Origin of the sequence: Halorhabdus tiamatea SARL4B, from assembly GCF_000470655.1 — an archaeon.
Lineage (GTDB): Archaea > Halobacteriota > Halobacteria > Halobacteriales > Haloarculaceae > Halorhabdus > Halorhabdus tiamatea.
On the sequence record NC_021921.1, the window covers coordinates 2,639,815 to 2,694,790 of the forward strand.

A 54,976-nucleotide genomic window follows, 5' to 3' on the forward strand; every position below is an offset into this window, starting at 1 on the left:
CGCGAGGACCTGCTCCACGGCGGCGCACACAAGCTGAACAATACGCTCGGGCAGGCGCTGCTGGCGAAGAAGGCCGGCAAGGAGCGCCTGATCGCCGAGACCGGCGCTGGCCAGCACGGCACCGCGACGGCGATGGTCGGCGCAATGTTAGATCTCGACACCGAGATCTACATGGGCGAGAAGGACGTCGCCCGCCAGCGGATGAACGTCTTCCGCATGCGACTGATGGGTGCGGAGGTCAAAGAGGTCTCCCGCGGCGGGAAAGGGCTCGCCGACGCCGTCGACGCGGCGCTGGAGGACTTCGCGAAGAACGTTGAGGATACGCACTATCTCGTGGGTTCGGTCGTCGGCCCCGACCCGTTCCCGCGGATGGTCCGGGAATTCCAGTCCGTGATCGGCGACGAGGCTCGCGAGCAGATTCGCGACCGGATCGGCGGGCTGCCGGACGCCGCCGTGGCCTGTGTCGGCGGCGGCTCGAACGCGATCGGGCTGTTCGACGCGTTCCGTGACGACGACGTGGCCTTCTACGGCGCGGAAGGCGGCGGCGAGGGGGCGGACTCGAATCGCCACGCTGCGCCGCTGGCGGACGGCGAGGACGATGTCCTCCACGGCATGAAGACCCGCGTCATCGACGAGGAGACGGAGGTTCACTCCGTCTCCGCCGGACTGGATTACCCGGGCGTCGGCCCCGAGCACGCGATGTTCCGGGCCGTCGGCCGGTGTGACTACCGGGGCATCACTGACGAGCAAGCCCTGGAGGCCTTCCGGGAGTTGAGCATGCTCGAAGGGATCATCCCTGCCCTGGAGACGAGCCACGGACTCGCCCTGGCCAAACAGATCGCCGACGAACACGACACGATCCTGGTCAACCTGAGCGGGCGCGGCGACAAGGACATGGAGACGGCTGCTGAACACTTCGATCTCGGGTAGTGTCTCGCGCGTCGATGTCGTTTCCGCGTTCGGGTGTAATGATTTTTCCACCCCCGTCACGAATTATTCGGACATGCTCGAAGACACGAACGTCGTCCTCGGCGTGACGGGCTCTATTGCGGCGGTCAAGACCGTTGAGTTGGCCCACGAACTCCGTCGGCGCGGAGCGACGGTCCGGGCAGTTATGACCGATTCGGCGACGAACATCGTCCATCCCTGGGCGGTCGAACTGGCGACAGACGGCGAGGTCGTCACCGAGATCGGCGGCGGCGTCGAACACGTCACCTTCTTCGGCGAGGATCCGTGGGGCGACGTGCTGTTGATCGCGCCCTCGACCGCCAATACGGTCGGGAAGGTCGCCGCCGCGATCGACGACACGCCGGTCACGACCTGCGCGACGACGGCTTTGGGGGCAGGTATCCCCGTCGTGATCGCGCCGGCGATGCACGAGCCGATGTACGATCATCCGGGCGTCCTCGAGGCGATCGAGCGCCTCGAATCGTGGGGGGTGGCCTTCGCCGACCCGCGAATCGAGGAGTCGAAGGCCAAGATCGCCAGCGAGGAGGCGATCGTCCTGGAGACGGCGCGGGCGGCCGGGGATCGCCCGCTCGAAGGAAAAGAAATCGTCGTCACTAGCGGCGCGACCACGGAGTCGATCGACGCGATCCGGACGCTGTCGAACCGCGCCTCGGGGACGACTGGCCGGGCCATCGCGAAGGCCTGCTACGTTCAGGGTGCGGACGTGACGCTGTTGCACGACGGCCCGAACGTACCCTATGCAACGGTCGAACCGGTCGAGAGCGCGTCGAAGATGGTCGCTGCTGCCGAAGAGCGCGCAACCGACGCCGACGCGCTCGTCTCGGCGGCCGCGATCGGCGATTACACCGTCGAGAAACGCGAGGGAAAGATCCGGTCCGGCCAGGACGACCTGTCTCTGGAGCTGACGCCGACGCCGAAACTCCTCGATCGCGTCCGCGAGCGCGCGCCGGACCTGCCGATGGTGGGGTTCAAGCTGGAAGCCGACGCCAACGACGAAGAACTGACGTCGGCCGCGCGCGATCTGCTGTCACGAGTCGATCTGTCGCTGGTCGTCGCCAACGACGCCGGGGCTGCCGGGAGTGCGGAGACGCGAGCGCTGCTGGTCGGCTCGGAGACGACTGAAGAGTTCCGGGGATCGAAAGCGTCACTCGGGACGCGGATCGCCGAGGAACTCGTGTCGGTGCTTCGGGAGTAATCTGAGAGGCGACGTCAGTCGTCGTTCTGGTTGTCGAAATTCGAAAATCAGTCGGCCTCTCCATGGTCGTCGACGTCATCGGGAGTCGGCCAGGAGACGCCTTCGACGAAGGGCACGCCGATCTTCTGGGCCGACCGGGAGATCATGTGTGCGCCGGTCGGGGCCGTCAGAAACAGGAAGACGATCCCGACCAGCGACGTCAACCCGGCCCCGCGTGGCCCGAAGTAGACGAACCCGGCGAGGAACAGCGAGGCCGCGCCGAGCGTCGTCGCCTTGCTGGTCGCGTGCAGGCGGTTGTACACGTTCGGGAGCCGGAGCAGTCCGATCGTTCCCACCAGGAGGAAGAACGTCCCGGTGACGACCAGTACACCGACGACGACGGCCTGGAGTGTGTGGAGTGGCGTCATTGGATGATGTCCCCCTCAGTGACGAACCGTGCGACGGTGATCGTACTGATGAACCCGATGATCGCGAGGACGAGCCCAACGGTGACGAACAGCCCCGTGTCTGTCGTGAGTGCGAACAGGATTGCGATGGCGACGACGTTCGTGCCGATGGTGTCCAGTGCGACGACGCGGTCGGGCACTGTCGGGCCCTGGATGACGCGATAGGCTGCAAGCAGCGTCACAGCGCTCGCGATGATCAGTGCCGCATCGAGCAGCGTGGTGAGTACAGCCGGGAGTTCACTTGCCATCGGGTTCACCTCCGTTCGTGTCCGCGTCGAGATCCGTGTCCGCGCTTGCGTCCGTGTCGGTCTCGTTACCCGCGTCCGGATCGGGAACCGGATCCGTGGGTGATCGTTCCTCGTCGAAGATCCGGAGCGCGTATCCTTCCCACTGGCGGATCGGTGCGACAACCAGCTCCCGATCCCGGCCGGCGATCGCGTGGACGTACAGCGAGTTTCGATCCGGATTGTAGTCCATCGTGAGCGTCCCCGGAGTCAGCGAGATGCTGTTTGCGATCGTGGTGATCGCGGCGTCGGACTCGACGCGAAGCGGGATCTCGATCACGTCGGGTTCGATCGGCATCGACGGGGCCAGTACCCGGTAGGCGACGTCGACGTTGGCCGTAATGAGTTCTGTCAGGAACAGCACGAGATAGATCACCGTCGCCGGGATCGACCGGAGTAACCCCCCGATTGCGATGTCACTCGCGTAGAACCGCCGGAACAGGTACGCGATCGGCATCCCGATGGCGAGGCCGGACAGCGCGGCTCCGGCGAGTGGCATGGGAGCCAGTTCGACGCCGTTGACGAACAGCCAGAGGGCTGCCAGTGCCACACCGATGACGGGCCAGCGTCTCATTCTATCACCTCCGGGGCGACGGCCTCGACGTAGCCTGTGTGGTCCGCGGCGGCGTGGGCCGCCGTCTCGGCCAGTCGATAGACCGGGTCGAAGCCGACGCCGAGCACGACGACCAGTAGCGAGAACCCGGCGACAATGGCGACGAGGACGGTCGGGCGATAGGCGTGGGTGACGGGCTCGGACTGTGGACCCCAGAACACGCGGCTCCAGGCCCGGGACATGTAGACGATCGTCAGCACGGCACCGACCAGGGCCGCCCCCAGTGCCAGTTCGGCCAGTGGGACGCCGGCGGTGAGAGCTTCCCCGGCCGACTCGAAGACCAGTAGCTTCCCGAAGAAGCCAGTCAGTGGCGGGATACCGATCAGCGCGATCGCGCCGAGGAAGAACGTCCCGCCGAGGATCGGCCGTCTGGAGGCGAGGCCACCAACTGCGCTGAACCGCGTCGAGCCGACGCTCTCCTGGATCACGCCACTGACCAGGAACAGCAGCGACTTCGCGATCGCGTGGTTCAGCGAGTAGACGAGGACGGCGATCAGCGAGACGATCCTGATTGACCCTTCCGTCCCAGCGGCAAGCGCGATGGCGAGGACGATGAACCCGACCTGCCCGATGCTCGAGTACGCGAGGACGCCGTCGAGGTCGTTGCGTGAGACGGCTCCCAGGCCACCGACAAAGATGCTGCCGACTGCCATGACGAACAGGACAGGGCCGAAGAAGTCGCTGAAGGCAGATCCCGACAGCCCGAGTTCGAGGCCGTCAGCCAGAGTCGCCCCACCGAGGACAGTGAACACCAGCCGGACGATCGCGTAGACGCCGACCTTCTTCGTGACGCCGGCGAGCATGGCCGAGATCGGGGCCGGCGCGGCCCGATAGGCGGCCGGCACCCAGAACTGGAACGGGACGATGCCGGCCTTGAGTGCGAAGACGGCCAGCAAGATTCCACTCAACCCGAGCACCGGCGCGGGGTCGATGCCGTACTGGCTCGCGTGAGTGAGGCGGCGGGACATGTCAGCCATGTTGAGCGTCCCGGTCGTCGCGTAGAGGCCACCGATCGACACCAGCATGAGCGCACTCCCGAGCAGGTTGAGGACCGTGTACTGCAACGCCGCGCGTGTGTGTTCGCTCCGTCCGTAGAAGACGACGAGGACGTAACTCGGCATGAGCATGACCTCGAACCACACGAAGAGGTTGAAGATGTCGCCAGTCAGGAACGCCCCGGTGACGCCCGTCAGCATGAAGTGAAACAGCGAATGATACGCGACGCGCTGGCCGTAGTCGCTGATGTATCGTGCCGAGAACGCCAGTGCCGCGGCCGAGACGATCGCTGCCAGGACGAGCATGAACGCCGAGAGTGCATCGGCCACCAGCGAGATACCGAACGGTGCCGGCCAGTTCGACAGCTGATAGGTCAGCGTCGCCGTCTCCTGGCTTGCCCCCGTGAGGATGTCGATCGAGAAGACTCGACTCGCGAGTGCGCCGACCGCGAGAACGTACCCGGCGATGCCGAGCAGGCTGATCGCCCGCTGGAGTCGGCCGTACCGTCTCGTCAGCAGCGTCAGGATCGCTGTCACCAGCGTGATCACGAGCGGTGCCACGACGACGTGTGCAGGCGTCATTACTCACTCACCTCCGAGAGATCGATCGTCCCGTGTTCCTCGTAGACTCTGAGTGTCAACACGAGCGCGAAGGCGGTCGTCCCGAACCCGATGACGATCGCCGTCAGCACCAGCGCCTGAACGAGCGGGTCGGTCGGCGTTCCGTGACCGCCTCCGTGGCTGACGATCGGGACGCTGCCACGGAGGCCGCCCATCGTCACGAGGTAGACGTTCGCCGCCTGGCTGATGATCGAGACGCCCCAGACGACCCGGACCAAGTCCCGGCGGAGGATCAGGAACGTCCCCAGCGCGAACAGCAGCCCCAGCGCCACAGCCAGGATGACCTGTGGCTCGCCTGTATTCGTCGCCCCGCCGGTCGTCGAAAGCAGTGTCTCGATCATTCGTTACCCACCACCGCGAGGATCGTGAGGAGGCCACCGACGACCACGACGTACACGCCGAGATCGAAGACGAGTGCGCTCGCGATCTCGACCTCGCCGTAGATCGGGAGGTGTTCGAGGAAGACGACGGCCTGGGAGAGGAACGGATACCCGAAGACCAGCGCAGCCAGCCCGCCGCCGGCCGCGATCGCCAGGCCGATCCCGAAGACCTCGCCGAACTCCTTGGTGATCGACGCAGGGCTCTCGGCTCCCGTGTTGTCGACGTCGAGCGGGAACGACCGCGGCAGTACGGACCCGGACAACAGGTTTTCTTCGACGTAGTGCAGTCCGTAGATGATGTAGACGAGTGCGATCCCTGAAGTCGTCAACACGCCCGCGATGAAGCCACCGCCGGGCTGGTTGTGGCCCTGCAGCAGGAGTGCGATCGCCACCAACAGGATGATCGGGACGACGATGCGGACGACCGTCCGGGCGATGACCGTCGTATCCCCGTCGGTCACCTGCGGCGTGGCCGTCGTCTCGCCGTCACCCGCCGTGGGCGATTCCCCGCTCATTGGGCTTCACCCCGCTGACGCATCGCGATCATGGTGATGATCGAGAGCGCGGCCATCGCGATCACGGAGATCTCCCCCATCGTGTCGAAGGCACGGAAGTCGACGAGGATGACGTTCACGATGTTGCTCCCGCCACCCCAGTCGAGTAGCGTCTGGCCGTGTTCTGCCGGGATGCCACCACGTTCGAGGAAATATTCGTAGATCGGTTGGCCCGGCGTTGCGGCCGTCGAGACGAGCACCGTCAGGAAGACAGTCACGCCGACGACTCCCGAGATGAGACTGTCCGTGAGGATCTGTCGGCGCTTCAGATCGCCGTAGAACTCCGGCAGCTTGTTCAACACGAGCAGGAACAACACGAGCACGAGCGTCTCGATGACCAGTTGGGTCAACGCCAGGTCCGGCGCGTTCGCCAGGATGTAGAAGATGGCGACCATGAACCCGAGGATCGACAGCGTCAGCACGCCGGCGACGTGGGAGGGCGCACTCGTCACGGCCAGGGCCGCCACCACGGCGACCCCCAGCACGATGATGATCGGGACAGCCAGCGTGATCGAGGAGAGTGCCGGCAGGACGACCCCGGCAGCGACGTACCCACCGATCGTCAGTGCGGCGACGCCGACCAGCAGCCAGATCGCGTACGTTCGAATTCGACCGGTATGCAGGCGGCCGGCGACGACTCTCGTCCGGTCGAACCAGTCCATGATCCCGTCGTAGTACCAGTTCGGCGACAGCGGCTCGATCGACGCCAGCCGATCGACGACGGCCGCGAGGCGATCGTAGTAGGGATAGGCGACCGCGCCGACCCCGATCGTGATCGCGCTCATCCCCGCCGCCGGCGTGACTGACGTGGGGAGATGGTACCCGAAGTGCGGTTCGGAAGCCCCCGCCCCCTCGAGGATTCGGTTGATGAACGCCTCGAATCCACCGAGCGGGCCGAACTGAACGCCGGTCGTCGAAACGATACCGCCGAGGCCGATCAGGCCCGCCAGCGTGGCGAGGATAACCGGCGGCGCGAGCATCGGCAGGGGCGGCGAGTGGACGTTTTCGAGTGCGTCCGGTCGGTCGCCGAAGAACAGCGAGAGGAACTTGATCGAATAGAGGAACGTAAAGACACTCCCGAAGACCGCGACGGCCGGGAGGATCCACCACAGCCCACCGGCGTGCTCGGCGGCGTGGAAGGTCGCTTCGAAGAGCAGCTCTTTCGAGTAGAAACCGTTGAACGGCGGGATCCCGGCCATCCCCAGGGCAGCCACGACGGCAACGGCGGCGGTGATCGGCAGATCGCGCCAGAGCCCGCCGAGATCCGAGAGTAGACGACTGCCGGCCTCGTGAGCGACGATCCCTGCGACGAGGAACAGTGCCGCCTTGAACAGCGCGTGATTCAGGATGTGGAACGCCCCGGTCTCCGCGCCGTAGATCGACTGCAAGCCGAACCCGGCGACGATGAGTCCGAGGTGGGAAGCCGTCGAATACGCGAGCAGTTCCTTGATGTCGTCGGCCTTGATCGCGAGCATCGCCCCGACGGTCATCGTCAGGAGACCGAGACCGGCAAACAGGAGCTCCCACTCGGCCGAACCCAGCAGCGGCCGGAACCGGCCGACGAGGTACACGCCGGCTTTGACCATCGTCGCCGAGTGGAGAAACGCCGAGACCGGCGTCGGGGCCTCCATGGCGTTGGGCAGCCAGATGTGAAGCGGCACCTGTGCGGACTTGGCCGCCGCACCGACCGCGAGCAGCCCCAGCACGGGCACGAATAGCCCCGCCGACCGAAGCCCCTCACGCATCGCCTCGGCGTTCGCGATCATCGACTCCTCGCCGCCGACCAGCCGGAACGAGGCCGTGCCCATGACGTCGGCCGAAACTGTCTGCAAGAGGAGGAACGCGATCAGCAGGAACAGCCCGCCGGCGACGGTGATGATCATCGCCTTCCGGGCGGCGTATTGGGAGTCCGGATCGTCCTGGTAGTGACCGATGAGGACGAACGACGAGACGCTCGTGAGTTCCCAGAAGACGAACAGCGCGAGCAGGTCGGCGGCGAAGGCGACCCCGAGCATCGCGCCCATGAACACGAGCAGCGTGGTGTAGAACTTCGCTTTCCCCGGTTCGTCGTGCATATACCCGCCCGAATAGGTGAAAATCAGGATACCGATCCCGCTGACGACGAACCCGAGCAACAGTGAGAGTCCGTCGACGTACAGGGCGAGCGAGACATCCAGCGATGGGATCCACGGTATCGAGACGACCCCCTCGGTTCCGTACTGGGTGCCGATGAGGCCGAAGGCGACCGCCGCGACCGCCGCGCCGAAGTAGGCGACGCGATCGCCGATCAGGCGATAGACCAGCGGCGCGACCGCAGCAGCCAGAAACGGCACCAAAAGCACGACGAGGAGGACGCTCTGACTCGGTGATTGCACACCTCAAATTACCCGGGAGGGGCGACTTAATCCTTCTCAAATCCCCCGATTTTGTCATTCGATGCGATGACCATCACGAAGGGCGTCAGTGCCGGTCACGTCCGCAACACTCGGTTTCGGATCTGCTCGATTCGGACGGTCAGCACCGTTCGATAATCGGCTGAGAGGCCATCGGCTGGTCGATTACGTGCAGCTTTTAATTACGGGGGCAGTACCGCCGGCATGGATCGGCTCAAACAGTCGTTGCTCGACGCTCCAGTTATCGAGAAAGAGGAGTACCAGTACTTCGTCCATCCGATCAGCGACGGCGTCCCGATGCTCCGTCCCGAACTTCTCCGGGAGATCGTGATTCGGATTATCCGGAAGGCTGAACTCGAAGACGTCGACAAAATCGTTACCCCCGCGGCGATGGGGATTCACATCTCGACTGCCGTCTCGCTGATGACCGATATCCCACTGGTAGTCGTTCGCAAGCGTCAGTACGGACTCGAAGGCGAAGTCTCCCTCCAGCAGGTCACCGGCTACTCCGAGAGCGAGATGTACGTCAACGACGTCTACGAGGGGGACAAGGTGCTCGTTCTCGACGACGTACTCTCGACTGGCGGGACGCTCGCTGGGATCACGGGTGCCCTCGAAGAGATCGGCGCGGAGATCGTCGACATCGTCGCAGTCATCAAGAAGGTCGGCGGTGAGAACAAGATCGACGACTCCGACTTCGACGTCAAGACGCTGATCAACGTCGACGTCGAGGACATGGAAGTCGTCATCGTCGACGAACAGGGCGACGGCTAGGACCACCACCTTTTTCATCGTCAGGTCGCCTTCGGCGACCTCTCCTTGAAAAAGCTGGACCAAAAATATCTCGGCGCTCACTTCGTTCACGCCGAGTGAAACGGCTCGCTTCGCTCGCCGTACCGCTGTGTCATTGACCGCTCACCGCTGCTCGATCACAGATCCGTCTCGATCACGTAGCCCCACTTTTCGAAGTCCTGGCTCTCGTAGTACTCGTGGACTGCTCGGTTGTCCAGCGGTGACGCCAGCGCGACACTCTCACAGTCCTGCTTGACGGCCCACGACTCGACGTGTTCGAGCAGCGCTCTCCCGATGCCCTCCCCGCGTCGTGGCTCGTCGACGACGAAATCGTACAGCCAGGCGTGGCGCTGATGATGGAGGAAGTCGTCGATCCGGACGCCGGCCACGCCCAGGAGCGTGCTGTCCTCGGACGCGCCAAACAGGTGGTAATCGTCTTCAGCCGTCCACGTCCGGATTTCCCCGCGCTTGCGATCCGTCCAGAGTTGCTTGAGGATGGGGATCGCTTCTTCGCGGTCCGATTCGTCGATCAGTTCCAGGATTTCCATCGACCACAGACCGTCTGCGAAGGAAAATAAAACCGACGGTCACGCCACCTTCGACTATCCCTTCTTGAAGCCGACCAGGAAACCACCGGTGAACCCAGCACCGACCGGAATCGTCGAGAGAACACTCATTACCCACGACGGGGGCTGGGCGGCTGCAGCGCCACCGGCTGTCGAGTTGTTGGCCACCCCGGTCGCGTTGGTCGCGATACCGGTCGCGTTGTCCGCAGCACCCGAGATCGCGTCCCAGTTGACTTCCAGGATGCCTCTCGTCTCTAAGAACTTGAACAGCGCAAGTTCCAGTCCGATAATGATCGCGATGAGTTTCGCGACTTTCTTGGCTGCGAACCCGATGACGCCACCGATAACTGCACCACCACCTACCTCGAGCCCGAGCTGTTGTGGATTGTCCAGCCCGAGTTGTAGCGGATTGAACTCTACCATACGCGATGGGTCACAGCCGTTAGTTAAGGCTCTTGTGGGAGGCCGTCCAGCTTACGCTACCTGCTGGCTACCGGCCGATTTAGCCTCGAGGAGTTCCTTGTAGCGGTTGCGGATCGTGACCTCCGAGATGTTCGCGACCTCCGAGACTTCGCCCTGCGTGATCCGCTCGTTGCTGAGGAGCGCGGCCGCGTAGATCGCGGCGGCGGCGATTCCGACGGGGCTCTTCCCGCTGAGAACGCCCTCTTTCCGCGCTGACTCGATCAGTTCGCGGGCCTGCCGGGAGACCTCCTCGCTCAGGTCCAGATCGGAGACGAACCGCGGGACGTAGCTCTCGGGGTCGGCCGGCTTGACTTCGAGGTTGAGCTCTCGGACGACGTATCGATACGTCCGCGTGAGTTCCATCCGGTCAATCCGGGAGACACGTTCGATCTCGTCTAAGCTGCGTGGGTTGCCGGCCTGCCGTGCGGCAGCGTATAGCGACGCGGTGGCGACACCTTCGATGGAGCGCCCCGGCAGGAGGTCCTCGTCGAGGGCGCGGCGATAGATGACGCTTGCTGTCTCGCGGACGTTCTCGGGCAGCCCGAGCGCACTCGCCATCCGGTCGATCTCGCCTAAGGCCTGCTTGAGGTTGCGTTCCTTCGAATCGCGCGTGCGGAATCGCTCGTTCCAGGTGCGCAAGCGCTGCATCTTCTCGCGCTGACGGCTGGACAGCGAGTTGCCGTAGGCGTCCTTGTTCTGCCAGCCGATGTTCGTCGAGAGGCCCTTGTCGTGCATCATGTTCGTCGTCGGTGCACCGACGCGGGACTTCTTGTCTTTTTCCGCGGAATCGAAGGCTCGCCACTCTGGGCCGGGGTCGATCTCGTCTTCCTCGACGACGAGTCCGCACTCCGAACACACGGTCTCGCCGCGTTCCGAGTCCGTTACCAGGTCGCCGCCACACTCCGGACAGACTTCCGTCTCGTCGTGGTCGAACTGTTCGTCCGCGGTGCGTTCGCCAGTCTGCTCTGCCGTTCGAGATTGTATTGTGGATTCACTCATGATGAGGGATGGTCGGGCACCAGCGAGAGACAAATATTAAAGCGCTGATTTACCCTTCGTGAGATGAAGTAAGTGTCGAGAGTATTTAAACATTTGCCCAATGCTTATAACTATGCGGTTCCATGGCACTCGTTTCCATAGTTCTCGATCATTCAGAGATTGACTCACACCGTAAAGAGGTGTCCCTCCTGGGGAACGTCGAAGAGTCCAATCCGCGCGCCGGCGTCGAGCCAGGCGTGGCCATAGGAGAAGGCCGCGAGGGCGTTGACGAGGTCGTCCTCGGCCCGGAAGTGGCGGCCGTCTTCGAGGTACGATCGAGCCATTTCTCGGAACTCCGCGGCAGCGTCTCCGAGCGGCGTTCCCTCAGGTGGTCGGACCGTCGCCGTTTCGAGAGCTTCGCTCAACAGTCGCTCGTAGCGGTCGGTCTTCTCGGCGAGATCGGCTGGCATGGAGCAGTGTTCGCCCGGTCGGTTCCTCAGTCTGTCGGCTCCCCGCAGCTGGCTCAGTCCGAGGGCTCGGTTTCAGACTCGACGCCCGTATAATCATCGACAGTAATCCGTCCGTGAGGCGACTCCTCGGCAAACACCTGTGCGGAGAAGCGCTTGACGGTCGTTTCCGCCTGCTTCCAGGCGTCCGGCGGCAGTCCAGCCTTTCGAGCGGTTTCCCCGAGGAACTGCTCGGCCGTCCACTCCCGATCCGCGGCGACCTGGGGGAGCAGGAGTCCGCTCTGTCGCCCCCTCGTGAGGATCAAGCCGTCGCGACCCACGACGATGTCCCCCGGGCCGACGCCCGAAAGGGATTCCGGCGGCGTCAACACACTCATTGAGACGGTGATCGAATCGAGTTCGTCCGGCGAGACTGGCGGGAACCGTGGGTCTCCCGTCGCCGCTTCAGTCGCTGCGGCTTCGAGAGCGTCCGAAAGCGGTTGGTCGGGCAGCGGACGGCCAATACAGCCCCGCAACTCGCCGTCCGTCTTCAGCGTGACGAACGCGCCACGCTCCTCGCCGAGAACCGATAGCTCGGGGGTCTCTGGTGGCGACTCGTCAGTTACGATAGCCTCGACGACCGCCCGGGCGTATGCAAGGAGTCGCTTCCCAGTTTCGCTGTCGAGACCGGGGTAGTTCTCGCCCGTAGTCATCAACAGAACTGTGGGAGTCGAATGCCCTACGCTACGTCCCCAAACATCGTGGGCCTTTAGGCAGGGCGAGGCCGGCTGACAGAGTCCACCTCGCCGAAGACGTCAGCCGGACCACTCGGCGTCCGAGAGCGTCCGCTGGACGGCCTGCTCGCCGACAGCGGCGGCGAGCGTCTCGAACCCGCCACGCTCGCGCCGGTCGTCGGCGTCGGCCACGAGTCGCGAAACGATGAACTCCGGCGTCGAGCGCCCGACAGTCCCGAAGCGGGGCTGGTAATCGACTTCAAGTTCGAGGTCCGTCGTCAACCCTTCGGCGAAGATGCCGTCGGTCCGGGCCGTCGCCGGCAGGGGTTCGAGGTCGTCGGCCAGGTGCGTGACGAAGACGCCGAGCGCCGGCTGGTCGACGGTCAGCGTCACCAGTCCGTGCAGCAAATCAGCGGCGCTGCCGGGTTCGGTGATCGCTTCGAACTCGTCGACCAGCATCAACGTTCGGCCCTCGTCGGTCAGCGGCGGGACGACCGTCCGGAGGGTCGATTCGAGCACGCCCGCGTTGAAACTCGCGTGCCGGCGGTGGAAGACGACGGCGTCGACGACGCCGACCTCGGCGGCGTCGGCCGGCACGGGCAGTCCCATCTGTGCGAGCAACTGGACCTGCGCGAGTGTTTCGAGCAATGTCGTTTTCCCGCCACTGTTGGCCCCCGTCAGGACCGCGACGCGATCTCCCCGCGGCGGTTCGTTCCCGTCAGGCACGGACAGCGAGTGGTCGCCGATCCCGTAGGTTACCGGCTGGACAGGGTGGTCTGCACCGACCAGTTCGAGGTTGCGGGCGTTTTCGACGGCGAGGACGCGGCCCTTGCGATACGTGGGTGCGGTGAGGTCGAAGGCGCGAGCGAACCGGGCCAGCGAGACGTCCCGCGCGATATCGTCGACGATCTCGACGGCGGCGTCGACATCCTCGCGGGCGAGTTCCAGACTGGCTTCGAGGCGCTCGCTGACGTCGGCCTCGCGTTCGGCGACGGCCTCGCGTCGGCCCGTCGCGAGGGTGCGAAGCGTCTCGGACACGAAGTCGGTCACGTCCGGCGCGTCGGCGACTATCGCCTCCCTGACGGCCCCGACGTCGACGCCGGTCTCGCCGACGACGTGATCGACGAATCGCTCGCGGAACTCCTCGCCGCCTCGGACGCCAGCGTCGCGGATCGTGGCGATCACCGACTCGGCGTCGGCGGCCATGTCCTCGATCGCGCCGAGTTGGGTTCGGAGGTCGTCGAGACGGTCGTCGGCACCCGTCGCGACGCCGTCCGCCTCGAGCGCGGCGAGCGCATCGGCCGCGGCGTCGAGCTGTTCGACGTCGAGGTCCGCGAGCGGCGCGAAGACACCTTCCGTGACGCCGGCCTCCCGCAGTGCCAGGGCGGTCCGAACGCCGGCGAGGTCGCCGCCCGCGACGCTGTCGTAGGCCTCGAAGGCCTCAGTGATGCTCTCCCGGGTCGCCTCGTCGAGTTCGTCCCAGACAGCCACGGCATCCATGACGGTTTCCAGTCGCGATTCCATCGCAGCCTGCGAGTCGAGGGGTGTGAGAAGGCGAATGCTATCGGCGGCGTGGCGGGTCACGGCGTAGTCACTCGCCAGGTCGAGCACCGACTTGTACACCGACCGTGCGTCGCGGGTCGAAAGCACGTCCATCGCGCCGCCCTGGGCCCGGCGGAGGATCCGCGTCGCCCGCCCGCGGCTCAGCCCGGCCTCGGTCAGCGTTCGGAGATCGCCGGATTCGACGGCTTCGATCGCGGCTTCGACACCGATCGACTCGGCGAGGAGGTCACGGGTCTTCGGCCCGACGCCCCAGTAGTCCTCCAGATCCATGATTCCATGCTCTCCCGGGGATGCTTAAGGTGTTACTCCTTGAGGGGGCACACAACCTGATTCGACGGCACAGAGTCTAGGTTACACATTGTCGTCAACCCAGTTGCAGAACGCGTCAAAATCGTTCGCGCCAGCGCTCTCAGCGATCTCCTGAAGCGTTCCTGTCCGGAGTTCGCCGTCCAACGGGACGGTGACGCGTCGACGATCGTCCTCGTTCGTCGGATGTTGCTAATACAGCTGCGCGTGGTCACCGACCGTCCGACGCCACTCGAATCCGCCAGTATTGACGAGCACTTTGATGACGTCCATCCCCGAAAAGGTCCGTCGCCCCATTTATTCGAGCACGTCCGGCGGGGTTTCGTTTCCGGTCACATTGTCGGCCGGATCGATTCCCAGTTCCCGTAACTCTTCGGTGGTCGGTTCGTGTCCGACCTCACCGGTCTGCAGTGCGATTGCTTTCGCATAAATAGTTGATCACGCGGTGTCTTTGAGAGACACTGGAAACGGACGTGCCGCTCAGTCTCCAGCCGGCAGGATAAAATACCTCGCCTGACAACCCCGACCGATGAGCGCACCCGAAGACGGGACGTGCCCGCGATGCGAAACGCCGCTCGGGGGCGCGGATGAGTGTCCCAGTTGCGGGCTGACGATCCGGACCGCTGAGGACGGACTCACCTCGGCGGCGGCCGATGCGATCGTCGGGCGCACGCTGTCGAATGCGTCGGCTCGTCGACGACCGTCCGGCCGGAGGCTTCCGTATCCGTTCAGGCTGGCGACGGCACTGGCGATCAGCGTCCCGTTCGCGCCGCTGTCGTCGTTCGCGCTGACGAGTCTCATTCCGGCCCATCCGATCATCGTGATTCTCGTCGGCGTCCTGTCGTGGATGGCTCCGGCCGCCGCGCTAGCGCGGACGACTGTCCCCTCGTTGATCGTCGGCCGGGGATTGCTCGTTCTGGGCGCGGTCGTCGCCGTGACGCCGCTGGTCGTCGCCGCTGGCCGAGCAGTGATCGGCAGCGCCGCGGCGGTCGACCCACCTATCGAGTCCTCACAGACGGTGTACGGGTCGTTTCTGGCATTTGGGGTACTAATCTTGCTTGCTGGCGTTGCCGTCTCGCGAGTCGCCGGTCGGAAGCGGGACACCTGGCAGGACGCCAGCCCCCGCCATCGAGAGTGATTTCAGCCGGGAACCGCCAGCTGTCACTCCCAGAACGATCGCGTCCGGGCGTACTCGCGTTCCCGGGCGAGGATGTCCCGGTAGAAGTCGTCCTCGTTCTCCCGGAGTTTGTTGATGATGCGGGCCGCGTTCGTCGGCCCGACGCCGCGCCCTGCCAGCGCAATGATGGCCTGCTTGCCGTGGCTCTGGACGAGATCGGCGGCCTGGTGGGCGCGCTTCGTCCGGCGCTCCTGCTCGTCGTCTTTCTCGTCGGCCTTGACTGCGGTGACGGTCTCCTCGTCCCAGGGGTTCAGCGCCGCGATCCGGGTCGATCCGCACTCCGGACACTGTGGCTGATCGCGCACTCGTTTGACCGGCTTGGTGGTTTTGTAGGCCTCGCAGTGGACACAGAACAGGATGACGCGATCCGCCTGGATCCGCTCTTTCAGCGTTTGGATTACGCTCGCGTCGGCGTTCTCGGGGGCGAGGAGTTCCTTGCTGCCCGAGCGACCGCCGCGCCCGATCGCCGTCCGGCCGCCGACGGTTTCGAGGGCAACCTCGCCCGACTGAATTTCCCGAAGTAACTCGCTCGTCCGGCCGATGTCGAGTTTTTCGTGGATCAACTCCCGGAGAGCTTCGTCGTAGATCGGCGTCCCCTCGAGTGCTTCGAGCAGTCGATCCCGTCCGAAGCGGTTGCTCCCCCGACCGCGCCAGTTCTTGAGCGCGCCGAACTTGGTGGCGACCTGCGCGAGTCGGAACTTCAGCGCGTCGGCGTTCTTCAGACTGAGTTCGATCAACCCCTTGACGTGGGCGGGATCAGTCGACTTCAAGACGTCCACGACGTCGCCGGCAGTCACGTTCCGGGGCACTTCCAGGGAGATCCGGTAGGGATCGACGTCAAGGCCGACCGACGAACCCGTCCGCTGGCCGAGCAGCGCCGAGAGGAGTCGACCGAGTGTCTCGTTGACCATGTGGCCGAAGGCGGCGTTGAGGACGACGTCCCGTCCCTCGAACTCGACGACGATCCGATTCGGGCCGGGCACCGGTCCCTCGTGGTACTCGATCTGTTCGAGCGCGGAGCGGATCGTCGCCTCGTCGGCATCATATCTTCCAGCGAGGTGTCGGGCGACGCTTTCGGGGTCGCCACCGGCGCGGAGTTGGTCGGCGGCGATCTCCCGGATCTCGGCGACCTCCTGGGCCACGTCGTAAGGGACGGGGATCTCCTGGCCGGTCCAGGACGGCACTTCACCGGCGGGATCGCCGACCGGCGTGACGTGGACCGTCTCGTCGTCCTCGTCGATCTCGGTGATGCGCCACATCTCGCCACCCTGGATGAACACCTCCCCCGGCGCGGCGAAGTTCACGACGAAGCGTTCGTCCAGCGTCCCGACCTGCCGGCCGCTCGTGCCGTCGGCGACGTCGTAGGTCGCCTCGTCGGGGATCATCGAGAGGTTGTGATAGAAGTACTGCCAGGTGCCCCGCCGCTTGCTGAGTTCGTCGGCGTCTTCCTCGAGCCAGACGACGCGGTTGTCGGCGAGTTCCCGCACGATCTCCCGGAAGACTGCCTCGGAGATGTCGCCAAAGGGGTACGCCCGCGTGACGATCTCGTAGGCGCGGCGGGCGTCGGCCTCCCCCAGATCCATGACGACGCCCGCGATCTGGTTGGCGACGGTGTCCCGGCTCCCGTGGTGGATCGCGGCCGGTTCGACCTCGCCGGCCCGGGCCATGCGGGCGATCGCAAGCGCCTCGAAGGTTTCATCGGGGCTCGTGGTGACGATCGTCCCCGCGGACGTTCGATCCCGCCGATGGCCTGCCCGCCCGACGCGCTGGAGCAGCCGGGAGACCTGTCGGGGGCTGTTGTACTGGACGACGTGATCGACCCGCCCGACGTCGATCCCGAGTTCCATCGACGAGGTACACAGCAGCGCGTCCAGATCGCCGTCCTTGAACGCGTCCTCGACCTCGACGCGGGCGTCCGAAGCGAGCGAGCCGTGGTGGATGCCGACGTCCGTGCCGTACTCCTTGAGCCGCGAGCCCAGCGCCTCCGCAGTCTGTCGCGTGTTGACGAACACCAGCGTCGACTCGTGGGTGTCGATCAGTTCGTCGATTTTCCTGACGTGGCTGGCGACCTCGGCATCGGTGACGATCTCGCCGGCGACGTTCTCGTCGCGCTCCTCGATCGAGGGGCGGACGACGTCGATCTCGATGTCGCTACCGGCGTCGATCTCGACGATCGAACACCCGCGATCGCCCGTGAGAAACCGCCCGACTTCTGCGGGATCGCCGACGGTCGCCGAGAGCCCGATCCGCTGGAACGGGCCGGCGAGTTCCCGGAGGCGTTCGAGGCCGACGGTCAGCTGTGCGCCGCGCTTGGCGGCCGCGAGTTCGTGGACTTCGTCGACGACGACGTGGGCGACGTCCGCGAGTCCCTCCCGGAGTTTCTCGCCGGTCAGGATCGCCTGGAGGGTCTCGGGCGTCGTGACGAGGACGTCCGGTGGGTTCTCGGCCTGCTGCTGGCGGCGATACTGGGTGGTGTCGCCGTGGCGGACGTCGATCTCGAGGTCGAGCGTCTCGCCCCACCACTCCAGACGATCCCGCATATCGCGATTCAGCGCCCGCAGCGGGGTGACGTACAGCGCGGCGATCCCGTCGGGCGGATTTCCCTCGATAGCGTCGAAGACCGGCAACATTGCGGTCTCGGTCTTGCCGCTGCCGGTGGGGGCGATCACCAGGGCGTCCGTCCCGTCGGCGATGGGCGGGATCGCGCGGCGCTGTGGCTCGGTCGGCGTCGTGAAGCCCCGATCGGACAGCGCCGACCGGACCGCGTCGCCGAGGTGGGAGAAGACGGCGTCACCCTTGCGCGTCGCCTCGCTCATTGGGCGCTAATTGGGCGCTGAGCCGATTAAACGCGTTGGAAGGTGTGTCCACAGGTGGCAATCCCGTGAGACAGGGGGTATCGGCTGAACACGCCTCCGGGGACACGTTCTTGCCTACCAAACTCATGGAGAACCTATGTACCTCGCCGACGCCGCGTGGCCGGATCTCGAGTCGTACTTCGAGTCGGAGTCGATCGCACTCGTCCCGCTGGGGTCGACCGAGCAACACGGCCCCCACTTGCCGGAAGGCACGGATCACCTCATCGCCGAGGCGTTCGCCCGCGAGGCCGCCGACCAGACCGGATTCCTCCGGACGCCGCCGGTCCGGATCGGCGTCAGCCCACACCACCAGCAGTTCCCGGGGACGATGTCCGTCGATCCGCCCGCCTTCCGCGACTACGTCGAGAGCTTTACCCGAAGTCTCACCACCCACGGCATCGATCGCGTGATCTACGTCAACGCCCACGGTGGCAACGTGGACCACCTCCGGGAGGTCGGCCGACGAGTCCGCGAGGACGGGACCGCGTTTGCGGTCGAGTGGATGTGGGACGAGAGCATTCCCGAACAGGTGAACGACGCCTTCGAACACAACGGTCCCCACGGCGGTCCCAAGGAGACCGCCCTTATCCAGCACCTCCATCCCGATCTCGTCCACGAGGACCGCCTCGAAGACGCACGCGATACCGGCCTAGTCGAAGTGAGCCAGGACGTGGGCCGCGTCCACGGGGCTCGCACGTTCTACGACTCGATCGAGAACAGTGAAAACGGGGTCTTCGGGGACCAGACCGAGGCGACCGCCGAGATCGGCGCGCAACTGTTCGACGCGGCCAGCGACGAACTCGTCGCACTCGCCGAGTGGCTGGACGAGCAACCGTTCGAGGATCTCATGCCGAGGGATCACGTGTAAACCAGATCGTAGGCGGCGGTCATCTCGATCGGGGCATTCTGCCGTCTGGGACGGTTTGATACCGCAGAACACCACCATCGAATGCAGAAATCCATATTTCGGAAATCTGCATTTCGGAAATCTGTATTTCAGAAATTTAGATTTCTTTATCGACTTCCACACCTAGTGGTTTGATACCAACTCACGCGAAACGACTAGACGATGATCGACCCGTCAACCGCGCCGTCGAGGTGATCGGTCGCCTCGCGCTGTCGTTCGGGATCGGCGCGCTCGTCGGCCTGGAACGCGAGCAGAGCGAGTCCGGCGGGACCTTCGCCGGGAGTCGGATGTTCCCGCTGATCGCGCTCTATGGAGCCCTCGTGGCCGGCTTCGTTGTGGTTTCGTCCCGCTGCTCAAATTCGTCCGTACGGCCCGAGTCGCGTCCCATCCAGCAAATAGGCCGTCCCGTCCGCGAGCCCATCCGGTAAAAAGGGCGCGAGGAACGACTGCCCCTCGACGTTGATCCAGGTGCCCCCGGAGAGGTCGTTGAACGCCGGGAAGACGACGAGTTCGCCGTCGATCTGCCCACGGGCGTCGTCCGTCTGGTCGCCGTCGCCGTAGTGGTCCTCGAACGGCGCGGGGTCGATCGCTCCGCGGAGCCAGACGCGTTCCTTCCGTCGGCCGCCGACCTCGTCTTCGAGCCGGACGACGGGGTGTTCGTGGCCGATGCAGACCGTCTCGGCGGCGAGGACGTCCGGCGCAGGCCAGGTGTGGCCGTGGGCGAATCCGACCGATCCCAGACGAACGCCCGACCCGTCGGTAATCGTCACGTCTTCGCGATCGGCAAGGAGGGACTCGATTTCGCCGTCGTGGTTGCCCTTCACGAGCGTGAGCGAGACACGATCAGTGATCGCCGAAACGAGGCGATCGAGTTCCTCGCGTTCGTCCCGCTGTGGCGTCCCGATAGCGTGGCCCAGATCGCCCAGGACCACTAGCTGATCGGGATTCGTCTCGGCCACCAGCGAGAGCAACGTCTCGCGTCGATGGTCGGCCTGCGAGGCGAGTTCGACCCCCTCGCGACGCAATCCGGCTTCGATGCCGGCGTGGACGTCCGCGACCACAAGGGCACGGCCAGCCGGAACCTCGACGGTCGCCGCAGGCGCGCTGGGGACCGGTTCGACCGCCATCAGATCGACTTGAGCCGGCCGTCGCTGGGCTCGTAACACCGGCCGTTCATCAATGCCTCCTGGATCGCGTCCTCGACCGCATCGGCGTCGACGCCGTGGGTGTCCTGGACGCGGTCGATGACCGCCTCGCGGTCGGCCCCGTCGCCGTCGTCGAGGGTGGCCATCGCGTCCATCGCTGCGTCCTCGATGTCGACGTCTGCCGGCTCCTCAGGACCGTCGTCAGTCTCGGCCTCGGACTGGTCTGCCGGCGTTGGCTCCCCAGCCGACTCCGTCTCTGTCTCGGCCTCGGTCGACGTCTCCGCTGCCGGTTCGGCGGCTCCGGACGCCGTCGCCCCCGTGTCCGCGGACACCGCGGCGTCCTCGGTTTCTGCGCCCGATTCGATCGGATCCTCGGGCGTCTCGATACCGGCTTCGCCCGGCTCGTCGACCTCGGTGCCGGACGTGAACTCGGTCCCGAACTCGTCTTTGATCTGCTCGCGTTCCTCCTCGTCGAGTTCGAACTCGCCATCGAAGTCTTCGAGGTCGGTGCTGTCCTCACCTGGCTCGTCGGTCGAGGGTACCGTCTGTGCTTCTGCGGCGTCGGTGCTGGTCTCGCTCCCCACGTCACCGGTCTCGGTGGCAGATTCGGCTTCAGCGGTCCCGTCGCTGTCGGCTTCGTCGCCCTCGAGTGGGTCACTCTCTGTCGACACCCCAGCTGTGGACGCAGACGCGCTCTCTTCAGTGGTCGCCGTTGGGTCACTTTCCTCTGTCGTCGGGGCGGTGTCGTCGGTCGATTGCGACTCGTCAGTTGTCGACGTCGACTCGTCGGTCGTCGCTGTCCCCGCTTCGGCCGTAGGCGTTGTCTCGCTCTCCGTCGCCGGACCCTCGACCGATTCGCCCCGATCGCCGGCTGTCCCCTCCGGTTCGCTGACCGATGCCGTCTCGGCAAGCACTGCCAGATCGGCGTCGCCCCCCTCGTCGGGGGACAGCGACAGCGATTCGACCTCGTCGCGCTCGTCCGCGACGACTTCGAGCGCCGACGTGGCGAGGGTTCGCAACGCCGCCAGGTATCCCGGTGTCGTCCCGTAGTGCTCTACGGCGAGCGGAACCCCGGCTGCAAGTCCCGGTTCGACACCTCGCTCGTCCAAGGCGGCCCGGAGTTCGTCGCCGCGGACGTCCAGCTCCATCGCCGTCGCCATCGTCCCGACGCGTTCGAGCGTCGCCTCGGCGGCCCCGACCGTCCAGCGATCCCGGGTCACCTCGTCGACCTCGTTGAGACTCTCCGGACGGATCGAGGTGTAGACGATGTCGCTATCATCGGGCTGGAAGGTCCGGGCCTTACCGGTCACGGCGACGTAAGCCGGCGGCTCGGCGCGTTCGAGGAACGTCTGGGCGTCGGGCTGGTACTGGCCGGCGTAGACCACGAACGTCCCCGTCGGATCGGCGATGCGCGCCCGGAGGACGTCCTCGCCGGCCGGGCTGACCTCCGTCAGGACGCCGACGGCGAACAGGCGATTGACACGCGCGCCGGTCGGCGTCACGACGTAGTTGGGTGCGCGATCGGCGTCGCTTTCGGAGTAATCGAAGTCGCTGTCGTCGAATTCGGCCGCGAACACCCGATAGGCGACTTCGCGCCGCCCCGGACTGTCGTCCCCGCCGTCGTCAGCATCGCCGTCATTGTTCTCGGCGCTCATGCGTCCACCTCCGCGAGGATCTCGCGGGCACGATCGGCGGGGTCGTCATCGCGGGCAGCGAATTCGGTGGCGTTGAGCGTCGCGCCGAAGTCATCGACGCTCAACGATCCACGGACGCGGAACGCCCGACCGACGATGGCTTCCCGGATCGCGTCAGTCACCACGTCGCGGTCCATCGCGTCACGGGCGTGTTCCCGGGCGTCCTCCAGTCCGCCGCCGTAGACCGCCGCAGTCAGTTCCTCGTCGAGGACAGCGGTGACGGTCCCCGTCCCGTCGTCGACGATCGCCTTCGTCCGGAGGTCGTCCTCGCCCTCGACTGCGCCGTGGCTCCGACACTGGCCGTTCTGGACGACCCGACCACATTCGGGACAGCGCTCGATGAGTCCCGAGCCGTCCCGGACGGCGATCGCCGTGCCGGTCACCTCCACGTCGAACAGACCGCCGCCCTCGACGGCCTCGCGGATGGCCATTCGGGGGGCGTCGTCGGTTGCCTCGACCGTCCGGTCGAGTGCCGTGACGGTCGAGAACTCGGAGACGTTGATCGCCGGCGCGCCGCGGAACTCCCTGACGAAGGCGTCCTCGATCCGGATCGACGCCCCTTCCTCGATCTCGGCGTGTGGGTCCCAGTCGGTAAAGGGGAGTCGAGCGGTCTCGTCGGCGAGGACGCCGCTCAGGATCTCGGTCTCGCCGTCGCGGCCGTCGATGATCTTGCGTTCGCGTTCGAGCACCGCCACCTCGGCGTTGACGCCCCGGTCTCCCGGTGCGAGCTCCGCGAGCGTGCGGTCGCCGCCGATCTCGTCGGAGACGTCGATCGCGTCGTCGCTGAGGCGGACGGTCGTGCGCTCGCCGAGGTTCAGTTCGGGCTCGCCGTCCCACTCACGGACGCCAGCGTTCTCGATCCGGACGACGTCGCCGGGCTCGACGCCGAAGTCCTCCCAGGCAGTGTAGGAGATTTTGCCCGTTCCGTCGGCGAACTCCCCCTCGTGGATGACGTGATCGGACCCCTGATATCTGATCGAGCGGGTGCCGACCGTCAGGAAGACGCCGGTCACGGAGACGGCGTCGTCGTCAGTCGAGACGTCGACGACGTCGGCTTCGGGGATCGAGCCGCCACCGTCGTCGGTGTCGCCGTACTTCCGGCGCAAACTCTGCACTGCTTCCTCCAGCGGAACGCTGTAGGAGACGAGATTCTCCAGGTCTTCTTTGACCTCCGCTTTGTCGACACCGAGGTCGGAGGCGAGCTCCTCGGCTCTGTCTTCGACGGACATAGTCGTCCGTTCGACCGCAGCGGGTAAAAAGACACCCGTCGGTTGCCGTGACCGTTTTCGGCCCCGGGCTGGCGAAAGTGACTTTTCGTTCCCACGAGAAACACGGACGATGCACGTCGTCGTCAACGCCGCGATGAGCGCGGACGGCAAACTCTCGACCCGGGAGCGCGAGCCGATCGCGATCAGCGGCGGGACGGACTTCGATCGCGTCGACGGACTCCGGGCCGACAGCGACGCCGTCATGGTCGGCGTCGGGACTGTGCTGGCTGACGACCCCTCGCTCACGGTCGACGATCCCGACCGGATCGCCGCCAGACGCGGCCGGGGGAAATCACCACAGCCCGCCCGCGTCGTTGCTGACTCCCGCGCCCGGACACCGCCTGACGCCCGCGTGCTCGACGACGAGGCCGAGACGTACCTGCTGGTGGGTGAACGCACTGCCTCGGAGAAGGTCGAGCGCCTCGATCGTGCCGGAGCGACGGTGATCGCCACTGGCCAGGCACGCGTCGATCTGCCTGCGGGCCTCGACGCACTCGAGTCACGCGGGATCGACCGACTCATGGTCGAGGGTGGCGGCGAACTCATCTTCTCGCTGTTCGATGCGGGGCTCGTCGACGAACTCTCGGTGTTCGTCGGGCCGATGGTCATCGGCGGACGTGACGCGCCGACGCTCGCCGACGGCGACGGGTTCCTCGAGGAGTTCCCGGACCTCGAACTGATCGGCGTCGAGAGAATGGACGGCGGCGTCCTGTTGCAGTGGGACGTCGCCTGAGAACAGTGGGAGGATTCAGCACAGCGCTTCAGTGGCTGTGTTCGATCAGGTCCTCGTATCGCGTGCCGAAGCGCTCCTCGAAGCGGTCCATCGTCGCGGCCTCGATCGCCTCGAGTTGCTCGTCCGGTTCGCCCTGGCCGTGATGGACGGCGGAGTGCACGCGCTGGGCGAACCCGAACATCGCGATGTCGGCGACGACAGTGGGCGTCGACTCGTCGCCCTCCGTCAGCAGGTCGATCAGGTCGACCGGAATCTCCATCTCGTCGGTCGCGTCGTCGGTTTCGAGCGTTACCGTCGTCGTCTCCAGATCTTCGGCTGCCATGGCACGTCGTTCGGCGACCCGACTTAAGCCTCTATCGGGACGGAGGCTTGGCTGTCAGAGTCGCTTCGACTCCCACTCGGGTTGCCCGCTGACGTGGATTTATGCCACTGCCCGTCCGTACACCATAGCATGCCAATCGATCCGGACTTCGCCCACAATCGCGACGTCGTCGACGAACACGAGGGCCACGACGTCTGGGGCCCCGTCGAGGAACCGGAGACGCTCGGCATCCACGGGACGCACGTCGCCGTCGACTTCGACATCTGCCTGGCGGATGGCGCGTGTCTGGAGGACTGCCCGGTCGATGTCTTCGAGTGGGTCGAGACCCCCGGCCATCCGGAAAGCGAGCGCAAGGCCGACCCGGCCAACGAGTCGTCGTGCATCGACTGTATGCTCTGTGTCGACGTCTGCCCGGTCGACGCGATCGACGTCAACCCCGCGCGGGCCGAAGAGTGACCGGTGCTCACTCGCAGTCGTTGCCCTCCCTGTGAACGGAAACGGTTTTCCTGAGCGCTCCCGCACGTCTCGACATGCGCGTCTCCGTCGTCCTCTGTACGCACACGCTCGACCGCTACGACGACTTCACCGAGGCGGTCGACAGCGTCCGCGCTCAGACGTACGACGACGTCGAACTCGTCCTCGTCAGCGACGGTAGCGATGCGGTCTTCGAACAGTTCCGCACTGACTTCGGCGAGGACGACGACGCGACGTTGGTGAAGCTTGCGGAGAACCGAGGCTTGCTCGAAGCCCGCAATGCCGGTGCCGAGGCGGCCTCGGGTGACGTCGTCGCGTTCCTCGACGACGACGCGATCGCCGCGCCCGACTGGATCGAACGTCTCGTCGCAGCCTACGAGGAGCGGGACGCACTCGCCGTTGGCGGGAAGATGACTCCGGAGTGGGTGGCGGGCAAGCCTTCTTTCCTCCCGGAGGAGTTCTACTGGCTCGTCGGCGTGACCCATCGTGGATTTGGACCCGACGGCGATATGGATGCAGCGGGGGAGGTGCGGAACACCTTCGGATCGAATATTTCGTTTCGCCGAGACGTTTTTCTGGATCTCGACGGGTTCGATCCTCGGGTAGGTGGGCGAAAAGGGGATGCGAATCTCCAGGCCGAAGAACCGGAACTGGGATCGCGATTGCAGGCGCACTACGGCGAAGGTGTCTGGTACGTCCCCGACGCCGAAGTCGCCCACAAGGTCTTCGAGTACCGGACCAGGCTGTGGTGGCTACTCGATCGCGCGTTCTGGCAAGGCTATTCGAAACGCGCGATGGAAGTACTGGTCGAAGACGACGGTGGCGAGGAAGGAGCCTTTCTTGGGGCACTGATTAAGGAATTTGTTCCCTCTCGGCTGTCCGGGCTGTTCAGGGAACCATCGCGTGAGAGGGGGATGCAATTTCTGATGTTGTTTGTGTTGACCTCTGTAGTCGGGACTGGATATCTCTATGGGATGAAGAGGTATCGCTCACGACAGACTTTTTGTCTCTGCTAGTCCGGATGAACGTATGGACAAGGGCTCGCTTGATGGTCTCGATATCGCTGTCGCTCATTGGCATGTCAATGCTTGGGGCGGGGCAGAGTACCTGGTTACGAAGCTTGCAGACTCAGTCAACGTAGATACGGTATATACACTTGGTGAGCCCGATCCAGACCATACTAATCCCTATGGTGAGATTGAATTTTATGACGTTACGCCAAGTCTTGATTACTCGATTGTTCGTCGACTTCAGCAACAAGCAGGTCGCCTCTGGGAATACGCTCAATGGGAAGATGTAGATTGGCGTGATTTTGGCAATCCGGATGTCTTAATCACGTCAGGTGCAACGACGCGGGCGATCATCACACCTGACGACACTTTACATATCAACTACTGTCATTCACCGCCTCGGTGGTTTTACGATCTTTACCACGACCGCAAGGACGGCCTCATGGGACAGTTGGCTCGCCCACTTATCCGTTATCTTCGGATGCGAGATATAACAATCGACTCTCGAGTTGATCACTATTTTGTTAATAGCCCCATCATCGAACGACGCCTTTGGAAGTTCTACAAACGGGAGTCGGAAGTGTTGTACCCACCACTCAATCTCGAACGGTACCGCAACGACGGCGATGACCGGTTTTTTCTCCATCTTGGCCGTCTAGACGAGGAGAAAGGCGTCCCAGCAGTCGTCAAGGCCTTCGAAAGCCTGGACGAGCAGCTAGTAATGGCCGGTGGTGAGGGCGATATCGATGAGTCTGTCAGAAAGCGAATTGACCGCGCAGCGACTATCGACTATCGCGGATTCGTCGACGACGAGGAGAAATACAACCTACTCGCGAGGTGTACCGCTGTCGTGTTCAACGGGCGCAACGAAGACTTCGGCATCGTCCCTGTTGAGGCGAACGCTAGCGGGAAGTTCGTTCTAGCACGTGATGAAGGATTCCCCAGTGTGTTCGTTGAGGACGGCGTGAACGGCTATCTTCATGACGGAACGGCCAACGGAATTCAGTCTGTGGTAGAGGCGTATGAGTTCCGAAATGACATAGATAAACCATTTCTTTCGGAGTTCACCGAATCGACGTTCCGGAATCGTCTCAAGAATCACCTTATCGAGTGGAACACGTCGTTTAGGGAGCGCATCTAGAATGGTTCGGATTGGTGTCATCAATGCACGGGTCGGAGTTGTCAAGAGCGGCGGAACCGAAACATTCCTCCGCGAGATGCTGTAGAGGTTAAGTCACCGCCCGATATCATCTGTTAATATGGCATATGGTCGGTACTTCCCAACCGGCGTAATCGGTGCAATTGAATCGCCGAGTTAACCACGAGAAAGTGTCTGGATCTAGATGTGTTCAAAATCCTCGATCCAGACGGGTACCTTTCGGCATCGGACGTCAAAGATGTAGCGGAAGAAGTCATTGCTCCACTCCCGTTGCCGGGTGTCGAGGGGAGCCCCCTCGACCCCGGCGACATCTGGCTCGTCGTCATCTTGGCCTGCGTCAATCAGACCTCGATTTGGGAAACCTGCAACGATACCAACGGAACGCCGTCTGACGACACCGTCTTCACATGGCTCCATTCCCTTGACCGGGACTGGCTTGAGTTCGTCGCTAACCTCCTACTTAGACGGCTCGCTATGACGATTCTCGACCGATCAGGGTCGAGAATCGTCTCCATCGACTTCATTGACAATCCCTACCATGGCGAGCACTACGCCGACGAAGGCGAACTCTGCTCGATGGCCCCCAAGGACGGGACAACTACCTGCTACCGCTATTGCACGGCATACGTCGTCTCCAAGGAGAAGCCGGTGACGTTGGCGATGACCTATGTCCGCAGCGACGAAGACGAGGCCGACGCGGTCGAGCGCGTGCTCGCCCGCGTCGAGAACTACCCCTTCGAGATCGACCTTCTGCTTGCCGACAGCGGCTTCTACAACGAACGCGTCATCCGCCGTGCTCGTGATATCGCCACAACGGTCGTCCACGTGCCCAAGAAAGGTGAGCGGATGAAGGACAAACTCGACGTCCACAAGTCGTACATGACGACCTATCGCATGTACAAGGACAGCGAGCGGGAACTGCGCTTCCCGCTCGCGGTCGCTGTCTCCTACCAGAACGGTGATCGCGGCAAACACGGTGAAGTTGTTCGGGGCTACGTCGCGTGCGGCGCTACTGATCGCTCGGCCAAGCAGGTCGAACGCCTCTACAGGAAGCGGTCAGGCATCGAAACAACCTACCGCTTGCTGCGGGAAGCACGCGGGATCACGACGACGCGTGATCCCGTCGTGCGGTTTGCGATCATGTTGGTGGCAGCACTGCTGGAGAACCTGTGGCTGGTACTGCGGTGGGCGGTCGTCGCCCACCCGCGGCGGGGCGGGCGCGACCTGCCCGATGAGTTCACGTTCAAGACGTTCCGTGACTGAATTCGGCACGAGCTCGAAGAGGAGTTACGCCGGCGGTGGAAGATCAAAGCGAATGGGGTTGGTGTGCCGGCGTCACAGTCAACGGCCGCGGGCTGACCAGGGTCAGCCCACGGCCCGTCACTGAGTGGTGAGCGACAGTTGTCGGCAGAGATTGTCGAAGTCCAGGTGAGCTCGTCTGTCCGGAGCGGTGAACTGGACTTGTCTCGATCTACGCCACGGCAGCAGCCGAGACTGATCGCCAAATTATACAGAAAGTGATTGTTTCGTGGCGCTCAGGCAGCACTCTCTCGGCTCGTTCGGGAAGTAACGAGTGTGGGTGGTTTGTCCAATTATTATAGGAGGATCTTAAATATCTGACTCACTCAAATGTCTCATTCCAATTTTGAGTGATAAAAATGACAATATATTTCTGATATTTACGTTTGAAAGTATTGATGATAGAAAAAGGAGACATTTTTGTATACGGAACAAGAAAACAAGATGATGAAGATTGCATTTGTTGTGGGGAATTTTCCTAAAAATTCTGAAACATTTGTTTTAAATCAAATAACTGGATTACTCAATAGAGGTCACGAAGTAGATATATTCGCTCGTTATAAGCCTTCAGAAGAACGTATTCATGAAGAGGTAAGCGAGTATGGTCTAAAACAACGTACAACATATTCTAATATACCAGACAATATTCTATTACGTCTATTATTTAGTCCTGTTCAGGCGTTACGAGCACCCGCTAGCAGGTTACGACCGATGTTTGAATCTCTTAAGGTTCACACCTACGGAAGAGATGCACTTTCACTCCAGGCGTTCTATATGACATCAAGTTTTAATCCTTCTAATTATGAAATTACTTACGCCCATTTCGGACCGAATGGAAACATTGGTTCAATATTCATACGCAGTGGTTTTAATACTAATTTAGTGACAATGTTCCACGGCAACGACATTCGAATGGCTCTTAATAGAAACAAACAAATGTATGAACCAGCTTTTAAAGAGAGCAATTTACTTCTTACGAATTCAGAGTTTAATCGGAAAAACCTGATTCAACTTGGGGCCGATCCTGACAAAATAGATATTCAACCTATCGCTATTGATACTGATCGCTTCCACTGCCCTAGCGAAAGAGACCAAACAAATACTGGAAAGATCAAAATTACGACGATTGGTCGCTTAGTCGAAGAAAAAGGTCATGAATTCGCAATTAATGCCGTTTCTAGAATAAATAGCAGAACAAATAAAAACATTGAGTATCATATCGTTGGTTCCGGTCCTTTGAAAGCCGATTTACAACGTCAAACCCGACGACTCAATGTAGAAAAATCGGTTGTCTTTTGTGGACAACGTAGTCGCTCGGAAGTAATTAGAAAATTATGTCATTCCGACATTTTTCTTTTGCCAAGCATTGATGAGGGATTCGGAACCGTTCTTTTAGAAGCCCAGTCGACGAAGATTCCGATTGTAGCGAGTCGAACTGGTGGGATTCCAGAAGCAGTTAGTACTGATTCTTCTGTACTCATTGAACCTCAAAATTCTAGAGTAATAGCAGATGAAATTGTTGAACTTATTCAAAACCCATCTCGGCGCAAAGCAATGGGTGAGGCCGGACGGAAGTTTGTGATCAATAACTATACTATAGACGTAGCCAATGACCTTTTACAGTCGCGATTTAAGAGGATCCTTCATGAGGATACTTCTTGACCGCACATAGATGTTATTCTTTTCATAAAAGTATAAAATAGCTATACCCACAGTATTAGAACAACGGGGTCTGGTAGTACATACATGCATGTTGGGATTATCACACCGCGATATCCACCAAACACAAAAGGAGGTGGAGAAGTTAGCACAGAATTACTTGCGAAAAAACTTGCCGATTCGGATCGAATTTCATCTGTGGCGGTAATGTCATTTGATGGGGATGGAACCGAAACAAGAGACGGGATCACAATACAACGACTTGGATCTATCTCGAATGTCCTCACGGAGTGGCAGAACCTCCGTGCGTATCCCAAGTTGCGAAACCGTGTCGATGAGTTCGACCTGATCCACGCCTACAATATGGAGTTGCACCCGATCGTGGGAGCGTTATCCGGACGCACGAAGCCAGCGACGGTGGGGACCTTAAATTCTTATCACTTCTTTCCGCGGTCGGTGACAATGGATTCACCCGGACCACTTGAGTGGCTATATGAAATGATCGGTCACCCGACGACAGGCAGGTTATTAGAGTATTTTGTACGACAAATGGACGCCCATATCGCGATAAGTGAGGCAGTGCGTGATCTGTACGTCGAATTTGGGTACTCTTCAGAGAAGATCAAGGTCGTTCCCAACATGATCGATCCGGCGTTCGAAGTCCGGCGTGACATAGGAACCGACGACAAAGACGGCACGACAGAGGTACTCTATGTTGGCGAATTGTCGGTGCAAAAAGGGGTCCGATTTCTAATCGACGCGATCGCCGCGCTCCCGTCGGCCTACCGGGCGACGATAGTTGGTGACGGTGACCAACGTACCACACTGGAGCAGCAGGTTAGAGCGCTGGGCGTCGAAAATCGGGTGACATTTCAGGGGCAAGTCCCCTACGAGGAGGTTTCGTCGAAGTATGGCCTTGCTGACGTGTTCGTTCATCCCGGAATCTGGCCCGAACCGTTCGGCCGGACAATCCTCGAAGCGATGCAGGCAGGGCTACCCGTAGTCTGTACCGATATCGGCGGCCCTGCCGACATCGTTCGGAACCCAGAACTACGCTGTGAGCCAGGAGATCACGAGGCATTGGCGGCCTCGATCCGCTACGCTAGTGAGAACGGAGCAACGATCGGTGAGCGAAACCAAAGGTATGTCGAAAACGAGTACTCGCCAGCGACCGTCGTCTCAGAGATAATCGATCTGTATGAGCGACTCTTGGATGGGGAGAGAGTTTGACCCGAAATGCCGTCCACTGCGAGTCATGATTGTGTCTCGTCTGTTGGTACGAAGGTGCAGAAGCCGTCCTGAAACACAGCGACAACAGACACGACGGAGACGGGTATTCAGCCATATCAGAAAAACATAAACGTAAACTATTATGTCTACCAACCCACCTATGATGGTCGACAGAGACAACGACAGTGCGGGTACCCTCGGCGGAATATCCACTCGTCGAATGAATTTGACGCTGGTACGCTCCGGTTTGAGCGCCGGAATCCAAGGTCGTGGGAGGATCTACCGCCAGACGCCCGTACTCGGATCATGAATTCAGTCCTCTTCGGGCCGTCAGAGTATCGATTCGGTGACGAAGGGTACGCACGATCGTACAACTACCTGAGATCTTTGCCGGACAATGTGTCGATCGATGCTGTCGTCCACGAGACATCCGACGAGTACACCTTCCGGAACGCCTCGCTGTTACCGATAGAAGGAGAAAGCCGGCTCCGATATAAATACGCCGCGGGCCGGCGGATCAAAGAAATTGTCGACGAGTATGATGTTTTTCATTACCCATATATGAATTTTCCCGACTACGAGCCGATTATTCGCGCCGTTGCACGACGCGACATCCCTGTCGTCGTTGGGCCATGCGAGGCTGGTCACGATGTCCCCCCAGGGGCATTTCAAGATTATGTCGAGAGCATCGTAGGGAACAATGTTCCTAGGGCAGTCAGCGACGTGGGCTACAGCTTTTTCCAGAGTGTCAAGCCACTACTTGATCCGATTCGTGAGTGGTTATTTAAGTGGTCTTTAGCTGGCGCTGATACAATTGTCGCGGTCAACGAAGCCACAAAACAGGTCTACCAGCAGTATGTCGACGGCGACATCGATGTCATCCCCTATGGCGTTCACTTGGATAAATGCGAATACGCGAACCGAGCGGATACCAAAGAAATTCTTTCGGTGGGAAATCTCATTGCCAGAAAGGGATATCGGTATGTCCTCCGAGCAATGCCGGAAGTCTTATCGAAAATCCCAGACGCCCACTTTCACCTCGTCGGCACCGGGCCTCGCAGAGAGTTCCTCCAGGAACTTGCAGTAGATCTCAATATCGAATCGTCGTTCACGATCCACGAGTACCTCCCGCGAGACGAGTTCCAGAAGCGGTTTCGGAGCGCACAGGTGTTCGTACATCCGTCCCTCTCGGAAGGGTACTCCCATATCCGACTCGAAGCAATGGCAAGTGGCTGTCCGGTCGTCGGGACCGACGTCCGAGGTGCTCACGAGATGATCCGTGACGGCGTCGACGGCTATGTTGTCGAGCGGGAGTCGATGTCAGCACTGATCGAGCCGCTTTGTAAAATACTGTCCAACCCGGATCAAGCCAAAGAATTGGGACAGAACGCTCGCGAACGGATTGAACAGCGCCATGACTGGAACGATATCGCTTCTCAGTACATCTCGCTATATGAGCAGGTTCGCAAGTGACGCGTTCGGCTATCGACTACGTGAGCGCCAATCGACGCAGATCGGGACAATGAACTATTGGTAGATCCGATTGGCGAACGAATGAGTGACGATACCTCGCCTATTTCCAGAATCTCGACGCTCTTCAAGGGGGGTAGCATCGCCGCTATCGGCGTCGTGGTTGAATTAGGTATCTCCTTTTTCGCGAAAGTCGTCCTTGCACGGTGGCTCGGGAAAGTTGAGTACGGGGCAGTGTCACTGGGGATCATGTTGATGGCCATGACGTCGACGATCGTCCTGTTGGGACTCCCGTCCGGTATTGGCCGATTTCTTCCACGATACGACGACAGGGCACACCGACGAGGTATCCTCCTCACGGGCTTTAGTATCGTCTTGCCCTTTTCCATCGTCGTCGGCGGTATACTGGTCCTCTTCGCGCCAACGATCGCAACGACAGTGTTTGACAACCCCTCAACCGGTCCGATCCTGCGAGTCTTTGGGTTGATCATCCCGCTTGCGGCAACGATGAAGTTCACGATTGGGGTCGTCCGAGGGATGCAACACACAGTCCCGAAGGTGTATATCCAGAACCTCTCGTTGCCGATTGCCCGTTTCGCAGGGATCGGCGTCGCGATCGCGTTCGGGTTCGGAACAGTGGGGGTCGCCTGGGCATACGCCGTATCCTATGCAGTAGCAGTGACGACAGGAATATACTATTTGTGGCGACATACGTCACTGTTCGAGTTCGGGACTGAGTACACCACGGACTATCGGAACCTGTTGGCATTCTCGTTCCCTCTGTTAATCATGTCAGCGATGTCACTAATATTTAAGGATATTGATATATTTTTTCTTGGATACTACCAGTCGGCCGGTAATGTAGGAATCTACAACGTTGTTTACCCTATTGCACAGCTCCTACTGGTAGCAGTCACTTCTTTTGGATTCATTTTCATGCCAGTTCTCTCAGAACTCCACAGCGAAGGAAAGATAGACGAGATGGCACGCCTCTATGAGGTCGTCACCAAGTGGGTCTTCATGTCAACACTCCCTCTATTTCTTGTGTTTGTCCTGTTCCCTGATCTATCACTGGAGATTACTTTCGGCGGCGAATACCGCCCCGGTGCGCCGGCACTCGTAATTCTCGGATTGGGTTTTATTACACATACTGCAGCGGGACCGAACATGGATCTGCTGACTTCAATTGGCCGCACTCGACTCATCATGTACGACAATAGCGTCGTTGCAGCGGTTAATCTCGCGTTAAACATTGTATTAATTCCGCGTTACTCCTTTATTGGGGCTGCAGTCGCGACTGCTGTCGCATATGCGCTACTGAATCTTTTGTATACGTATCAGCTCTACCGCATAGCCAAGATCCAACCGTTGACTCCGGCAATGATCAAGCCAACAGTCATCGCCGTTGGACTTATCGGAATGATATATGTTATTGCGAAAATATTTGTCCCACTGAATCTCGTAACGCTTCCTCTTCTGTTTGGAGTTTTCGTTACTGTTTATGGGATTTCCATCCTACGGTTCGGCGGTATCGAGTCTGAGGAAGTCCAGCTCGTGTTGCGTTTTGAGGACCGTTTCGGTGTCGATCTCGGACCGATAAAAGTAATCGCGAACTGGTTCATTTCTTGAACGAATAGGTCCGCACATGTTTTAGGGGGCGGGAAAGAATCATAGTAAAATGCCAACCCGCGACGACGTCTGCGTCCTCATCCCTACTTACAACGAGGCGGCGGCCATCGGCGAGGTCATCGACGGCTTCCACGACCAGGATCTCCAGAACGTCCTCGTCATCGACGGTGGCTCCGACGACGACACCCAGCAGATCTCCGCCGACCACGGCGCACGCGTCGTCGAACAATCAGGCAGCGGCAAGGGCCAGGCCGTCCGGGAGGCTTTCGAGCACATCGACGCGCCTTACGTCCTCATGGTGGACGGCGACGGCACCTATCGCCCGGAAGACGCCCACGCACTCCTCGAGCCACTCCTCTCAGACGAGGCCGACCACGTCATCGGCAACCGCTTCGCCGACATGGAATCGGGCGCGATGACGCGACTCAACCGCGTCGGTAACCGCCTCATCAATCGGGCGTTCGAGACGATTCACGGCCGGAACTTCGTTGACATCCTCTCGGGGTATCGCGCGATGACTCGCGAGTCGATCGAGCGCTTCGACCTCTCTTCGGAGGGCTTCGGCATCGAAACCGAACTCTCCGTCGAGTGCGTCAAACACAACGTCACGACCGAGATCGTCCCGATCCGCTACGAGAGCCGGCCCGACGAGACAGAGACCAACTTGCGCCCGTTCCGCGACGGCGGAATCATCCTCCTGACGCTGTACCGGATGGCCAAGACGAACAACCCCCTGTTCTACTTCGGGAGCGTCGGGATCGCGAGCTTACTCGCCGGTGGTGGACTCGGGACGTACGTCGGCGTCGAGTGGTTCACGCGCGGGATCTCCCACAACGTCCTCGCGATGGTCGGGGGCATCGCGATCGTCTTCGGCGTCCAGTTGCTCATGTTCGGGACGCTCTCGGACATGGTGCTCAAACTCCATCGCGAACAGATGCACCGCCTCGATCAGGTCCTCGACGACGATCGCGACCGGGACGAGAGATCGCGCGAGTGACGGCGAAAACGGGGTCGAGACGACGTCAAAACGGCATCAGCGAGCGGAGTTGGCCGATGATCCCACTCGGATTCTGCGCGCGTCGCCGTTCGAAGATCGGGTGGGCGGCGTTGAGGAGGTTCTGTTCGGTCTCGAAAGACGTCCGATCGATCTCCGAGAGGACGTCTTCCAGAGACACTGTGTTTCCGGAGGCGTTGTACGGGACTTCCAGATCGCCGTGCGTTTCGCGCAACTCGTCGGCGGTCGCGGGAAACGAGACGTCCTCGAGGCGAGCGTCGAGCGCGGGAATGCCGAACTCGATAACGTCCGGCTCCGAGAGGCCGTCGTCGGCAGGTGGGCGAACTCCCATCGTGTCCCCGAATGCTCCCGATCGGGTAAAAACCTGCGGGCGCGGTCCGGGCCGATTGCTCGTGACAGCGAGCGCACCCGCCGAGCGGTCCAAGCCGGGCCCGGGCGTCAGTGATAAACCCGCAAGCCCCCTGTGACCGTGTATGTCGTCGATGGCGTGGGCGTCGATCGCGTTCCCGCTGGCGACGGGCGGCGTTCGATCGGCGATCGAGGCCGTCCCGCTCGTGGCCTGGCAACTGCTGTTGACGACAGGCATTCTCGTTTCCGTGATCGTGCTCTATCGAACGGCGCGTCCCCACGGCCAGTGGGGCCAGCGCCTCCGGTCGCGGCTGGTTCTCGGCCTGCCCTGGGGAACGCTTCTCGGCCTGGCGTTCGTCGTCTGCGTGTACCTCTTCGTCCAGGGCGGACTGGGGAACCTCCGAGATCCAGTCAGCCTGCCGTTTCAGGCAACCTCGTACGCCTACCCACTCGGAGTCCTCACGGCTGGGTTCGCCCACGTGAGCTGGGGACACCTGGTCGGCAACCTCTGGGCCGGCCTCGTCTTCGGATCGATCGCGGAGTACGCCTGGAGTCACTACCCCGCCGAGCGTGGCAGCGCGTCGTTCGCGTCGTGGTCGAGCAATCCGTTCGTCCGGGTTGCAATCTTCTTCACGACCATGCTCCTCGCAGGGCTACTCACGGCAGCGTTCTCCTGGGGGCCGATCATCGGCTTCTCGGGCGTGACCTACGCGCTAGCCGGATTCGCACTCGTCTTTTACCCGGTCTCGACGATTGTCGCGGTCGCCGGTTGGACTCGCCTCCGACACGTCTACACCGCGTTCGCCTCGCCGTACTCGATCGCGGAGGCGAGCGTCAGCTACGATTCTGTCTGGTGGGCGAGCACCGCCGTGCAGGGCCACGTCTTCGGCTTCCTGCTTGGAGTGTTCGTCGCCGCACTCGTCGTCCGGTTCCGCGGGACGACCACGAATCCAGCGCGGATCTGGCTCGCGGCCATGATCTATGGCATCGCCAACGGGCTCTGGCGGGTCTACTGGTTCCTGGGCGATGGTCAGTACGTCCAGTTCAAGGCGGTCGGGACGACGCTGGTGTTCGTCCTCGCCGGGCTGATCGTCGCCCTCGTCGCTGGATCAGACCGATCTGCGTTCGCCTCGCTCCCACAGGTCGACCGGCTGGTCGATCCGACGCCACGGTGGCAGATCGCGGCGAGCGTGCTGCTCGCAGTGCTGGTGACGATGTCGATTGTCGGAGCAACCTTGAACCTCGTTGCCCCCGCCGGCGGTGGCCTCCCCGACGACGCCGTCGAAGTCAACGACTACGAGATCGCCTACGCCGAGAACGTCACCAACCGCCAGATTGCGGTCCTGGATCTGCCGTTCCTCGAGCAGGTCACACAGGTCCAGACGAGCGGCGTGATCGTCACGAGCGAGAAACGCCACCTCTGGCGACGTGCGATTTCCAAACGCGCCCTGGAAGCACGCGGCAGTGGTCGCGTCCTCGTCGGCGGTGTCGGCTGGCGCACCTCGGTCTGGGCGACCCGGTCAGGGTGGTCGGTCGTCGGCGGGAACAGCACCTATCGTGTGTTCCTCGATCCCGACGGTGACGAGAAGCGCCTTGTCCACACGTCCACACCAGCGGTCGCGGATCTCCGACTCGCCAATCGAACGATCGCGATCCGTCCGGCGGCCGACGCGTTCGAAGTGGCCGTCAGACGGGGCAACCAGACGCTCGGCACGGTCGCAGTTCCCGGGAACGGCGGCAATGCGACCGTCGGCGGGGTCAGGTTCGACCGGACTGGTCGTGACCTCTATGCGAGCATCGACGGGACGCGTATTCGCGTGGCCAACCGACAGGTGCCACCGACCCGACAGTAACCGGGCTCTGGACTATCTCCGTGAGCCGGCGGGTCACCACTCGATCCGGAACAGTTCAATGTCGATGTCGCGCTCGTCGTCGTCGTGGAAGGCGAACTGCCGTGGGACCGAAAGTGTCGACCGGTAGGCGGCCGTGACCTCACCGCCGTTGTCGGCGGCGAAGGACTCGACGAAGTCGGCGCTGCCCGCGTTGTGGATCGAGTACGAGACCGTCGATATCTCCGCGGCGGCCCCAAGAAACCGCCGATCGGCGTGTTCGTTGCCGGACTGCGCGCCGAAGGGAGGGTTCATCAGTACCGTGACTGGCTCAGCCAGACAGAGCGGGGGATCGGTCGCGTCAGCCCGCAACCAGGCGACTGCGGTCTCGGTCCCGATTCGGTCCTGATTCGCGCGCGCTGTCGACAGCGGTTTCGGATCGATGTCCACGCCGACCACGCGAGCAGGATCACGGAGGGCTGCCCCGAGTGCGAGCATTCCGGTCCCACACCCCAGATCGACGACCGTTCGTCCCGCGACGTCGCCGTTGAGATCCGCCAGATGGACGAGATATGCGGCGACTGCCGGGGGTGTCCGGTACTGTTCGAGCGACGCGTCCGGCTCGTCGAACCCGGTGAGGACTCCCAGTCGCTGGGCTAACTGTCGTTTGGTGCTCATCAGTGGCGGCCCGCCTGGCTCTCCAGACGTCTTGCTTCCTCATAAGCGTTCGACGTCACGTCGGGTATCGACAGCGGTGCCGCGCCGGACAGCGCGGCGAAACGGACACTCTCCGACGCTCAGGAGCTCCAGAGATGTCGATCCTCCATCGACTCCGGGGCCCTGTAGCCCAGTACCGCGTGTCCCTGCGATTCGTGCCACGACGCCATCCGCTCGTCGATGTACTCCGAGCAGTCCTTACAGTACCATGTTGCCATATGTGTCCTCCTGGCGGGTGCGTACCGTGACGCCGCCGTCCGCCGTGAGCTACAATTAACCACGATACAGGATAATCTTTCCGGTACTTCTGGTTCTGCGGGAACGTACTGCGACAGGGGGAGAAGAAATCCCGTGACTCGACACTATTCACCCGAACGCTCAATGGGCCGGTGGCCCACGTGGGCGTATGGAACGACATCATCTCTACGGGGCTACCTTCGGCATCGTCGGCCTGCTGCTGGCCGGCATTCAACTCGTCCACGCGACCGAACAGACCGACGTTGCGGTCGCGATCCTCGTCGACGGCATCCCGTTCGCGATGCTGGGGTTGACGCTCTCGTTCGCCGGCTACTGGCTTGCGACTTCGACCGAGTACGAGGCAGACCTCCCCCGGATCGCCGCTTGGGCGGTTGGGGGAACGCTCCTGTTCACGGCGGTCGTGGCGCTGATGCTATTCAGTCAGCGTGTCGCCCCCGGGACGCTACAGCGAGTAACGTATACAGCGATCGACGGCGTGACGGTCGGAGCGATCGCCGGGACGCTCGTCGGCCTCTACGACGCCCGGAGTCGACACCATCGCCGCCGTCTCCAGTGCGAACGTGACCGAACGGAAGCGTTCGCGCGCAAGGCCGCCGACCTCAACAATTACGGTCGGGCGCTCGCTCAGTCGTCGTCGGTCGAGGAGGTCGGCGCGTTCTGCATCCAGGCCGTCTCCTCGCTGCTCGGTCTCGATCAAACCGCGTACGTCGAAGTCGAACCCGACAACGAACGGATCGTCAGCAGCACGGTCGCAGCCGTGTCCGACGACGAGATACGACGCCTGGCGAGAACAGGAGGTGACCAGGACGACGTGGTCGTCTACGGGCACGAACACACGGGCGATCCATCGACAACGTTCGAGCACTTTGGGTCGATGACGGTTCGCTTAGACAACACGGTCGGGACGACGGGCGTCCTCGTGACTGTCGGGGACATCACAACTGAACTCTCCGCCGAAGACGAACAGCTCCTCGAGTTGCTCTCCTCACACGCCGGGATGGTGCTCGATCAACTCTATCGACGCAGGGAACCGGAGACGGCGAGTTCAAACGGTCAAACGTAATTTCGACCGGATCAGGATTCCCCATCCCCGTCAGGACCGAGGCGCACGCCGGGTTCGACGAACCGATCGCTCGTTCGCGTTCGATTCCGGTCGGCAATCGCTCCCCAGGCAGACAGGCCCGCTTCGATCCACTCGGGCGAACAATCGAGAACTGCCCCGAGTGCGCCCACCTCGCGCGGCGCACGTAACTGGAGGTGTGAGGTCGCGTCGGCACTGACGACGTACGGCGCGTCGTACTGCTCGATGAGTTCCCGTAGCTTGCGGAGTCCACGGATCGCCTCGACGCGAGCACCACCGTCGGCCCTGAGAACCTCCCGCAGCGACCACTCGAGGTGAACCCCGTTTTCGGCCGCCGTCTTGGCGATGACGTGGTTGACGTCACCGTCGTCCGAAAGCGGGTGGGCCAGCACGTCGACCGCTGGCTGCTCGACAGCGAAGCGGTTCAGCTCGACGGAACCGCCGTGAACGGCGACAATCGTCCGCCGATCCCGATGGTTGCCGACGAATCCGCTGGCACGTGAGGGATCATCGGTTCGGATCTCGACGCCGTCGACGAGGTCGATTCCATAGGTTTCGGCGAGATCCGCCCGGTCGTACTCGGGAGACGCGTCGCCGTGATTTCGGACGACGAGTCCGTCGTAGCCGTACTCGGCGGCCGTGAGCGCGAGGCGGGCGACGGTGCTTTCTCCCTCCGGTTGAGCGTGGGCCGCCTCGTACATCACAGCGTCTCGAGGGCGTCACGGACGTGTTCGATCGCACGATCCTTCGTCGCCGGATACGCCTCGACTTTCCCCCGGAGCGTAATGCCGTCACCGCGCTCGACGCGGCCCGAAAAGGCCGCTTGCTTCGAGAGTGTCAGGAAAAACGACGTGTTGTCGTCGATCCGATCGACGAGTTCGTTGAGTAGTCCCTCGCGGTCGGATTCCTCGAGCGTCGATAGCTGTGCGAGGACATGTCTGATCTCGTCCGCCCGTTCTAAGCGCGTCGAGAGCACGAGGATGCGGTCGCCGTGATGGCCCTCGCTCTCGGTCCGTTCGATGTCAACCTCTTCGGGAGTCAGCGTCCGCAGAGCCGACTCGACGCGCGCGCTGTCCTCCGTGGCATAACAGAACGCCCGCAGGTCGACGTAGTGAAAGGGGACGGACGACATCCGATCAGTCGTCGTCGCCGTCAGTCTCGTCGGCGGATGCCTCGTCCTCGGCGTCGGGCGCTTCCTCGTCCGGGGCGGCCTCCAGGGCGTCGTCCGGTACGCCCTGCTCTTGGCCCTCCTCGAATTTGACCGTGTAGGTCGCGTCGCCGAACATCGTCTCCATCACCTGCGTGACGGTCCCGGTCTCGCCGTCGTAGTCGCTGTGTTCGTCGTGTAGCACGACCGTATCGTCCTCTTCGAATGCCATGGATGACGTTAGTCGGGTCGGAGGTAAAAAGGGAACTGATACGGCCTGGGAGAGCTTCCCCGCCCCATCTGTCGAACACACTTAAGTCGTCGACCGTCGAATGGGCTCGTATGATTCCTTTCGAGCCTCTCCCCCTTCGGTCGGATCGCAGCCGAAACCCACCCGACGTGACTGCCGGGCGATGACAGTCGTCGACGATCTCTGGTATCGCGCCGACGTGGCCCAGCAGGAAGCCGAACAGACCTACCATCGGCTCCTCGAGGACCAAGACGGCGTCATGGAATTCACTCGGACCCGATACGTCTCTCGGCCCCGCTTCGAGACGATCACCGGACGGGTCCAGGACAACGGCCTCCCCTACGGCGCGCACTCAGTCGTCCATCGAGACGACGGTGCGCTGTTGCTCGTCCGACACGACGACGTCGGCAAGTGGGTGCTTCCCGGCGGCGAGGTCGGTCCCGACGAGACGTTCCGGGAAGCCGCCCGGCGCGAACTGGCAGAGGAGGCCGGCATCGAGGCTGCCTTCGAGGACCTCGCCCTGCTCGGGCGCGTCCAGTTCTACTGTGACGAGTACGAGACCTGGGGTGTGCTTCCGATTTACGAGGCCGAAGCGACCGAGACGGCGCTGTCGGTCGCGGATCCCGACGACGAGATCACCGACGCCGCATGGTTTCGGTCACTGCCGGAGGACACGCGGGACCGTGACGTGCTCGTTCGCTTCCGGGAACACAGGCTGGAGTAACGAGACCGGGTCGGGAGCAAACTAGCTCCCATCCCCTATCCGAGAGCCGATACAGCAGTACAGACGCGACGTTATCGTTTTTCTTTCAGGACGTACGCGACGATCGCGAGGGTGACCAGGGCGATCAGGAGTTTCTTTTTCGACATCACCTGTTTCCTGGCTCCGCGGCGATAAAACAGTTCTGGGTCCGGGTGTCCTGACCGGCTAACGAGGCGCCATCTCATACTGCCGGCTGTGACAGACTGACGGAATTCGCCACCCCGGTGTGGCGAATATCGTTACGAACGTACAGCCGGCAGTATCATTTCTCGGCTGGCTCGCTGGGTCAGTCGATGAGTGCGGCGACGTCTTGTCGAACGATCGTATCGCAGTACTGGCACCGGACGCCGTCCTCGAGGACCTCGAATCTGGTCTCGACCGGTTCGTCCTCGGTCGTGATACACTGGGGGTTCGGACACGACAGGACGCCGACGACTTCGTCCGGTCGAGCGACGCGGCGCTTCTCGACGACCTCGAAGTCCCGGATGATGTTGATCGTTGCCGCCGGTGCGATCAGCGAGAGGACGTCGACCTCCGCCTGACTCAGCTCCCTCCCTTCGACCTTGAGGATGTCTTTCTTGCCGAGTCGGTCACTCGGGACGTTCATCACGATACTGACGGTCTCGCCGCCGCCGCTCTCGATGCCGAGAATCGAGAGCACGTGCATCGCTGCGCCGCCGGTGACGTGATCGATGACGGTTCCGCTCTTGATCTTGCTGACACGAAGTTCCTGGTCGTCGGTCATTGTGACTCACCACCGAGGACGAGATCGAGCAGTGCCATCCGTACTGGGACGCCGTTGTGTGCCTGCTCGAAGTACGCTGCGTGATCCGTCGCGTCGACGTCGTGATCGATCTCGTCGACCCGCGGAAGCGGGTGTAAAACTGTGAGATCCTCGCGCGCCTCTTCGAGCGTCTCGGCGTCGATCCGGTACTCGCCGGCGACCTCGCGGTACTCGCTCTCGTCCGGGAAGCGTTCCTCCTGGATTCGGGTCACGTACAGCACGTCCAGGCTGTCGAGGACGGGATCGAGTTCCGTGTGTTCCCGGATCGTCGCGCCTTCCTCGTGGAGGTCATACCGGACGTTCCGCGGGAGCTGGAGACTTTCCGGGCTGATGAAGTGCTGGCTCGCGCCGAAGTTCGTCAGCGCGTGCGCAAGCGAGTGGACCGTGCGGCCGTACTTCAGATCACCCATGATCCCGATCGAGAGATCGTCGAGACCGGCGTTCTCCCGGATCGTGTAGAGATCCAGTAGCGTCTGGGTCGGATGCTGACCGGCCCCGTCGCCGGCGTTGATCAGCGGCACGTCGACGAACTCGCTGGCCATCGTCGCTGACCCTTCCATCGGGTGGCGCAAGACGAGCGCGTCAGCGTAACCCTCGACGACGCGGACGGTGTCCGCAAGGCTCTCGCCTTTCTTGACGCTCGAGTACTCGACGGGGCCCATATCGACGATATCTCCGCCGAGTCGCTTGATCGAGGCGGTGAAACTCATCTTCGTCCGCGTGCTCGGCTCGAAGAACAACAGGCCGAGCAACGCGCCGGGATGACGGTCGCCGAACGCGGTCGGATCGTCCGCGATCTCGGCCGCCCGGTCGAGCACCTCCTCGATGTCGGCCCGAGAGAGTTGTTTCGCGCTGATGATGTGATCGTGACGCATTGCATTGAGTCCTGACCGCCGGGCTATTCAATCTCCCGACACACCGGCCCGTGGGAAACTGTGCACGAAAACGATCCCGAACACTGTCGAGTCTCTCGCTTTTGCTGTTTCTCAACCACGGTTTCAGCGCCGTGTACCCGCTGTGACGCTGAAATCCGGAATATTTAATCAGGTGGGGATAATAGTTACGGTCGATCTATGTCCGATCGGCTCCGGACCGGGATCGACGTACTCGATCGGAAACTCGAGGGGGGGATCCCGGCTGGAAGCATCGTCGTGATGAACGCCACGCCGGCGAGCCAGGCCGAGTTATTTCTGTACGAGTTGACTGCAACTCGGGGGACGTTGTACCTTTCGCTCGATCGTTCCGAGCAGGCGATCAGCGACAGTTTAGAACAGTCACCGACCGCGACTGGCCAGCCGACGATCAGGCACGTCTCGGGTGAAGCGCCGCTGGATAACGCGGGCAAACTCGTCAGCGCGCTCCCCGAGACGTCGAACCTCATCATCGATCCGCTGGACGTCCTCGAATCGCAGGAACCGCCCTCGCGGTTCCGTAGTTTCATGAACGACCTCCAGAACCACATATTCAATACGGGTAGCCTCGCCGTCCTGCACTGTCTGAACGGTCGATCGGTCCCCCCGCTCCGTGATACGACCGAGCATTTCGCCGACGTCGTCTTCGACCTCGATACCACCATCTCCAACGACGAGGTCGAGAACCGACTCGCGATTCCGAAGTTCCGCGGCGGCCGCGCGCCGACGAACGTCATCAAACTCGACCTCGTCGAGGAAGTCAGCATCGACACCAGCCGCGATATCGCCTAACGACCTTTTTACTGCGGTGGGTTCGCTGCGCGAACCCACCTTGCAAAAAGCTCGATCAAAAACACCTCCGAACGCGCCGCGGCGCGTTCGGAGTGAATCGCGCTCGCTCCGCTCGCGCGAATGCCAGCACTCAACTCGCAGAGACAGTGATCAGCAGATTCAAGAAGGGCTTATCGTACGAATCCTCTTTGGAAGATTCACTGGCAGTCTACAGCAGACCCCGAAATCAAACCCTTGTCACAGCCCGTTCACGCACTCCTCGTAAGCGGATACCATCCAGTCCGGGTTGAAGACGTTCTCGGGCAGGTCGTCGAACCAACGGATGTCGGTGATCTCCTCGTCGTCGACGGACGGATCGCGGTCGATTTCGGGATCGTCGGCGATGGCTTCGAAGCAGACCAGCGTCCAGCCCACCGTCTCACCAGTCCCTTCGTGCTCAAAGGTGAACTCGTCGACTGCACGGGGAGCGACCGGCGTTGCCTCGACGCCGGTCTCCTCGCCGATCTCCCGTTTGACCGCCGCGTCGAGGGACTCTCCTGGTTTGCGTGCGCCGCCGGGGGCGAGCCAACCGTCGGCCCAAGGCTCTTCGATCAGCAACACGCGACCGGCCGCGTCGAACGTCAAGGCCACCACGACCCAGCCCGATCGAACGGGTTCCGACTCGAGTGCGTCCGCGAACGCGTCCCCATCGATCTGCTCACGGCTCTCAGTTGTGAGCACGCCGTCTCGGTCGCGGGGATCGACGATCGTCATGCAAGAGAGGTGGAACTGTTCGTGGGCGATCGGCTCGGCGACGGGCGTCGCAAACTGAAAGCCGTGGTCCCGTCGGCGTTACTCCTCGACGTCGAGTTCTTCGGAGAGTTCGTCGGCATCGACGTCCACGTCGAGGTCCTCGAGTGCGTCCTCGACATCGCCACCGCCGCCCATGCCGGGCATCATCCCGCCCATGCCGCCCATCATGCCCGCACCTTCGCCGAGGGTCTCCTGGACGATGATGCGGTCGACGCCGAGCAGCTCGACGAACTGCTGGGCGATCTGCTGTTTCTGGAACATCCACTGCTGGTTCATCGGGAGCTGCGGGGTCGCCTCGATGTACAGCGTGTCCTTCTCGACCTCGACGGTCTCGGTGACCGGGCCGTCCTCGTCGTCCGCTTCCTCCGCTGCTTCTTCGAGGTCGTCGGCGTCCTCGACGATCTCCTCTTCCTCCTCGACGTCGGTCTGGAACCAGACGTCGAGGTCCATGCCGAGCATGGTGTCGAGCAGGCTCGCGGCTTTCTCTTCGCGATCGTCGACCGTGCCGAGGATCTCGTAGTCGTACTCGATGTCCTCGCCGGCCAGCGGGTGGTTGAAGTCGACACGGGCCCGCCCGCCGATGATCGTCTCGATGTAGCCCTGTTCGCCGTCGATGGTGACGGCCGCGCCGGGATAGCGGTCGTCCTCGTCGATCTTGTTGGCGCTGATGGTCCGGACTTCCTCGTCGTCGTACTCGCCGAAGGCGTCGCCAGCCGGGACGACGACCGTGCCCTCGTCGCCGACCTCTTTGCCGGTGATGTCGTCTTCGACGTCCGGGAAGATGTGCCCCTCACCGAGGACGATCGTTCGCGGTTCGAACTCCTGGTCCTCGCCGACGCCTTCTTCGTCGGCGACGTCCTGGCTGGTCGTGTCGACGAGATCGCCGCCTTCGACGGTCCGGGCGGTGTAGGCGACTGTGACGAAGTCCCCGTCCTGGAGGCCGCTCGATTCGGCGTCGTTCTCGGTCTCGGCGTCGGCCTCGTCGGCCGCTGAATCGTCGCTCATACCCCAACCGACACTCGTTTCGCTCTTAAGGACAACGTTTCCGACTCGCGGGCCGAGACTGCCGAGACGCCGAGTCGAGCCGTTTTTGCCCGGGCAACCGTTCCGTCGTGGCATGTACGAGGTCGAACTCAAGGTCCGCGCCGACCACGAGCGGGCACGGGAGGCGCTGCTTTCGGCCGGAGCCGACCCGCTCGGGACGGTCCGGCAAGTCGACACCTACTACGAGCCCCCTTATCGAGACTTCGCCGCTACTGACGAGGCATTCCGGGTCCGGCGCGAACACGTCCACGGCGACACCACGGCGAAAATCACGTACAAAGGCCCGAAGATCGACGCCACCTCCAAGACTCGCGAGGAACACGAGACCACCGTCGCCGACGGCGAGACGGCTGACGCGATTTTCCGTGGACTCGGCTTCGAACCGGTCGCCACCGTCGAAAAAGAACGCCACCAGTACGCGCTCCGGGAGTTCACCGTCACGCTCGACGACGTGGCCGATCTCGGGGCGTTCCTCGAAGTCGAGACCGACGTCGAGACCGAGGCCGACATCGAGGCCGCACGCGAAGCCGCGACAGCACTGCTAGGGGACCTCGGCCTCGACCCCGAAGACCAGATCCGGACGTCGTATCTCGGCCTCTTGCTCGATAATGAGCCATAGTAATCGTTTTGGGCCAGAAGGTTTCCGTAAGTTATAGACGCCGGGGCTGGCTACGGGTTGGTAATGAGTGAACGGAACATTCGGATCACGCAGGCGAGCGGGCAAGCAGTCGAAGATCAGCGGGTAGAAGTCGTCGAGCGCAAGGGAATCGGTCACCCGGACTCGATCTGTGACGGGCTCGCCGAGGCTGTCTCCCAGGCGCTCGCACAGGCGTACCTCGATCGCGTCGGGAAAGTGCTGCACTACAACACCGACGAGACCCAACTCGTGGCCGGAACGTCCGCGCCCGCCTTCGGCGGCGGCGAAGTCATCGAACCGATCTATCTGCTGCTCGTCGGTCGCGCGACCAAGGAATACCAGGGCCAGCGCATCCCGACGGACACGATCGCGCTCGAAGCGGCCCGCGAGTACCTCGACGAGACGTTCCCCCACCTCGACGTCGGCTCGGACGTGATCGTCGACGTCCGACTCGGCGAGGGCAGCGGCGATCTCCAGGAGGTCTTCGGCGAGGACGGCGCGGTCCCGATGGCCAACGACACGTCCTACGGCGTCGGCCACGCGCCCCTGACCGAGACCGAACAGATCGTGCTCAATACTGAGCGACGGATCAACGGCGATTACACCGACGAACACCCCGAAATCGGCCAGGACATCAAGGTCATGGGCAAGCGCGAAGGCGACGCGATCGACGTGACCGTCGCCGCCGCGACAGTCGACGCGCACGTCAACGACATCCACGAGTATCGCGACGCCGTCGAGGGCGTCCGGGAGTACGTCGCCGATCTCGCGACGGAGTACACGGATCGAGACGTTCGAGTGCAGGTCAACACCGCCGACGACTACGAGGAGGGGTCGATCTACCTCACGACGACGGGCACCAGCGCAGAGCAGGGCGACGACGGCTCGGTCGGCCGTGGCAACCGTGCCAACGGCCTCATCACGCCGAATCGCCCGATGAGCATGGAGGCGACCAGCGGGAAGAACCCCGTCAACCACATCGGGAAGATCTACAACCTCCTGAGCACCGAGATCGCCAAGTCGGTCGTGAGCGAAGTCGACGGCATCCGACAGTTGCAGGTCCGACTCCTCAGCCAGATCGGCTCGCCGATCGACGATCCACACGTCGCCGACGCCACCATCGTGACCGAGGGCGGTCTGGCGATCACCGACGTCGAGGACGAGGTCGAGGCGATCATCGACGACGAACTCGAAGATATCACGGGCGTCACCGAGCGCGTCATCGAGGGCGACCTGTCGACGTTCTGAGACGGCTCGGCGTCTGACTTCGATCCAGACACGCCCAATTCGATCGGTGTCGAAGCCTGTTTATTCACCCGTCGAGTACCCGCGGTAGATGCACCCGCCAGGAGCCGACGTGGTCGTCGTCCGCCACGGGGAAGTCGGCGTCAAGAGCGACCAGGTTCGGATGAAAATGGAGTTTCAACTCCAGGAGAACCTCAACGCCCTGCTCGCGGATCGCGACCTGCCGGGTGACACTGGCTGTCAGCGCAATCGGCTGTACATCCGGACTGAGGAGTCGGCCGTCGAGGACGCCACCGCGGCCGCTGTCGAGGCCCCTGGCGTGGTCTCGGCGAGTCCCGCCCGATCGGTCGAGCCGACGCTCGATGCGATCACCGAGGCACTCGCGGAAACTGCCAGGGCCTGCCACGACGGCGGTCCGTTCGCCGTCGAGGCTCGACGGGCCGGGAACGCCGACGCCCACGACTTCTCCAGTCGCGATCTCGAATCCGAGGGCGGCCAGGCGATCTGGGACGCGATCGAGGACGGGGGCGGTACTCCGGAAGTCGACCTGGACGATCCCGAATTCACTACCTTCGTCGACTGTCGACCCGACGAGGCGTTCGTCTTCGTCGAGAAACGGGCTGGACCGGGTGGCCTACCGCTCGGGACGCAGCAACCACTGGTGGCGCTGGTCAGCGGCGGGATCGACTCGCCGGTCGCGGCCTGGCAGGTCATGGCCCGCGGCGCACCGATACTTCCGGTGTACGTCGATCTCGGCGATTACGGCGGTGCCGACCACCGCGCTCGCGCGGAGACGACCGTCGCAGCACTCGCCCGGCGCGCACCGAACTTCGACCTCCAGCTGAGGGTCGTCGACGGCGGAAGGGCTGTCGAGGAACTCGTCGCGAAGACCGACGCCACCCGGATGCTCTCGCTGCGTCGGTTCATGTATCGGGCCGCCGAAACCGTCGCCCGCGAGCACGACGCCGTGGGGATCGTCTCCGGAGAAGCGATCGGCCAGAAGTCGAGTCAGACGACCGCCAACCTCGCGGCGACCGACGTCGTCACCGACCTGCCGATCCACCGGCCGTTGCTCACGATGGACAAGACAGACATCATCGAGCGAGCCCGCGAGCTTGGAACCTACGACGACGCGACCGTCCCGGCGGGGTGTAACCGCGTCGCGCCGTCGCGGCCGGAGACAGCCGGTACGCCGATGTCGGTAGTCTCAGCCGAACCCGAAGAGTTGCTGGCGATGGCTGAATCCGCCGCTCGTGATCCGGCTGTCGTCGACGTGAGAGCGTACGACGAGACGCCAGTGGCCGGTCGGTGACGAAACCGCTTTGGGCCGGCGGGTCGTTGTGCCGCGTGCATGACACGGGTCTGTCTGCTCGGAAACGACGACGTTCCCCTCCGGCAGACGTTACTCGGCCACGAGACCGCACGGCACGCCCTCGCCACCTACGAGCTCGCCGAACCGTTCCACAACGCGATCGAACTGGAGACGGTGAGCCTCGGCGCGGCCGTGTCCCTGTTGAACGACCTCAACTGGTATCTCGTTCGGTACGTCGACACCGTCTTGGTGCACGAGCCGAGTATCAGCGAGGCCGAATGGCTTTCCCGAGACCTCGCGACCGCGATCCGGGACGGCGAGATCGAACCAGAGGCGTCCGGCCGCTATCTCAAGGTGTACGGCGTCGAGCAGCCAGCCGAGTCGCCCGCGACGACGGATGCATCCGACGAAGTGCCCGACGAAGGTGAAGGCGGTCGACAGCACACCGACGCCACTGCCCCGCGCCTCGTCGAGCCGATGTACGTCACGCGGACGGGCGGCTCGATGCCGGAATACGATCTCCGGACGGTCGAAGAGACCGTCGTCTTGCGCGTTACCCAACGCGCATTCTCGCGGTGAATTGGCGGTCGCTGCGAGCGGACCGCTACTTCGAGACAGACGTTTGAGACCGACGGGGCGCGCCCATAACGGCGTTCGAGATCCGCGCTGCCAGCCGCTCAAATTGTCCGCTGTCGGTCGCTTTCCGGACGCAGTCAGTCACCTCGTGGGCAGCCGCTGCGCTGGCGAGTGCTTCCGCTTTGCCGGTGAACAGGATGAACGGCAGCTCGGCATACTCGGACCGAATCGAGCCCAGCAGTTCCAGGCCGTCCATCTCGGGCATATCGTAATCACTCACCACACAGTCGACCGATGCACTCTCGAGGCGTTCGAGTGCCGCACGCGGATCCGTCTCGGTGATCGTCTCGAACCGTTCGTCCGCAGCTTCGAGCAGCGACGCCGTCAGCACGACGAGATCCGGTTCGTCGTCGACACAGAGCACGGTGATTCGGTCCATCGCTGTTCGTGATAATGTGGGTTACTACCATAAACCATGTCAGGTAATTACACGACGCGAAAATCGGCGGAGTGTTCGGGATAGCCAGGTTCAGTCGAACAGACCCGTCGAGAGATACCGCTCGCCGCTGTCCCAGAAGACGGTCACGACCAACGGTGGTTCCTCGGCGTCAGGATCGGCCAGTTCGCCGGCGACCTCCCGGGCGATGACGCCCATCGCGCCACTGGACTGCCCGACGAGGATGCCCGCCTCGCGGGCGAGGCGACGGCACTCGGCTTCCGCGTCGGCGAGTTCGATGGTCCGCACCTCGTCGATGACGTCCCGGTCGAGGTTCTCGCTGACGAAGCCCGGACCCATCCCCTGGAAGTCGTCGTCCCCGGGTTCGCCCGTCGAGAGAACGGCGTTCTCGGCGGGTTCGACGGCGACGACGTCCACGTCGGGGAACGCCTCGCGGAGCCGACGGGCCGTCCCGCTGATCGTCCCGCCAGTGCCGACGCCGGCGACGAACGCGTCGATCGTGCGGTCGCCGACTTGCTCTACGATCTCCGGGCCGGTCGTCTCGTAGTGTGCCTTGGGGTTCGCGGGGTTCTCGAACTGGCGGAGTTGTACCATGCCCGCCTGGGCTTCGAGTTCGTCCGCGCGATCCCGAGCGTCCGTCATGTCGCCTTCGATCAACTCGAGGTCCGCGCCGTACGCTTCCATCAGCTGGCGGCGCTCGATGGACATGTCGTCGGGCATGACGATCGTTACGTCGTAGCCTTTCGCGGCCCCGACCAGCGAGATGCCGATCCCGGTGTTCCCGCTCGTAGGTTCGACGATCCGGTCACCTGGAGAGAGGTCGCCGTCGCGCTCGGCAGCCTCGATCATCCCGAGTGCAGGTCGGTCTTTTGCGGACCCGCCGGGATTGAACGATTCGAGTTTGGCGGCGACGGTCGCGCCCGATGGCGAGTCAATCTCGACCAGCGGCGAGCCGATCGTCTCGAGAATGCTGTCGTCCATTGGCCCCGGATTCGACGCCCGGGAGTAAACACCCGGCGGTCGCTGGCAGGTCCTGCCGGTGTCTTCGTCGCCTGGCTCCGCAAGCGTGGCTGTTATGCAGCGTCGAACCCAGAGTCCACCAATGACACTGGAAACGATGGAGCCGAACCCTGTCTGGAACGATGACGCCCACGCCGAGACCGTCGAGACACTCGCGGACTTCGCCGACGCGACCTTCAAGATCTGGGGCGCGGACTGGTGTGGCGACTGTCGCTCCCAGTTACCCGACTTCGCCGCCGCGCTCGACGCCGCGGAGATTCCCGACGAACACGTCGAGCACTATCCGGTCGACCGCGACAAGCAAGGCGAGGGCGTCGAGGCGTACGGGATCGAGTTCATTCCGACCGTCGTCGTCGTGCGCGACGGCGAGGAACTCGCCCGCTTCGTCGAGGAAGAGCGCGAGTCGATCGCCGTCTACCTGGCCGGCCAGCTCGAAACAGTCACGACCCATCCACCGACAAGCTCCGCCCTTCAGGGCGGAGAAGGTGACAACTGAGCCATCGCCGCACACGCCGGAACCATGTCCGGAACCCCTCTCAGCCGGTCTGCAAAAGGAAGTCGACGTTTGCTGTGTCGTCAATGAAGATGTAGAGCGGTGCGAGCTCGATGTCGGGCGATTCCCAATTGAAGGTCTCCGACCCCCCGTTCTCGACCGTCACTGTGACAGTATAGGGGCGTCCGAGTGGGAGCTTGCTCTGATTGACCGGGTCGACCGTCTCACCAGGGTCGACCGTCATCGTCCGATCGACGACGGTCCCTTCGTTCCCTGCTGAACGTGTAATCGAGACGGTTACCGTTCTGGGCTGGCTGGCTCCGCTGTACAGAATGACGTCGGTCGCACCGGGCTGATCCCAAAGAAACGAACACCCGGCAGTGGCGACGGCCCCTGTCGCGGCCGCTCCCGACAGAAACGTTCGCCGATCAGGTGAGAACGTATCCCCCATGTGACACTGTACCGTCTCGTGGCGGACATGTAAATTTTTCTGTGGGAACGTATCGAAACCGGGTTCTTGCCTGCATTCGCCACGACGAACACAACCGGCGATCGGTGTCGACTGTCCACGCATTCGGCTCGAGATTCACCTCAGCGGCCAGTGTCGAACCATGACAGCGCCTCCTCGACGTCGTGCAGCGGCCGCGAGCACGTAAAGTCCCGGCAGGCGTAGATCGTCGCATCCTCCTCGGCCAATCGCCCCGCGAAGATCGGCGGTGCTTCCCCGAGTTCGAACTGTTCGAGCCACGTTTCCAGTCCTGCTTCGGTTGGCGGCCGGCGTGCGAGCACGCGAGCAGGGAGGTACGTCTCGCCGATTCGATCCCGCCACGCAGCCGGGATTTCGTCGGAAGCGACGGTCAGTTCGGTCGAGCCGTTGGCGTCGCGATCCCCTGCCAGCACGAGCGACGCATGCTGGAGTGGCTCGGCGGCGATCGCGCTGTGATGGGTTTCGAGGACTGCACTGGCGATTTCGCCGAACCGATCGTGGGGGACGAATTCATCGAGCGTGACGAGGACGTCGACGGCCACGCCGGCGCTGGAGGGTGTCGAGCGGTCCGTCAATTCCTGGGGCCGGGCGAGTAGGTCCGTCTCTCGGCTCTCTCCCGGCGCTTCGGTGAAATACAGCGTCCCCACGTCCTTATCGAAGAAGCGCGTCTCGATCTCCCGGGCGAGATCGAGCGCGAACGCGAGGTGGTCGAGGTCGCCGCTCGCCCCATAGCAATCGAGCGCGCCGCGGGCGAGGAACGCGTAGTCCTCGAGGTAGCCGTCGACGCGGACGTCGCCGTCGATGTACCGGCGCTTGAGGAGGCCTGCATCGTCGTCCCAGAGGGTTTCGCGGACGAACTCCAGGGCGTCGACGGCCCGATCCAGGAAATCGTTCCCGAGCGTGAGTGATCCCTCGGCGAGCGCCGAAATCGCGAGCCCGTTCCAGCCAGCGAGGATCTTCTCGTCGCGCGGTGGTCGCGTGCGCTCCGAGCGTGCGTCGAACAACTCCTCGCGCGCTCGATCGAGTCGCTCCCGGACTTCGCCGGCACCGAGTCCCGACCGGGCCGCCAATTCGTCCACGCTCGCGGCGATCGTCAGGACAGTCTGGCCGTCCTCGAAGTTGCCCTCCTCGGTGATGCCGTAGCGCTCGCAGACGAGTGAAACGTCCGTCTCGTCGTCGATGACCTCACGAACTTGCGCCGGCGTCCAGACGTAGAACTTGCCCTCCTCGCCCTCGCTGCGGGCGTCGAGCGTGCTGTAGAACCCGCCCTCGGGATGGCCGAGCTCCCGGTCGAGGAAGTCGAAGGTCTCACGAGCGACGCGGGCGTATCGCTCGTCGCCGGTTGCGCGGTACGCTTCGAGCAACACCCGCGGAATCTCCGCGTTGTCGTAGAGCATCTTCTCGAAGTGCGGGACTGTCCAGGATCGATCAGTCGCGTAGCGATGGAAGCCGCCGCCGACGTGATCGTAGAGCCCGCCGTCGACCATCGCATCCAGCGTCTCGGTGAGGATCGAACGGTATTCGGTGGCTTCGGCGTTCTCGCCCTCCTCACGCCTCGCGTCGCCAAATCGGGCGTCGGCCCGCAACAGCAGTTGCAGGCGGCCGGGCTGGGGGAACTTCGGCCCGCCGGAGCCAAAGCCGCCTTGTTCGCGGTCAGCGGTACGGACCGCCGCGTCAGCACCTGATCGGAGCAATTCGTCGCCAGCGGTGTCGCGTGCTGCGTCCGGCGTCCCCTCGAGTTCGCCGCTGATGGCGTCAGCCCACTGATCGGCTCGTTGTTCGATCCCTTCACGGTCGTTCTCCCAGGTCGCCTGGAGGTCTTCGAGCAGTTCAGCGAAGCCGGGTCGACCGCCTCGAGAGTCGGGCGGGAAGTACGTCCCGACGTAGAAGGGACGACCGTCGGGCGTCAGCCAAACCGAGAGGGGCCACCCGCCCTGCTGGTCGAGAAGTTGTGCCAGGGTCTGGTAGATCCGGTCGACGTCCGGGCGCTCCTCGCGGTCGACTTTGATCGGAACGAAGTTCTCGTTGAGGACGGCCGCCGTCTCGTCGTCCTCGAAGCTCTCCTCGGCCATGACGTGACACCAGTGACAGGCGGCGTAGCCGATCGACAGGAAGATGGGTTTGTCCTCGCGTTCGGCTGCCGAGAGGGCGGTCTCGTCCCAGGGCTGCCAGTGAACCGGGTTGTCGGCGTGGGCCTGGAGGTACGGACTTCCCTCTTCCGCGAGTCGGTTTCGCTCGATTGGGGCGGTCATACGCGGATTCGGAGTGCCGGCGGTAAAACCGTCGTGTCGGCGGCGAAATGGACGGGGTCTCCGTGGGCACGGCGGTCCGGCAAAGAGCAACCTTTACACTCCCCTGGCGTGGCGGTTCTCCCATGACGGAGACGGTCCTACTGGTCGGGGGTGGCGGTCGAGAGCACGCGATCGCCCGCGCGCTCGCCGATTCTGTCTGTTCGCTGTACGCCGCCGCTGGCAACCGCAATCCTGGTATCGCCCGACTCGCCGACGGCTTCGAGACGGTGGAGACGACGGACCCCTCGGCGGTCACGTCCTACGCCGAGTCCGTCGACGCGACGCTCGCGGTCGTCGGCCCGGAGGCCCCGCTCGAAGCGGGCGTCGCCGACGCGCTGGACGACGCCGGGGTCTACGCGTTCGGACCCCAGGCCGAGGAGGCACGCATCGAGACGGACA

At 62.9% G+C, this 54,976-nt stretch carries 56 protein-coding genes and 4 pseudogenes (2 of these 60 running past the window's edge); 26 read left to right on the top strand and 34 right to left on the bottom strand.

The window, feature by feature from the left end:
- Nucleotides 1-930, top strand: the 3' portion of a protein-coding gene (gene trpB / locus HTIA_RS13000; RefSeq protein ID WP_008526750.1) for a tryptophan synthase subunit beta. 234 nt of this gene lie to the left of the window's left edge; only the last 930 of its 1,164 coding nucleotides appear in the window; the start codon falls outside the window, past its left edge; the stop codon is at nt 928-930.
- Nucleotides 931-1,003: 73 nt separating this feature from the next.
- Complete coding sequence (coaBC, locus tag HTIA_RS13005) at nt 1,004-2,164, top strand: bifunctional phosphopantothenoylcysteine decarboxylase/phosphopantothenate--cysteine ligase CoaBC (protein WP_008526749.1); 1,161 nt, start codon at nt 1,004-1,006, stop codon at nt 2,162-2,164.
- 47 nt (nt 2,165-2,211) lie between these two features.
- On the opposite strand, the gene mnhG is transcribed toward coaBC, so the two are convergent.
- From mnhG to mbhE, 7 genes are read right to left on the bottom strand one after another with little or no spacing between them, the layout of a single operon-like run.
- A complete protein-coding gene (gene mnhG, locus HTIA_RS13010) occupies nt 2,212-2,571 on the bottom strand; it encodes a monovalent cation/H(+) antiporter subunit G (RefSeq protein WP_008526748.1) in 360 nt (119 codons plus the stop codon).
- Complete coding sequence (locus HTIA_RS13015) at nt 2,568-2,858, bottom strand: monovalent cation/H+ antiporter complex subunit F (protein WP_008526746.1); 291 nt, start codon at nt 2,856-2,858, stop codon at nt 2,568-2,570. The genes mnhG and HTIA_RS13015 overlap by 4 nt, the downstream gene beginning before the upstream one ends.
- A complete protein-coding gene (locus HTIA_RS13020) occupies nt 2,848-3,468 on the bottom strand; it encodes a Na+/H+ antiporter subunit E (RefSeq protein ID WP_008526745.1) in 621 nt (206 codons plus the stop codon). Before HTIA_RS13020 ends, HTIA_RS13015 begins: the two co-directional genes overlap by 11 nt.
- Nucleotides 3,465-5,084, bottom strand: coding sequence for a Na+/H+ antiporter subunit D (locus HTIA_RS13025; RefSeq protein WP_008526743.1), 1,620 nt, complete (start codon nt 5,082-5,084; stop codon nt 3,465-3,467). Before HTIA_RS13025 ends, HTIA_RS13020 begins: the two co-directional genes overlap by 4 nt.
- Nucleotides 5,084-5,464 carry a sodium:proton antiporter gene (locus HTIA_RS13030; RefSeq protein ID WP_008526742.1) on the bottom strand — a complete coding sequence of 127 codons (381 nt, stop codon included), beginning with the start codon at nt 5,462-5,464 and terminating at the stop codon, nt 5,084-5,086. The genes HTIA_RS13025 and HTIA_RS13030 overlap by 1 nt, the downstream gene beginning before the upstream one ends.
- The gene (locus tag HTIA_RS13035) at nt 5,461-6,018 is read right to left on the bottom strand and encodes an MnhB domain-containing protein (protein ID WP_008526741.1); all 558 of its coding nucleotides are present in this window, start codon (nt 6,016-6,018) and stop codon (nt 5,461-5,463) included. The genes HTIA_RS13030 and HTIA_RS13035 overlap by 4 nt, the downstream gene beginning before the upstream one ends.
- Nucleotides 6,015-8,432 (bottom strand): hydrogen gas-evolving membrane-bound hydrogenase subunit E, encoded by a 2,418-nt coding sequence (mbhE, locus tag HTIA_RS13040; protein WP_008526740.1) that lies wholly within the window; start codon nt 8,430-8,432, stop codon nt 6,015-6,017. Before mbhE ends, HTIA_RS13035 begins: the two co-directional genes overlap by 4 nt.
- Nucleotides 8,433-8,654: 222 nt before the next feature.
- Between mbhE and hpt the strand changes: the two genes are divergently transcribed.
- Complete coding sequence (gene hpt, locus HTIA_RS13045; protein ID WP_008526739.1) at nt 8,655-9,224, top strand: hypoxanthine/guanine phosphoribosyltransferase; 570 nt, start codon at nt 8,655-8,657, stop codon at nt 9,222-9,224.
- 155 nt (nt 9,225-9,379) lie between these two features.
- Here the strand turns inward: hpt and HTIA_RS13050 are convergent, their stop codons facing one another.
- The 8 genes and pseudogenes from HTIA_RS13050 to HTIA_RS17475 form a co-directional block, all read right to left on the bottom strand.
- Nucleotides 9,380-9,790, bottom strand: coding sequence for a GNAT family N-acetyltransferase (locus HTIA_RS13050; protein WP_008526738.1), 411 nt, complete (start codon nt 9,788-9,790; stop codon nt 9,380-9,382).
- Nucleotides 9,791-9,844: 54 nt separating this feature from the next.
- Entirely contained in the window at nt 9,845-10,231 is a 387-nt protein-coding gene (locus tag HTIA_RS13055) for an FUN14 domain-containing protein (RefSeq protein ID WP_008526736.1), read from the bottom strand.
- A gap of 51 nt (nt 10,232-10,282) precedes the next feature.
- Nucleotides 10,283-11,269, bottom strand: coding sequence for a transcription initiation factor IIB (locus tag HTIA_RS13060; RefSeq protein ID WP_008526733.1), 987 nt, complete (start codon nt 11,267-11,269; stop codon nt 10,283-10,285).
- A 164-nt stretch (nt 11,270-11,433) separates the two neighbouring features.
- The gene (locus HTIA_RS13065; RefSeq protein WP_008526731.1) at nt 11,434-11,718 is read right to left on the bottom strand and encodes a DUF357 domain-containing protein; all 285 of its coding nucleotides are present in this window, start codon (nt 11,716-11,718) and stop codon (nt 11,434-11,436) included.
- Between the two features lie 53 nt (nt 11,719-11,771).
- Nucleotides 11,772-12,407 (bottom strand): AmmeMemoRadiSam system protein A, encoded by a 636-nt coding sequence (gene amrA / locus HTIA_RS13070; protein ID WP_008526728.1) that lies wholly within the window; start codon nt 12,405-12,407, stop codon nt 11,772-11,774.
- Between the two features lie 102 nt (nt 12,408-12,509).
- A complete protein-coding gene (locus tag HTIA_RS13075; RefSeq protein WP_008526726.1) occupies nt 12,510-14,261 on the bottom strand; it encodes a MutS-related protein in 1,752 nt (583 codons plus the stop codon).
- An 81-nt stretch (nt 14,262-14,342) separates the two neighbouring features.
- Nucleotides 14,343-14,594 (bottom strand): annotated as a pseudogene (locus tag HTIA_RS17470) (type II toxin-antitoxin system HicA family toxin).
- Nucleotides 14,595-14,717: pseudogene (locus tag HTIA_RS17475) on the bottom strand (type II toxin-antitoxin system HicB family antitoxin); the annotation flags it as partial.
- A gap of 109 nt (nt 14,718-14,826) precedes the next feature.
- On the opposite strand from HTIA_RS17475, the gene HTIA_RS13085 reads away from it, so the two are divergent.
- On the top strand, nt 14,827-15,435 hold the full coding sequence (locus tag HTIA_RS13085; RefSeq protein WP_008526322.1) for a hypothetical protein: 609 nt from the start codon (nt 14,827-14,829) through the stop codon (nt 15,433-15,435).
- 23 nt (nt 15,436-15,458) lie between these two features.
- Here the strand turns inward: HTIA_RS13085 and HTIA_RS13090 are convergent, their stop codons facing one another.
- Entirely contained in the window at nt 15,459-18,290 is a 2,832-nt protein-coding gene (locus tag HTIA_RS13090) for a DEAD/DEAH box helicase (protein WP_008526324.1), read from the bottom strand.
- A 136-nt stretch (nt 18,291-18,426) separates the two neighbouring features.
- On the opposite strand from HTIA_RS13090, the gene HTIA_RS13095 reads away from it, so the two are divergent.
- Together HTIA_RS13095 and HTIA_RS17480 are read left to right on the top strand one after the other, a co-directional pair.
- Nucleotides 18,427-19,197, top strand: a complete 771-nt coding sequence (locus HTIA_RS13095; protein ID WP_008526326.1) for a creatininase family protein — start codon at nt 18,427-18,429, stop codon at nt 19,195-19,197.
- 230 nt (nt 19,198-19,427) lie between these two features.
- Nucleotides 19,428-19,568, top strand: a pseudogene (locus HTIA_RS17480) (MgtC/SapB family protein); the annotation flags it as partial.
- Nucleotides 19,569-19,589: 21 nt separating this feature from the next.
- Here HTIA_RS17480 and HTIA_RS13100 read toward each other — a convergent pair.
- From HTIA_RS13100 to HTIA_RS13110, 3 genes are read right to left on the bottom strand one after another with little or no spacing between them, the layout of a single operon-like run.
- Nucleotides 19,590-20,363, bottom strand: coding sequence for a metallophosphoesterase (locus HTIA_RS13100; RefSeq protein WP_008526328.1), 774 nt, complete (start codon nt 20,361-20,363; stop codon nt 19,590-19,592).
- On the bottom strand, nt 20,363-22,036 hold the full coding sequence (locus HTIA_RS13105) for a hypothetical protein (RefSeq protein ID WP_008526330.1): 1,674 nt from the start codon (nt 22,034-22,036) through the stop codon (nt 20,363-20,365). Before HTIA_RS13105 ends, HTIA_RS13100 begins: the two co-directional genes overlap by 1 nt.
- On the bottom strand, nt 22,033-23,304 hold the full coding sequence (locus tag HTIA_RS13110) for a Single-stranded DNA binding protein (RefSeq protein ID WP_008526332.1): 1,272 nt from the start codon (nt 23,302-23,304) through the stop codon (nt 22,033-22,035). Before HTIA_RS13110 ends, HTIA_RS13105 begins: the two co-directional genes overlap by 4 nt.
- Nucleotides 23,305-23,413: 109 nt before the next feature.
- Here HTIA_RS13110 and HTIA_RS13115 point away from each other — a divergent pair, with 109 nt between their 5' ends.
- Nucleotides 23,414-24,076: a 2,5-diamino-6-(ribosylamino)-4(3H)-pyrimidinone 5'-phosphate reductase gene (locus HTIA_RS13115; RefSeq protein WP_008526334.1), complete on the top strand. Its 663-nt coding sequence runs from the start codon at nt 23,414-23,416 to the stop codon at nt 24,074-24,076.
- A gap of 28 nt (nt 24,077-24,104) precedes the next feature.
- On the opposite strand, the gene HTIA_RS13120 is transcribed toward HTIA_RS13115, so the two are convergent.
- Nucleotides 24,105-24,398 carry a DUF7545 family protein gene (locus tag HTIA_RS13120; RefSeq protein ID WP_008526723.1) on the bottom strand — a complete coding sequence of 98 codons (294 nt, stop codon included), beginning with the start codon at nt 24,396-24,398 and terminating at the stop codon, nt 24,105-24,107.
- Nucleotides 24,399-24,527: 129 nt separating this feature from the next.
- Between HTIA_RS13120 and HTIA_RS13125 the strand changes: the two genes are divergently transcribed.
- The 9 genes and pseudogenes from HTIA_RS13125 to aglJ all read left to right on the top strand — a co-directional run bounded on the left by HTIA_RS13125 (nt 24,528) and on the right by aglJ (nt 35,325).
- Entirely contained in the window at nt 24,528-24,854 is a 327-nt protein-coding gene (locus HTIA_RS13125; protein ID WP_008526336.1) for a 4Fe-4S dicluster domain-containing protein, read from the top strand.
- Nucleotides 24,855-24,928: 74 nt separating this feature from the next.
- Complete coding sequence (gene aglG, locus HTIA_RS13130) at nt 24,929-25,888, top strand: glucosyl-dolichyl phosphate glucuronosyltransferase (protein WP_008526338.1); 960 nt, start codon at nt 24,929-24,931, stop codon at nt 25,886-25,888.
- Nucleotides 25,889-25,901: 13 nt separating this feature from the next.
- The gene (locus HTIA_RS13135; RefSeq protein WP_008526339.1) at nt 25,902-27,023 is read left to right on the top strand and encodes a glycosyltransferase; all 1,122 of its coding nucleotides are present in this window, start codon (nt 25,902-25,904) and stop codon (nt 27,021-27,023) included.
- Between the two features lie 204 nt (nt 27,024-27,227).
- Nucleotides 27,228-28,400, top strand: a pseudogene (locus HTIA_RS13140) (ISH3 family transposase).
- 387 nt (nt 28,401-28,787) lie between these two features.
- Nucleotides 28,788-30,002 carry a glycosyltransferase gene (locus HTIA_RS15980; protein WP_008525514.1) on the top strand — a complete coding sequence of 405 codons (1,215 nt, stop codon included), beginning with the start codon at nt 28,788-28,790 and terminating at the stop codon, nt 30,000-30,002.
- Between the two features lie 84 nt (nt 30,003-30,086).
- A complete protein-coding gene (locus HTIA_RS13145; RefSeq protein WP_020936453.1) occupies nt 30,087-31,229 on the top strand; it encodes a glycosyltransferase family 4 protein in 1,143 nt (380 codons plus the stop codon).
- A 306-nt stretch (nt 31,230-31,535) separates the two neighbouring features.
- Nucleotides 31,536-32,702 (top strand): glycosyltransferase family 4 protein, encoded by a 1,167-nt coding sequence (locus HTIA_RS15985; protein WP_008525510.1) that lies wholly within the window; start codon nt 31,536-31,538, stop codon nt 32,700-32,702.
- Between the two features lie 81 nt (nt 32,703-32,783).
- Nucleotides 32,784-34,328, top strand: coding sequence for a flippase (locus HTIA_RS13155; protein ID WP_008525508.1), 1,545 nt, complete (start codon nt 32,784-32,786; stop codon nt 34,326-34,328).
- A 49-nt stretch (nt 34,329-34,377) separates the two neighbouring features.
- Nucleotides 34,378-35,325 (top strand): S-layer glycoprotein N-glycosyltransferase AglJ, encoded by a 948-nt coding sequence (aglJ, locus tag HTIA_RS13160; protein WP_008525507.1) that lies wholly within the window; start codon nt 34,378-34,380, stop codon nt 35,323-35,325.
- 25 nt (nt 35,326-35,350) lie between these two features.
- Here the strand turns inward: aglJ and HTIA_RS13165 are convergent, their stop codons facing one another.
- Nucleotides 35,351-35,674, bottom strand: coding sequence for a DUF5789 family protein (locus HTIA_RS13165; protein ID WP_008525506.1), 324 nt, complete (start codon nt 35,672-35,674; stop codon nt 35,351-35,353).
- Between the two features lie 142 nt (nt 35,675-35,816).
- Between HTIA_RS13165 and HTIA_RS13170 the strand changes: the two genes are divergently transcribed.
- Nucleotides 35,817-37,544 carry a rhomboid family intramembrane serine protease gene (locus HTIA_RS13170; RefSeq protein WP_020936454.1) on the top strand — a complete coding sequence of 576 codons (1,728 nt, stop codon included), beginning with the start codon at nt 35,817-35,819 and terminating at the stop codon, nt 37,542-37,544.
- A 33-nt stretch (nt 37,545-37,577) separates the two neighbouring features.
- Here the strand turns inward: HTIA_RS13170 and HTIA_RS13175 are convergent, their stop codons facing one another.
- Together HTIA_RS13175 and HTIA_RS16705 are read right to left on the bottom strand one after the other, a co-directional pair.
- Nucleotides 37,578-38,198 (bottom strand): METTL5 family protein, encoded by a 621-nt coding sequence (locus tag HTIA_RS13175; protein WP_008525504.1) that lies wholly within the window; start codon nt 38,196-38,198, stop codon nt 37,578-37,580.
- A gap of 119 nt (nt 38,199-38,317) precedes the next feature.
- Entirely contained in the window at nt 38,318-38,455 is a 138-nt protein-coding gene (locus HTIA_RS16705) for a hypothetical protein (protein WP_021029398.1), read from the bottom strand.
- A gap of 188 nt (nt 38,456-38,643) precedes the next feature.
- Here HTIA_RS16705 and HTIA_RS13180 point away from each other — a divergent pair, with 188 nt between their 5' ends.
- Entirely contained in the window at nt 38,644-39,558 is a 915-nt protein-coding gene (locus HTIA_RS13180) for a hypothetical protein (RefSeq protein WP_008525503.1), read from the top strand.
- An 11-nt stretch (nt 39,559-39,569) separates the two neighbouring features.
- Here HTIA_RS13180 and HTIA_RS13185 read toward each other — a convergent pair whose 3' ends face one another.
- The 3 genes from HTIA_RS13185 to HTIA_RS13195 are packed head-to-tail and all read right to left on the bottom strand — an operon-like array spanning nt 39,570 to nt 40,955.
- Entirely contained in the window at nt 39,570-40,277 is a 708-nt protein-coding gene (locus HTIA_RS13185; RefSeq protein ID WP_008525502.1) for an RNase P subunit p30 family protein, read from the bottom strand.
- Nucleotides 40,277-40,708, bottom strand: a complete 432-nt coding sequence (locus tag HTIA_RS13190) for an RNA-binding protein (RefSeq protein WP_008525501.1) — start codon at nt 40,706-40,708, stop codon at nt 40,277-40,279. Before HTIA_RS13190 ends, HTIA_RS13185 begins: the two co-directional genes overlap by 1 nt.
- 4 nt (nt 40,709-40,712) lie before the next feature.
- The gene (locus tag HTIA_RS13195) at nt 40,713-40,955 is read right to left on the bottom strand and encodes a hypothetical protein (RefSeq protein WP_008525500.1); all 243 of its coding nucleotides are present in this window, start codon (nt 40,953-40,955) and stop codon (nt 40,713-40,715) included.
- A gap of 181 nt (nt 40,956-41,136) precedes the next feature.
- Between HTIA_RS13195 and HTIA_RS13200 the strand changes: the two genes are divergently transcribed.
- Nucleotides 41,137-41,697, top strand: a complete 561-nt coding sequence (locus HTIA_RS13200) for an NUDIX hydrolase (RefSeq protein ID WP_008525499.1) — start codon at nt 41,137-41,139, stop codon at nt 41,695-41,697.
- 325 nt (nt 41,698-42,022) lie between these two features.
- On the opposite strand, the gene pyrI is transcribed toward HTIA_RS13200, so the two are convergent.
- Together pyrI and pyrB are read right to left on the bottom strand one after the other, a co-directional pair.
- Nucleotides 42,023-42,481 carry an aspartate carbamoyltransferase regulatory subunit gene (gene pyrI, locus HTIA_RS13205; RefSeq protein WP_008525497.1) on the bottom strand — a complete coding sequence of 153 codons (459 nt, stop codon included), beginning with the start codon at nt 42,479-42,481 and terminating at the stop codon, nt 42,023-42,025.
- On the bottom strand, nt 42,478-43,395 hold the full coding sequence (gene pyrB / locus HTIA_RS13210) for an aspartate carbamoyltransferase (RefSeq protein WP_008525496.1): 918 nt from the start codon (nt 43,393-43,395) through the stop codon (nt 42,478-42,480). Before pyrB ends, pyrI begins: the two co-directional genes overlap by 4 nt.
- Nucleotides 43,396-43,593: 198 nt before the next feature.
- On the opposite strand from pyrB, the gene HTIA_RS13215 reads away from it, so the two are divergent.
- Nucleotides 43,594-44,223 carry an RAD55 family ATPase gene (locus HTIA_RS13215; protein ID WP_008525494.1) on the top strand — a complete coding sequence of 210 codons (630 nt, stop codon included), beginning with the start codon at nt 43,594-43,596 and terminating at the stop codon, nt 44,221-44,223.
- 237 nt (nt 44,224-44,460) lie between these two features.
- Here HTIA_RS13215 and HTIA_RS13220 read toward each other — a convergent pair whose 3' ends face one another.
- On the bottom strand, nt 44,461-44,976 hold the full coding sequence (locus HTIA_RS13220) for an NUDIX hydrolase (protein ID WP_008525491.1): 516 nt from the start codon (nt 44,974-44,976) through the stop codon (nt 44,461-44,463).
- A 78-nt stretch (nt 44,977-45,054) separates the two neighbouring features.
- A complete protein-coding gene (locus HTIA_RS13225; RefSeq protein ID WP_008525489.1) occupies nt 45,055-46,020 on the bottom strand; it encodes an FKBP-type peptidyl-prolyl cis-trans isomerase in 966 nt (321 codons plus the stop codon).
- A gap of 112 nt (nt 46,021-46,132) precedes the next feature.
- On the opposite strand from HTIA_RS13225, the gene cyaB reads away from it, so the two are divergent.
- The 4 genes from cyaB to HTIA_RS13245 all read left to right on the top strand — a co-directional run bounded on the left by cyaB (nt 46,133) and on the right by HTIA_RS13245 (nt 49,832).
- On the top strand, nt 46,133-46,678 hold the full coding sequence (cyaB, locus tag HTIA_RS13230) for a class IV adenylate cyclase (RefSeq protein WP_008525487.1): 546 nt from the start codon (nt 46,133-46,135) through the stop codon (nt 46,676-46,678).
- A gap of 63 nt (nt 46,679-46,741) precedes the next feature.
- Entirely contained in the window at nt 46,742-47,944 is a 1,203-nt protein-coding gene (locus tag HTIA_RS13235) for a methionine adenosyltransferase (RefSeq protein WP_008525486.1), read from the top strand.
- 88 nt (nt 47,945-48,032) lie between these two features.
- Nucleotides 48,033-49,253, top strand: coding sequence for a tRNA sulfurtransferase (locus tag HTIA_RS13240; RefSeq protein ID WP_008525483.1), 1,221 nt, complete (start codon nt 48,033-48,035; stop codon nt 49,251-49,253).
- 39 nt (nt 49,254-49,292) lie between these two features.
- Nucleotides 49,293-49,832 carry a DUF5804 family protein gene (locus tag HTIA_RS13245; RefSeq protein ID WP_008525482.1) on the top strand — a complete coding sequence of 180 codons (540 nt, stop codon included), beginning with the start codon at nt 49,293-49,295 and terminating at the stop codon, nt 49,830-49,832.
- Nucleotides 49,833-49,857: 25 nt separating this feature from the next.
- On the opposite strand, the gene HTIA_RS13250 is transcribed toward HTIA_RS13245, so the two are convergent.
- Together HTIA_RS13250 and HTIA_RS13255 are read right to left on the bottom strand one after the other, a co-directional pair.
- Nucleotides 49,858-50,268 carry a response regulator gene (locus HTIA_RS13250; RefSeq protein WP_008525481.1) on the bottom strand — a complete coding sequence of 137 codons (411 nt, stop codon included), beginning with the start codon at nt 50,266-50,268 and terminating at the stop codon, nt 49,858-49,860.
- A gap of 90 nt (nt 50,269-50,358) precedes the next feature.
- Nucleotides 50,359-51,267, bottom strand: a complete 909-nt coding sequence (locus HTIA_RS13255) for a PLP-dependent cysteine synthase family protein (RefSeq protein WP_008525480.1) — start codon at nt 51,265-51,267, stop codon at nt 50,359-50,361.
- 121 nt (nt 51,268-51,388) lie between these two features.
- On the opposite strand from HTIA_RS13255, the gene HTIA_RS13260 reads away from it, so the two are divergent.
- Nucleotides 51,389-51,802 carry a thioredoxin family protein gene (locus HTIA_RS13260; RefSeq protein ID WP_008525479.1) on the top strand — a complete coding sequence of 138 codons (414 nt, stop codon included), beginning with the start codon at nt 51,389-51,391 and terminating at the stop codon, nt 51,800-51,802.
- 40 nt (nt 51,803-51,842) lie between these two features.
- Here the strand turns inward: HTIA_RS13260 and HTIA_RS13265 are convergent, their stop codons facing one another.
- Together HTIA_RS13265 and HTIA_RS13270 are read right to left on the bottom strand one after the other, a co-directional pair.
- Nucleotides 51,843-52,250 (bottom strand): twin-arginine translocation signal domain-containing protein, encoded by a 408-nt coding sequence (locus HTIA_RS13265; RefSeq protein ID WP_008525478.1) that lies wholly within the window; start codon nt 52,248-52,250, stop codon nt 51,843-51,845.
- A 140-nt stretch (nt 52,251-52,390) separates the two neighbouring features.
- Nucleotides 52,391-54,538, bottom strand: coding sequence for a thioredoxin domain-containing protein (locus HTIA_RS13270; RefSeq protein ID WP_008525477.1), 2,148 nt, complete (start codon nt 54,536-54,538; stop codon nt 52,391-52,393).
- A 122-nt stretch (nt 54,539-54,660) separates the two neighbouring features.
- Between HTIA_RS13270 and purD the strand changes: the two genes are divergently transcribed.
- Nucleotides 54,661-54,976 carry the beginning of a phosphoribosylamine--glycine ligase gene (purD, locus tag HTIA_RS13275; RefSeq protein WP_020936456.1) on the top strand. Its footprint extends 977 nt past the window's final position, so 316 of the gene's 1,293 nt are visible here — the first part of the coding sequence; its start codon is at nt 54,661-54,663; its stop codon lies beyond the right edge, outside the window.

Excerpts from the sequence above, each read along its gene's own strand:
- HTIA_RS13065 (WP_008526731.1), bottom strand. The coding sequence starts at position 11,718 with ATGCCAGCCGATCTCGCCGAGAAGACCGACCGCTACGAGCGACTGTTG.
- HTIA_RS13145 (WP_020936453.1), top strand. The coding sequence starts at position 30,087 with ATGCATGTTGGGATTATCACACCGCGATATCCACCAAACACAAAAGGA.
- HTIA_RS13120 (WP_008526723.1), bottom strand. The coding sequence starts at position 24,398 with ATGGCAGCCGAAGATCTGGAGACGACGACGGTAACGCTCGAAACCGAC.
- HTIA_RS15980 (WP_008525514.1), top strand. The coding sequence starts at position 28,788 with ATGAAGATTGCATTTGTTGTGGGGAATTTTCCTAAAAATTCTGAAACA.
- cyaB (WP_008525487.1), top strand. The coding sequence starts at position 46,133 with ATGTACGAGGTCGAACTCAAGGTCCGCGCCGACCACGAGCGGGCACGG.
- HTIA_RS13200 (WP_008525499.1), top strand. The coding sequence starts at position 41,137 with ATGACAGTCGTCGACGATCTCTGGTATCGCGCCGACGTGGCCCAGCAG.
- HTIA_RS13240 (WP_008525483.1), top strand. The coding sequence starts at position 48,033 with ATGCACCCGCCAGGAGCCGACGTGGTCGTCGTCCGCCACGGGGAAGTC.
- HTIA_RS13270 (WP_008525477.1), bottom strand. The coding sequence starts at position 54,538 with ATGACCGCCCCAATCGAGCGAAACCGACTCGCGGAAGAGGGAAGTCCG.
- HTIA_RS13050 (WP_008526738.1), bottom strand. The coding sequence starts at position 9,790 with ATGGAAATCCTGGAACTGATCGACGAATCGGACCGCGAAGAAGCGATC.
- HTIA_RS13085 (WP_008526322.1), top strand. The coding sequence starts at position 14,827 with ATGAGCGCACCCGAAGACGGGACGTGCCCGCGATGCGAAACGCCGCTC.
- HTIA_RS13015 (WP_008526746.1), bottom strand. The coding sequence starts at position 2,858 with ATGGCAAGTGAACTCCCGGCTGTACTCACCACGCTGCTCGATGCGGCA.
- HTIA_RS13020 (WP_008526745.1), bottom strand. The coding sequence starts at position 3,468 with ATGAGACGCTGGCCCGTCATCGGTGTGGCACTGGCAGCCCTCTGGCTG.
- HTIA_RS13255 (WP_008525480.1), bottom strand. The coding sequence starts at position 51,267 with ATGGACGACAGCATTCTCGAGACGATCGGCTCGCCGCTGGTCGAGATT.
- HTIA_RS13035 (WP_008526741.1), bottom strand. The coding sequence starts at position 6,018 with ATGAGCGGGGAATCGCCCACGGCGGGTGACGGCGAGACGACGGCCACG.
- HTIA_RS13125 (WP_008526336.1), top strand. The coding sequence starts at position 24,528 with ATGCCAATCGATCCGGACTTCGCCCACAATCGCGACGTCGTCGACGAA.
- HTIA_RS13075 (WP_008526726.1), bottom strand. The coding sequence starts at position 14,261 with ATGGATCTGGAGGACTACTGGGGCGTCGGGCCGAAGACCCGTGACCTC.
- pyrB (WP_008525496.1), bottom strand. The coding sequence starts at position 43,395 with ATGCGTCACGATCACATCATCAGCGCGAAACAACTCTCTCGGGCCGAC.
- HTIA_RS13170 (WP_020936454.1), top strand. The coding sequence starts at position 35,817 with ATGTCGTCGATGGCGTGGGCGTCGATCGCGTTCCCGCTGGCGACGGGC.
- HTIA_RS13185 (WP_008525502.1), bottom strand. The coding sequence starts at position 40,277 with ATGTACGAGGCGGCCCACGCTCAACCGGAGGGAGAAAGCACCGTCGCC.
- HTIA_RS13250 (WP_008525481.1), bottom strand. The coding sequence starts at position 50,268 with ATGGACCGAATCACCGTGCTCTGTGTCGACGACGAACCGGATCTCGTC.
- HTIA_RS13155 (WP_008525508.1), top strand. The coding sequence starts at position 32,784 with ATGAGTGACGATACCTCGCCTATTTCCAGAATCTCGACGCTCTTCAAG.
- HTIA_RS13135 (WP_008526339.1), top strand. The coding sequence starts at position 25,902 with ATGGACAAGGGCTCGCTTGATGGTCTCGATATCGCTGTCGCTCATTGG.
- HTIA_RS13260 (WP_008525479.1), top strand. The coding sequence starts at position 51,389 with ATGACACTGGAAACGATGGAGCCGAACCCTGTCTGGAACGATGACGCC.
- HTIA_RS13025 (WP_008526743.1), bottom strand. The coding sequence starts at position 5,084 with ATGACGCCTGCACACGTCGTCGTGGCACCGCTCGTGATCACGCTGGTG.
- coaBC (WP_008526749.1), top strand. The coding sequence starts at position 1,004 with ATGCTCGAAGACACGAACGTCGTCCTCGGCGTGACGGGCTCTATTGCG.
- HTIA_RS13265 (WP_008525478.1), bottom strand. The coding sequence starts at position 52,250 with ATGGGGGATACGTTCTCACCTGATCGGCGAACGTTTCTGTCGGGAGCG.
- HTIA_RS16705 (WP_021029398.1), bottom strand. The coding sequence starts at position 38,455 with ATGGCAACATGGTACTGTAAGGACTGCTCGGAGTACATCGACGAGCGG.
- HTIA_RS13220 (WP_008525491.1), bottom strand. The coding sequence starts at position 44,976 with ATGACGATCGTCGATCCCCGCGACCGAGACGGCGTGCTCACAACTGAG.
- HTIA_RS13100 (WP_008526328.1), bottom strand. The coding sequence starts at position 20,363 with ATGGCGGTCGAACCGGTCCCCAGCGCGCCTGCGGCGACCGTCGAGGTT.
- mnhG (WP_008526748.1), bottom strand. The coding sequence starts at position 2,571 with ATGACGCCACTCCACACACTCCAGGCCGTCGTCGTCGGTGTACTGGTC.
- HTIA_RS13115 (WP_008526334.1), top strand. The coding sequence starts at position 23,414 with ATGCACGTCGTCGTCAACGCCGCGATGAGCGCGGACGGCAAACTCTCG.
- HTIA_RS13225 (WP_008525489.1), bottom strand. The coding sequence starts at position 46,020 with ATGAGCGACGATTCAGCGGCCGACGAGGCCGACGCCGAGACCGAGAAC.
- HTIA_RS13195 (WP_008525500.1), bottom strand. The coding sequence starts at position 40,955 with ATGGCATTCGAAGAGGACGATACGGTCGTGCTACACGACGAACACAGC.
- HTIA_RS13245 (WP_008525482.1), top strand. The coding sequence starts at position 49,293 with ATGACACGGGTCTGTCTGCTCGGAAACGACGACGTTCCCCTCCGGCAG.
- HTIA_RS13055 (WP_008526736.1), bottom strand. The coding sequence starts at position 10,231 with ATGGTAGAGTTCAATCCGCTACAACTCGGGCTGGACAATCCACAACAG.
- HTIA_RS13095 (WP_008526326.1), top strand. The coding sequence starts at position 18,427 with ATGTACCTCGCCGACGCCGCGTGGCCGGATCTCGAGTCGTACTTCGAG.
- aglJ (WP_008525507.1), top strand. The coding sequence starts at position 34,378 with ATGCCAACCCGCGACGACGTCTGCGTCCTCATCCCTACTTACAACGAG.
- hpt (WP_008526739.1), top strand. The coding sequence starts at position 8,655 with ATGGATCGGCTCAAACAGTCGTTGCTCGACGCTCCAGTTATCGAGAAA.
- HTIA_RS13105 (WP_008526330.1), bottom strand. The coding sequence starts at position 22,036 with ATGAGCGCCGAGAACAATGACGGCGATGCTGACGACGGCGGGGACGAC.
- HTIA_RS13180 (WP_008525503.1), top strand. The coding sequence starts at position 38,644 with ATGGAACGACATCATCTCTACGGGGCTACCTTCGGCATCGTCGGCCTG.
- amrA (WP_008526728.1), bottom strand. The coding sequence starts at position 12,407 with ATGACTACGGGCGAGAACTACCCCGGTCTCGACAGCGAAACTGGGAAG.
- HTIA_RS13190 (WP_008525501.1), bottom strand. The coding sequence starts at position 40,708 with ATGTCGTCCGTCCCCTTTCACTACGTCGACCTGCGGGCGTTCTGTTAT.
- aglG (WP_008526338.1), top strand. The coding sequence starts at position 24,929 with ATGCGCGTCTCCGTCGTCCTCTGTACGCACACGCTCGACCGCTACGAC.
- HTIA_RS13165 (WP_008525506.1), bottom strand. The coding sequence starts at position 35,674 with ATGGGAGTTCGCCCACCTGCCGACGACGGCCTCTCGGAGCCGGACGTT.
- HTIA_RS15985 (WP_008525510.1), top strand. The coding sequence starts at position 31,536 with ATGAATTCAGTCCTCTTCGGGCCGTCAGAGTATCGATTCGGTGACGAA.
- HTIA_RS13060 (WP_008526733.1), bottom strand. The coding sequence starts at position 11,269 with ATGAGTGAATCCACAATACAATCTCGAACGGCAGAGCAGACTGGCGAA.
- HTIA_RS13110 (WP_008526332.1), bottom strand. The coding sequence starts at position 23,304 with ATGTCCGTCGAAGACAGAGCCGAGGAGCTCGCCTCCGACCTCGGTGTC.
- HTIA_RS13175 (WP_008525504.1), bottom strand. The coding sequence starts at position 38,198 with ATGAGCACCAAACGACAGTTAGCCCAGCGACTGGGAGTCCTCACCGGG.
- HTIA_RS13235 (WP_008525486.1), top strand. The coding sequence starts at position 46,742 with ATGAGTGAACGGAACATTCGGATCACGCAGGCGAGCGGGCAAGCAGTC.
- HTIA_RS13090 (WP_008526324.1), bottom strand. The coding sequence starts at position 18,290 with ATGAGCGAGGCGACGCGCAAGGGTGACGCCGTCTTCTCCCACCTCGGC.
- pyrI (WP_008525497.1), bottom strand. The coding sequence starts at position 42,481 with ATGACCGACGACCAGGAACTTCGTGTCAGCAAGATCAAGAGCGGAACC.
- HTIA_RS13030 (WP_008526742.1), bottom strand. The coding sequence starts at position 5,464 with ATGATCGAGACACTGCTTTCGACGACCGGCGGGGCGACGAATACAGGC.
- HTIA_RS13215 (WP_008525494.1), top strand. The coding sequence starts at position 43,594 with ATGTCCGATCGGCTCCGGACCGGGATCGACGTACTCGATCGGAAACTC.